At 62.7% G+C, this 54433-nt stretch carries 56 protein-coding genes, 2 tRNA genes and 1 pseudogene (2 of these 59 cut by a window edge); 25 read left to right on the top strand and 34 right to left on the bottom strand.

The features are described from left to right. Together betB and betA are read left to right on the top strand one after the other, a co-directional pair. Positions 1–1076: the 3' portion of a betaine-aldehyde dehydrogenase gene (betB, locus tag AC0C6X_RS00575; protein ID WP_472951337.1), read on the top strand. It extends 388 nt beyond the left edge of the window; only the last 1076 of its 1464 coding nucleotides appear in the window; the start codon falls outside the window, past its left edge; its stop codon occupies positions 1074–1076. A gap of 234 nt (positions 1077–1310) precedes the next feature. Next, positions 1311–2960 (top strand): choline dehydrogenase, encoded by a 1650-nt coding sequence (gene betA, locus AC0C6X_RS00580; protein WP_173515874.1) that lies wholly within the window; start codon positions 1311–1313, stop codon positions 2958–2960. A 3-nt stretch (positions 2961–2963) separates the two neighbouring features. On the opposite strand, the gene AC0C6X_RS00585 is transcribed toward betA, so the two are convergent. Together AC0C6X_RS00585 and AC0C6X_RS00590 are read right to left on the bottom strand one after the other, a co-directional pair. Continuing rightward, positions 2964–3446, bottom strand: a complete 483-nt coding sequence (locus AC0C6X_RS00585; RefSeq protein ID WP_472951339.1) for a DUF6644 family protein — start codon at positions 3444–3446, stop codon at positions 2964–2966. After that, on the bottom strand, positions 3443–3832 hold the full coding sequence (locus AC0C6X_RS00590; protein WP_472951341.1) for a DUF6152 family protein: 390 nt from the start codon (positions 3830–3832) through the stop codon (positions 3443–3445). Before AC0C6X_RS00590 ends, AC0C6X_RS00585 begins: the two co-directional genes overlap by 4 nt. A 768-nt stretch (positions 3833–4600) precedes the next feature. On the opposite strand from AC0C6X_RS00590, the gene AC0C6X_RS00595 reads away from it, so the two are divergent. The 4 genes from AC0C6X_RS00595 to AC0C6X_RS00610 all read left to right on the top strand — a co-directional run bounded on the left by AC0C6X_RS00595 (position 4601) and on the right by AC0C6X_RS00610 (position 8193). Then, positions 4601–5359, top strand: coding sequence for a phosphoadenylyl-sulfate reductase (locus AC0C6X_RS00595; RefSeq protein WP_173515870.1), 759 nt, complete (start codon positions 4601–4603; stop codon positions 5357–5359). A gap of 44 nt (positions 5360–5403) precedes the next feature. Then, positions 5404–6357: a sulfate adenylyltransferase subunit CysD gene (gene cysD / locus AC0C6X_RS00600; protein ID WP_173515869.1), complete on the top strand. Its 954-nt coding sequence runs from the start codon at positions 5404–5406 to the stop codon at positions 6355–6357. Beyond that, a complete protein-coding gene (cysN, locus tag AC0C6X_RS00605) occupies positions 6357–7862 on the top strand; it encodes a sulfate adenylyltransferase subunit CysN (protein WP_472951343.1) in 1506 nt (501 codons plus the stop codon). The genes cysD and cysN overlap by 1 nt, the downstream gene beginning before the upstream one ends. Positions 7863–7998: 136 nt before the next feature. Then, complete coding sequence (locus tag AC0C6X_RS00610; protein ID WP_173515867.1) at positions 7999–8193, top strand: hypothetical protein; 195 nt, start codon at positions 7999–8001, stop codon at positions 8191–8193. A gap of 20 nt (positions 8194–8213) precedes the next feature. Here AC0C6X_RS00610 and AC0C6X_RS00615 read toward each other — a convergent pair whose 3' ends face one another. After that, the gene (locus AC0C6X_RS00615) at positions 8214–8357 is read right to left on the bottom strand and encodes a hypothetical protein (RefSeq protein WP_093232085.1); all 144 of its coding nucleotides are present in this window, start codon (positions 8355–8357) and stop codon (positions 8214–8216) included. 467 nt (positions 8358–8824) lie between these two features. On the opposite strand from AC0C6X_RS00615, the gene AC0C6X_RS00620 reads away from it, so the two are divergent. Further along, positions 8825–9073, top strand: a complete 249-nt coding sequence (locus AC0C6X_RS00620) for a hypothetical protein (RefSeq protein ID WP_173514875.1) — start codon at positions 8825–8827, stop codon at positions 9071–9073. Between the two features lie 83 nt (positions 9074–9156). On the opposite strand, the gene AC0C6X_RS00625 is transcribed toward AC0C6X_RS00620, so the two are convergent. Then, the gene (locus tag AC0C6X_RS00625; RefSeq protein ID WP_173518093.1) at positions 9157–9570 is read right to left on the bottom strand and encodes a hypothetical protein; all 414 of its coding nucleotides are present in this window, start codon (positions 9568–9570) and stop codon (positions 9157–9159) included. Between the two features lie 251 nt (positions 9571–9821). Continuing rightward, positions 9822–9898, bottom strand: a tRNA-Pro gene (locus tag AC0C6X_RS00630). A gap of 308 nt (positions 9899–10206) precedes the next feature. Between AC0C6X_RS00630 and AC0C6X_RS00635 the strand changes: the two genes are divergently transcribed. Further along, positions 10207–10644, top strand: a complete 438-nt coding sequence (locus AC0C6X_RS00635; RefSeq protein WP_173515865.1) for a hypothetical protein — start codon at positions 10207–10209, stop codon at positions 10642–10644. 66 nt (positions 10645–10710) lie between these two features. Here the strand turns inward: AC0C6X_RS00635 and AC0C6X_RS00640 are convergent, their stop codons facing one another. Both AC0C6X_RS00640 and AC0C6X_RS00645 read right to left on the bottom strand, forming a co-directional pair. After that, positions 10711–10893, bottom strand: a complete 183-nt coding sequence (locus AC0C6X_RS00640) for a YegP family protein (protein ID WP_173515864.1) — start codon at positions 10891–10893, stop codon at positions 10711–10713. A gap of 1201 nt (positions 10894–12094) precedes the next feature. After that, positions 12095–12169, bottom strand: a tRNA-Gln gene (locus AC0C6X_RS00645). Between the two features lie 211 nt (positions 12170–12380). Between AC0C6X_RS00645 and AC0C6X_RS00650 the strand changes: the two genes are divergently transcribed. From AC0C6X_RS00650 to AC0C6X_RS00660, 3 genes are read left to right on the top strand one after another with little or no spacing between them, the layout of a single operon-like run. Continuing rightward, the gene (locus AC0C6X_RS00650; RefSeq protein WP_472951346.1) at positions 12381–12677 is read left to right on the top strand and encodes a cupin domain-containing protein; all 297 of its coding nucleotides are present in this window, start codon (positions 12381–12383) and stop codon (positions 12675–12677) included. 17 nt (positions 12678–12694) lie between these two features. Beyond that, positions 12695–13618: an MBL fold metallo-hydrolase gene (locus AC0C6X_RS00655; RefSeq protein WP_472951348.1), complete on the top strand. Its 924-nt coding sequence runs from the start codon at positions 12695–12697 to the stop codon at positions 13616–13618. A gap of 2 nt (positions 13619–13620) precedes the next feature. Further along, the gene (locus AC0C6X_RS00660; protein ID WP_472951350.1) at positions 13621–14073 is read left to right on the top strand and encodes a thiol-disulfide oxidoreductase DCC family protein; all 453 of its coding nucleotides are present in this window, start codon (positions 13621–13623) and stop codon (positions 14071–14073) included. A 128-nt stretch (positions 14074–14201) separates the two neighbouring features. On the opposite strand, the gene AC0C6X_RS00665 is transcribed toward AC0C6X_RS00660, so the two are convergent. Next, entirely contained in the window at positions 14202–15110 is a 909-nt protein-coding gene (locus AC0C6X_RS00665) for a DUF1499 domain-containing protein (RefSeq protein WP_472951352.1), read from the bottom strand. A 267-nt stretch (positions 15111–15377) separates the two neighbouring features. Between AC0C6X_RS00665 and AC0C6X_RS00670 the strand changes: the two genes are divergently transcribed. Both AC0C6X_RS00670 and AC0C6X_RS00675 read left to right on the top strand, forming a co-directional pair. Beyond that, the gene (locus AC0C6X_RS00670) at positions 15378–15761 is read left to right on the top strand and encodes a hypothetical protein (protein WP_472951354.1); all 384 of its coding nucleotides are present in this window, start codon (positions 15378–15380) and stop codon (positions 15759–15761) included. 311 nt (positions 15762–16072) lie between these two features. After that, positions 16073–16324: a hypothetical protein gene (locus AC0C6X_RS00675; protein ID WP_057250618.1), complete on the top strand. Its 252-nt coding sequence runs from the start codon at positions 16073–16075 to the stop codon at positions 16322–16324. 166 nt (positions 16325–16490) lie between these two features. Here the strand turns inward: AC0C6X_RS00675 and ppdK are convergent, their stop codons facing one another. From ppdK to AC0C6X_RS00700, 5 genes are all read right to left on the bottom strand, one after another. Further along, positions 16491–19157: a pyruvate, phosphate dikinase gene (ppdK, locus tag AC0C6X_RS00680; protein ID WP_472951356.1), complete on the bottom strand. Its 2667-nt coding sequence runs from the start codon at positions 19155–19157 to the stop codon at positions 16491–16493. A 379-nt stretch (positions 19158–19536) separates the two neighbouring features. Further along, positions 19537–22998 carry a chromosome segregation protein SMC gene (gene smc, locus AC0C6X_RS00685; RefSeq protein WP_472951358.1) on the bottom strand — a complete coding sequence of 1154 codons (3462 nt, stop codon included), beginning with the start codon at positions 22996–22998 and terminating at the stop codon, positions 19537–19539. 235 nt (positions 22999–23233) lie between these two features. Beyond that, a complete protein-coding gene (locus AC0C6X_RS00690; protein WP_173515856.1) occupies positions 23234–23605 on the bottom strand; it encodes an endonuclease domain-containing protein in 372 nt (123 codons plus the stop codon). An 86-nt stretch (positions 23606–23691) separates the two neighbouring features. After that, positions 23692–24507: a DsbA family protein gene (locus AC0C6X_RS00695; RefSeq protein WP_173515855.1), complete on the bottom strand. Its 816-nt coding sequence runs from the start codon at positions 24505–24507 to the stop codon at positions 23692–23694. 115 nt (positions 24508–24622) lie between these two features. Next, positions 24623–25129, bottom strand: coding sequence for a DUF721 domain-containing protein (locus AC0C6X_RS00700; RefSeq protein ID WP_173515854.1), 507 nt, complete (start codon positions 25127–25129; stop codon positions 24623–24625). A gap of 93 nt (positions 25130–25222) precedes the next feature. Here AC0C6X_RS00700 and mutY point away from each other — a divergent pair, with 93 nt between their 5' ends. Beyond that, the gene (gene mutY, locus AC0C6X_RS00705) at positions 25223–26311 is read left to right on the top strand and encodes an A/G-specific adenine glycosylase (RefSeq protein ID WP_472951361.1); all 1089 of its coding nucleotides are present in this window, start codon (positions 25223–25225) and stop codon (positions 26309–26311) included. 146 nt (positions 26312–26457) lie between these two features. Beyond that, entirely contained in the window at positions 26458–27075 is a 618-nt protein-coding gene (locus tag AC0C6X_RS00710; protein WP_173515852.1) for an HAD family hydrolase, read from the top strand. Between the two features lie 53 nt (positions 27076–27128). Here AC0C6X_RS00710 and AC0C6X_RS00715 read toward each other — a convergent pair whose 3' ends face one another. The 4 genes from AC0C6X_RS00715 to AC0C6X_RS00730 form a co-directional block, all read right to left on the bottom strand. After that, complete coding sequence (locus AC0C6X_RS00715) at positions 27129–27530, bottom strand: YkvA family protein (RefSeq protein WP_173515851.1); 402 nt, start codon at positions 27528–27530, stop codon at positions 27129–27131. A 242-nt stretch (positions 27531–27772) separates the two neighbouring features. Then, complete coding sequence (locus AC0C6X_RS00720; protein WP_104664761.1) at positions 27773–28903, bottom strand: site-specific DNA-methyltransferase; 1131 nt, start codon at positions 28901–28903, stop codon at positions 27773–27775. Positions 28904–29102: 199 nt separating this feature from the next. Next, positions 29103–29453, bottom strand: coding sequence for an antibiotic biosynthesis monooxygenase family protein (locus tag AC0C6X_RS00725; RefSeq protein ID WP_173515850.1), 351 nt, complete (start codon positions 29451–29453; stop codon positions 29103–29105). A 3-nt stretch (positions 29454–29456) separates the two neighbouring features. Next, positions 29457–29777, bottom strand: a complete 321-nt coding sequence (locus AC0C6X_RS00730) for an NIPSNAP family protein (protein WP_173515849.1) — start codon at positions 29775–29777, stop codon at positions 29457–29459. 92 nt (positions 29778–29869) lie between these two features. Here AC0C6X_RS00730 and AC0C6X_RS00735 point away from each other — a divergent pair, with 92 nt between their 5' ends. Further along, a complete protein-coding gene (locus AC0C6X_RS00735) occupies positions 29870–30550 on the top strand; it encodes an ArsR/SmtB family transcription factor (protein WP_173515848.1) in 681 nt (226 codons plus the stop codon). A gap of 23 nt (positions 30551–30573) precedes the next feature. On the opposite strand, the gene AC0C6X_RS00740 is transcribed toward AC0C6X_RS00735, so the two are convergent. Continuing rightward, positions 30574–31242, bottom strand: a complete 669-nt coding sequence (locus AC0C6X_RS00740) for a GntR family transcriptional regulator (RefSeq protein WP_057250651.1) — start codon at positions 31240–31242, stop codon at positions 30574–30576. A gap of 180 nt (positions 31243–31422) precedes the next feature. Between AC0C6X_RS00740 and AC0C6X_RS00745 the strand changes: the two genes are divergently transcribed. Together AC0C6X_RS00745 and AC0C6X_RS00750 are read left to right on the top strand one after the other, a co-directional pair. Next, positions 31423–32118: an HAD family hydrolase gene (locus AC0C6X_RS00745; RefSeq protein WP_173515847.1), complete on the top strand. Its 696-nt coding sequence runs from the start codon at positions 31423–31425 to the stop codon at positions 32116–32118. 323 nt (positions 32119–32441) lie between these two features. Continuing rightward, positions 32442–33548 (top strand): ABC transporter substrate-binding protein, encoded by a 1107-nt coding sequence (locus AC0C6X_RS00750; protein ID WP_247957970.1) that lies wholly within the window; start codon positions 32442–32444, stop codon positions 33546–33548. Positions 33549–33616: 68 nt separating this feature from the next. Here the strand turns inward: AC0C6X_RS00750 and AC0C6X_RS00755 are convergent, their stop codons facing one another. Next, entirely contained in the window at positions 33617–34168 is a 552-nt protein-coding gene (locus AC0C6X_RS00755; RefSeq protein ID WP_173518092.1) for a hypothetical protein, read from the bottom strand. Between the two features lie 379 nt (positions 34169–34547). On the opposite strand from AC0C6X_RS00755, the gene thrC reads away from it, so the two are divergent. The 4 genes from thrC to AC0C6X_RS00775 all read left to right on the top strand — a co-directional run bounded on the left by thrC (position 34548) and on the right by AC0C6X_RS00775 (position 41177). After that, complete coding sequence (thrC, locus tag AC0C6X_RS00760) at positions 34548–35948, top strand: threonine synthase (protein ID WP_247957971.1); 1401 nt, start codon at positions 34548–34550, stop codon at positions 35946–35948. 16 nt (positions 35949–35964) lie between these two features. Beyond that, entirely contained in the window at positions 35965–37266 is a 1302-nt protein-coding gene (locus tag AC0C6X_RS00765; protein ID WP_173515844.1) for a M16 family metallopeptidase, read from the top strand. Between the two features lie 390 nt (positions 37267–37656). Then, on the top strand, positions 37657–38268 hold the full coding sequence (locus tag AC0C6X_RS00770) for a GNAT family N-acetyltransferase (RefSeq protein WP_173515843.1): 612 nt from the start codon (positions 37657–37659) through the stop codon (positions 38266–38268). Then, on the top strand, positions 38268–41177 hold the full coding sequence (locus AC0C6X_RS00775) for an EAL domain-containing protein (RefSeq protein WP_247957972.1): 2910 nt from the start codon (positions 38268–38270) through the stop codon (positions 41175–41177). The genes AC0C6X_RS00770 and AC0C6X_RS00775 overlap by 1 nt, the downstream gene beginning before the upstream one ends. Before the next feature lie 121 nt (positions 41178–41298). Here the strand turns inward: AC0C6X_RS00775 and AC0C6X_RS00780 are convergent, their stop codons facing one another. Beyond that, positions 41299–41904, bottom strand: a complete 606-nt coding sequence (locus AC0C6X_RS00780) for a YqgE/AlgH family protein (protein ID WP_173518091.1) — start codon at positions 41902–41904, stop codon at positions 41299–41301. A 196-nt stretch (positions 41905–42100) separates the two neighbouring features. Here AC0C6X_RS00780 and AC0C6X_RS00785 point away from each other — a divergent pair, with 196 nt between their 5' ends. Both AC0C6X_RS00785 and AC0C6X_RS00790 read left to right on the top strand, forming a co-directional pair. Further along, positions 42101–42916: a protein-disulfide reductase DsbD domain-containing protein gene (locus tag AC0C6X_RS00785; protein ID WP_472951367.1), complete on the top strand. Its 816-nt coding sequence runs from the start codon at positions 42101–42103 to the stop codon at positions 42914–42916. 74 nt (positions 42917–42990) lie between these two features. Then, positions 42991–43476, top strand: coding sequence for a peroxiredoxin (locus AC0C6X_RS00790; protein ID WP_057250664.1), 486 nt, complete (start codon positions 42991–42993; stop codon positions 43474–43476). A gap of 46 nt (positions 43477–43522) precedes the next feature. Here AC0C6X_RS00790 and rnhA read toward each other — a convergent pair whose 3' ends face one another. The 13 genes and pseudogenes from rnhA to coxB all read right to left on the bottom strand — a co-directional run bounded on the left by rnhA (position 43523) and on the right by coxB (position 53157). Next, entirely contained in the window at positions 43523–43990 is a 468-nt protein-coding gene (rnhA, locus tag AC0C6X_RS00795; protein WP_113537975.1) for a ribonuclease HI, read from the bottom strand. Beyond that, positions 43987–44967, bottom strand: coding sequence for a homoserine kinase (locus AC0C6X_RS00800; protein WP_173515840.1), 981 nt, complete (start codon positions 44965–44967; stop codon positions 43987–43989). The genes rnhA and AC0C6X_RS00800 overlap by 4 nt, the downstream gene beginning before the upstream one ends. 39 nt (positions 44968–45006) lie before the next feature. Beyond that, positions 45007–46017 (bottom strand): 4-hydroxy-3-methylbut-2-enyl diphosphate reductase, encoded by a 1011-nt coding sequence (gene ispH / locus AC0C6X_RS00805; protein ID WP_247957974.1) that lies wholly within the window; start codon positions 46015–46017, stop codon positions 45007–45009. A 3-nt stretch (positions 46018–46020) separates the two neighbouring features. After that, complete coding sequence (locus AC0C6X_RS00810) at positions 46021–46386, bottom strand: DUF1304 domain-containing protein (RefSeq protein ID WP_173515838.1); 366 nt, start codon at positions 46384–46386, stop codon at positions 46021–46023. A gap of 56 nt (positions 46387–46442) precedes the next feature. Next, positions 46443–47210 carry an SURF1 family protein gene (locus AC0C6X_RS00815; RefSeq protein ID WP_173515837.1) on the bottom strand — a complete coding sequence of 256 codons (768 nt, stop codon included), beginning with the start codon at positions 47208–47210 and terminating at the stop codon, positions 46443–46445. Then, positions 47179–47562, bottom strand: a complete 384-nt coding sequence (locus AC0C6X_RS00820; RefSeq protein ID WP_173515836.1) for a DUF983 domain-containing protein — start codon at positions 47560–47562, stop codon at positions 47179–47181. The genes AC0C6X_RS00815 and AC0C6X_RS00820 overlap by 32 nt, the downstream gene beginning before the upstream one ends. Continuing rightward, a pseudogene (locus AC0C6X_RS00825) lies at positions 47559–47731 on the bottom strand (L,D-transpeptidase family protein); the annotation flags it as partial. The gene AC0C6X_RS00820 and the pseudogene AC0C6X_RS00825, both read right to left, overlap by 4 nt. A gap of 92 nt (positions 47732–47823) precedes the next feature. After that, on the bottom strand, positions 47824–48702 hold the full coding sequence (locus AC0C6X_RS00830) for a cytochrome c oxidase subunit 3 (RefSeq protein WP_173515835.1): 879 nt from the start codon (positions 48700–48702) through the stop codon (positions 47824–47826). A gap of 64 nt (positions 48703–48766) precedes the next feature. Then, positions 48767–49360 carry a cytochrome c oxidase assembly protein gene (locus AC0C6X_RS00835; protein ID WP_173515834.1) on the bottom strand — a complete coding sequence of 198 codons (594 nt, stop codon included), beginning with the start codon at positions 49358–49360 and terminating at the stop codon, positions 48767–48769. A gap of 11 nt (positions 49361–49371) precedes the next feature. Next, positions 49372–49512 (bottom strand): hypothetical protein, encoded by a 141-nt coding sequence (locus AC0C6X_RS00840; protein WP_173515833.1) that lies wholly within the window; start codon positions 49510–49512, stop codon positions 49372–49374. After that, on the bottom strand, positions 49512–50468 hold the full coding sequence (locus AC0C6X_RS00845; RefSeq protein WP_472951372.1) for a heme o synthase: 957 nt from the start codon (positions 50466–50468) through the stop codon (positions 49512–49514). Before AC0C6X_RS00845 ends, AC0C6X_RS00840 begins: the two co-directional genes overlap by 1 nt. A 98-nt stretch (positions 50469–50566) precedes the next feature. Beyond that, the gene (gene ctaD / locus AC0C6X_RS00850) at positions 50567–52255 is read right to left on the bottom strand and encodes a cytochrome c oxidase subunit I (RefSeq protein WP_173515831.1); all 1689 of its coding nucleotides are present in this window, start codon (positions 52253–52255) and stop codon (positions 50567–50569) included. Between the two features lie 20 nt (positions 52256–52275). Continuing rightward, positions 52276–53157, bottom strand: coding sequence for a cytochrome c oxidase subunit II (gene coxB, locus AC0C6X_RS00855; protein WP_173515830.1), 882 nt, complete (start codon positions 53155–53157; stop codon positions 52276–52278). Positions 53158–53521: 364 nt separating this feature from the next. On the opposite strand from coxB, the gene AC0C6X_RS00860 reads away from it, so the two are divergent. Then, a complete protein-coding gene (locus AC0C6X_RS00860) occupies positions 53522–54052 on the top strand; it encodes an invasion associated locus B family protein (protein WP_057250690.1) in 531 nt (176 codons plus the stop codon). Between the two features lie 131 nt (positions 54053–54183). On the opposite strand, the gene ribB is transcribed toward AC0C6X_RS00860, so the two are convergent. Further along, positions 54184–54433: the 3' portion of a 3,4-dihydroxy-2-butanone-4-phosphate synthase gene (gene ribB, locus AC0C6X_RS00865; RefSeq protein WP_472951375.1), read on the bottom strand. Its footprint extends 851 nt past the window's final position; the window shows 250 of its 1101 coding nt (coding positions 852–1101); its start codon lies beyond the right edge, outside the window — the gene reads right to left on this strand; its stop codon occupies positions 54184–54186.

A 54433-nucleotide genomic window follows, 5' to 3' on the forward strand; every position in this document is an offset into this window, starting at 1 on the left:
CGCTCGGCGGCGACTTCGCCTATACCAAGCGCGTGCCGCTCGGCGTCTGCGTCGGCATCGGCGCCTGGAACTATCCGCAGCAGATCGCCTGCTGGAAGGGTGCACCGGCGCTTGCCGCCGGCAACGCCATGGTCTTCAAGCCCTCGGAAAACACGCCGCTCGGCGCGCTGAAAATCGCCGAAATTCTGATCGAGGCGGGCCTGCCGAAGGGTCTCTACAACGTCATCCAGGGTGATCGCTCAACCGGTCCGCTGCTCGTCAACCACCCTGACGTCGCCAAGGTGTCGCTGACCGGCTCGGTGCCGACCGGCAAGAAAGTGGCGGGTGCGGCCGCAGCCGAACTCAAGCATGTCACCATGGAACTCGGCGGCAAGTCGCCGCTGATCGTCTTCGATGATGCCGATCTCGAAAGCGCCATCGGCGGCGCCATGCTCGGCAATTTCTATTCGACCGGACAGGTCTGCTCCAACGGCACCCGCGTCTTCGTCCAGAAGGGCATCAAGGAACAGTTCCTGACGCGGCTCAAGGCCCGCACCGAGGCAATCGTCATCGGCGATCCTATGGACGAGGCGACGCAGCTCGGGCCGATGGTTTCCATGCCGCAGCGCGACAAGGTCTTTGCCTATATCGAGAAGGGCAAGGCCGAAGGGGCGCGGCTCGTCACCGGCGGCGGCATCCCGAATGCCGTCAACGCAGCCGGCACCTATATCCAGCCGACGGTCTTTGCCGACGTCACCGACGACATGACGATCGCCCGCGAAGAGATCTTCGGCCCGGTCATGTGCGTGCTCGACTTCGACGACGAAGCCGAGGTGATCGCGCGTGCCAATGCGACCGAGTTCGGGCTTTCGGCCGGCGTCTTCACCGCCGACATCACCCGCGCACACCGTGTCGTCGACCAGCTCGAGGCCGGCACGCTGTGGATCAACACCTACAATCTCTGCCCGGTGGAGATCCCCTTCGGCGGCTCGAAACAGTCCGGCTTCGGCCGCGAGAACTCGGTGGCGGCACTCAACCACTACAGCGAGTTGAAGACCGTCTATGTCGGCATGGGGCCGGTGCAGGCGCCTTATTGAGATTGGGGTTTGCCCCTCTCCTCGGGTTTAACCCGAGGACTGGCCCTCTTCCCGCTGGCGGGGAGAGGGGACGTGCCACACGAGCAGTTCGAGAGTGCGCAAAACGGTGCGGCAACGTCCCTTCGCCCCGCTTGCGGGGAGAAAGTGCCGGCAGGCGGATGAGGGGCGCATCTCCTCACCCGCGCGGATGACGGGCATGCCGAGGGGCAATCAGCTAGAAGAAAGACCACGCTTATGCAGGCAGATTACATCATCATCGGCTCCGGCTCGGCCGGTTCGGCGCTCGCCTATCGCCTTTCCGAAAACGGCAAGAATACCGTCATAGTGCTGGAATATGGCGGCTCGGACGTCGGTCCCTTCATCCAGATGCCGGCGGCGCTTGCCTGGCCGATGAGCATGAAGCGCTACAACTGGGGCTATCTCTCCGAGCCCGAGCCGAACCTCAACAACCGGCGCATCACCGCGCCGCGCGGCAAGGTGATCGGCGGTTCGTCGTCGATCAACGGTCTCGTCTATGTGCGCGGTCACGCGGAAGACTTCAACCGCTGGGAAGAACTCGGCGCGCGCGGCTGGGCCTATGCCGATGTGCTCCCCTATTTCAAGCGCATGGAGCATTCGCATGGCGGCGAAGCCGGCTGGCGCGGCACCGACGGGCCGCTGCACGTCAAGCGTGGTCCGGTGCATAATCCGCTGTTCCACGCCTTCATCAAGGCCGGAGAGCAGGCGGGCTTCGAGCTCACCGACGACTATAACGGCTCTAAACAGGAAGGCTTCGGGCTGATGGAGCAGACCGTCTGGCAGGGTCGGCGCTGGTCGGCGGCAAATGCCTATCTGAAGCCGGCGATGAAGCGCCAGAACGTCTCGCTCGTGCGCTGCTTCGCTCGCCGGATCATCCTTGAGAACGGCCGGGCGACCGGCGTCGAGATCGAACGCGGTGGCAAGATCGAGATCGTGAAGGCGAACCGCGAAGTGGTCGTCTCGGCGTCCTCGTTCAACTCGCCGAAGCTGCTGATGCTCTCGGGAATCGGCCCGGCTCAGCACCTGAAGGACATGGGCATCGAGGTGAAGGTCGACCGGCCGGGCGTCGGGCAGAACCTGCAGGACCATATGGAATTCTATTTCCAGCAGGTCTCGACCAAGCCGGTGTCGCTCTATTCCTGGCTGCCCTGGTTCTGGCAGGGGGTTGCCGGCGCGCAATGGCTGTTCTTCAAGAAAGGCCTAGGCATTTCCAACCAGTTCGAGGCCTGCGCCTTCCTGCGCTCCGCCCCCGGGGTCAAGCAGCCGGACATCCAGTATCATTTCTTGCCGGTGGCGATCAGCTATGACGGCAAGGCGGCCGCCAATACACACGGCTTCCAGGTGCATGTAGGCTACAACCTCTCGAAGTCGCGCGGCAACGTCACGCTGCGGTCATCCGACCCGATGGCCGACCCGGTCATCCGCTTCAACTATATGAGCCACCCGGAGGACTGGGAGAAGTTCCGCCACTGCGTGCGCCTGACCCGCGAGATCTTCAGCCAGAAAGCCTTCGACCACTATCGCGGTCCGGAGATCCAGCCGGGCGAGAAGGTGCAGTCGGACGAGGAGATCGACGCGTTCCTGCGCGAGCACCTGGAAAGCGCCTATCACCCCTGCGGCACCTGCCGGATGGGTGCGAAGGACGATCCGATGGCGGTCGTCGATCCGGAGACCCGCGTCATCGGCGTCGAGGGCCTTCGCGTCGCCGACAGTTCGATCTTCCCGCACGTCACCTACGGCAACCTTAACAGCCCCTCGATCATGACGGGCGAAAAGGCGGCCGACCACATTCTCGGAAAGCAGCCGCTCGCCCGATCGAACCAGGAACCGTGGATCAATCCGCGCTGGCAGGTGAGCGACCGCTAACGGCTATCCGACGAAGCCGATCCAGCGGCCGGCGAGCAACGCACCGAGCCACAGGATGAAGGAGGCCAGCGCCTGCACACGCAGGCGCTGGGCCATTGCTCCGCCTGCGATGGCGATTGACCAGCCACGACTCATACGGACCGAAAGCGCGTTCAACGTGCCGAGCGTCAGAAACGCGAGCTTGGTCAGAAATGCCGGATTGGCGAGATAGGCGGAAGGCCTGACGCTGAAGAGGCAAAGGCCGGTGACGACGGCCAGCGCGAGGCCAATCACGGCTCCCCGGGCAAGGAACGGGCCGAGCACCGTGACCGGCGCCTCTCCGACGAGACCGAGCAGCCTGAGGTCAAGCGGCAGAATGGCGCCGATGAGCAGGCCAATCGCCAGGATGTGGGCTGCGTTGACCAGCAGATAAAGAAGCGCCGAGCGTCTGAGCGCCGCGCCGACCGGCCAGCCGGCGATCCAATCGACGAGGTCCGCCGCGCTCATCCACCGGCCCGGATGCGTTCCGGATAGATGTCATAGGTCTTTCCGGCAACGGTGATGCGCACCGCCTTCATGCGCTTTTCGCTGGGGTCGAGCGAACGGTTGCCGAGAACGACGATCGCATCGCCTGCCTTGGCCGCCCCTTCGACGAAGCCGGAGCGCTCCGTCTGCCGGGGATTGCCGAGTTCGACGCGCCACATACCATCCGTGGTTGATTCCACCTGAAGGGTCGGATGCGGCGGCGCCATCGAGATCTCGCGAATGATGCCCTTGAGCTCGATCTGGTCGGCCTCGGCCCAGGACCAGCCGTGATGGGCGTAAGCGCCGGTTACCAGAAGCCCCGTCAGAATGACCGCGGCAACACCACGGTGCGATATGGCTTTCAACATCTGCCCGCTCCTTCGCCAGTTTCGAAGAGGCGGCAGCTTGAACCCGAAGAACGATTTGCGAAAGGACGTGGTCTTCAACACTTCTTGAGCGTCGCCATTCAACTGCCGCCTGCGGCAGCGATGACCAGGGGTTGCGCGAAACCATACTCAGCAGCTTGAAATTTCGCCGATGACGGCAGATCCGCCGCGTGATAACGCGTGCTCCATCCCGTCATCGTCATCACTCCCCTGCCAAGGCGAGCTCGCGTCCCGATGCCCATGCGGCCTTGTCCGCGGCATCGCCCGAGGATGATTTGCCTTGCGGGCAACCGCAGAACGTTATCATGACAATCAAGACACGACTGCTCGTGTGCTTGTCCCTGCTCGCCGTCGCCATGCTGATCATGATCGTCACGGCCTTCAATGCGATGACTTCGGTTGTGCGCCGTCTCGTACGGCCCCGGAGATCGCCGCCCCTCGCCTGCACGCGCCTTGAGCCGCAAGCTTCGCCTATCGCGGCGCTGCCACAGGAGGATGGTCGGGCTGAGTTTTGACGATCGATGCAAAGAAGGCGTGGACCGCCTGGATCGCGCCTTCCCGTGTCAAACGGTATCTATCACCGCAATTAAAGTATAAAATCTAGTAATTTACTAGTCTATATTCGGTTTTTCGCTGCCTTTCGTTCTGAGAGGCAGATTTGCTCCAAACAAAGAGCATTAGAAACCGCTATTTCTGTCCATTGCCGCATTGGGCTGCGATATTCCGACCAAGTTGGAACAGGACGCAGCCATGACCACGTCATCCCTCGAAACCACCGCCAAGGCACTGAACGAGACGCTCGAGGGCCTGGATCTCGCCGGTCGGCTGGCGCTTGTCGCAAGCCTTGACGGGCGGGCCGTCTTCACGACCTCGCTCGGCATCGAGGACCAAGTGATCACCGCGGTCATCGGCGAGAACAAGCTTTCCGTCGATGTCGCAACGCTGGAGACCGGCCGCCTGTTCAACGAGACGGTCGCCCTCATCGACAAGACGGAAGAAACCTACGGTATCCTGATCAAGCGCTATCATCCGGAGCAGGCCGACATCGACGCCTATGCGGCGCGCTACGGCCTCAACGGCTTCTATGAGAGCGTCGAGGCGCGGCATGCCTGTTGTGACGTGCGCAAGCTGAAGCCGCTTGCGCGCGCACTCGAAGGGGCAACCTTCTGGATCACCGGCCTGCGCCGCGGCCAGTCCGGCAATCGCGCCTCGACCCCATTTGCCGAGGCCGATCTCGACCGTGGCCTCATCAAGGTCAACCCGCTGGCAGACTGGGACATCGAGACCATCCGCGCTTACGTCGCCGCCAATGCCGTTCCGGTGAACCCGCTGCACGCGCGCGGCTATCCGTCGATCGGCTGCGAGCCCTGCACCCGCGCCATCAAGCCCGGCGAGCCGGAGCGCGCCGGACGCTGGTGGTGGGAGAACGACGAGAAGCGCGAATGTGGTCTGCACGTTCCGGAAGCCGCCGCCAGTTCCATCATCCCGAATTCGAGCAGCGCCGCCTGAGGGCTGGCGCGCTCCTCTGAAGACAAATCCTCCCGGAGACTGAAATGCCCCATACCCATCCGGAAACGGAACTGCATAACCCGCAGAGCACCAAGCCGCCGCTCGACCCGCATCTGAAGGCGTTGGAGAACGAGGCGATCCACATCTTCCGCGAAGTGGCGGCCGAGTTCGAGCGCCCGGTCATGCTCTATTCGATCGGCAAGGATTCCTCGGTGCTCTTGCATCTGGCGCGCAAGGCCTTTTACCCCGGCCGCGTGCCCTTCCCGCTGTTGCACGTCAACACCGGCTGGAAGTTCGCCGAGATGATCGCGTTTCGCGACGAGATCGTCGAGCGCTACGATCTCGATCTGATCGAGCACATCAATCCGCGCGGTGCCGCCGAGAACGTCACGCCGTTTTCCCACGGTTCGGCGCTCTATACCGACATCATGAAGACCGAGGCGCTGCGCCAGGCGCTCGACGCCGGCCAGTTCGATGCGGCCTTCGGCGGCGCACGGCGCGACGAGGAAGCAAGCCGCGCCAAGGAGCGCATCTACTCGTTCCGCACGCCTGACCATCGCTGGGATCCGCGCAACCAGCGTCCGGAACTCTGGAACGTCTACAACGGCATGATCCGCAAGGGTGAAAGCGTGCGCGCCTTCCCGCTGTCCAACTGGACCGAGGTCGACATCTGGCGTTACATCCAGGCCGAGGACATTCCGATCGTACCGCTCTACTTCGCTGAGAAGCGGCCGATCGTCGAACGCGACGGCATGATGATCCTTGCCGAGGATCCGCGCCTCGAACTGTTGCCGGGCGAGACCAAGCGCGAAGAAGTGATCCGCTTCCGCACGCTCGGTTGCTTCCCGCTGACCGGCGCTATCCGCTCGAACGCCACGACGCTCGACGACATCATCTCCGAACTCGAAACCGCGACCGTTTCCGAACGCCAGGGCCGCGCCATCGACCGCGACCAGTCCGGCTCGATGGAAAAGAAGAAACGCGAAGGATATTTCTGATGACTGCACCCGCAACCGCGAATGCCGTTCAGGACGTTGCTGCCGGCGAGGTCCTCGCCTTCCCGGCGCAGGAGTCGGCGCGCGCCACCCGTGACAGCCGCCCGCTTCGCCTCATCACCTGCGGCTCGGTCGACGACGGCAAGTCGACATTGATCGGCCGCCTGCTCTGGGACACCAAGGCGGTCAAGGAAGACCAGGCGGCGACGCTGCAGCGCGATTCCAACGGCAAGCAGAACGATCTCGGTCTGCCCGACTTCGCGCTGCTGCTCGACGGCCTGCAGGCCGAGCGCGAACAGGGCATCACCATCGACGTCGCCTATCGCTATTTCTCGACCGACAAGCGCTCCTTCATCGTCGCCGACACGCCCGGCCACGAGCAATATACCCGCAACATGGCAACCGGCGCCTCGACCGCCGACCTCGCCGTGCTGCTCGTCGACGCCCGCGTCGGCCTGCTCGAGCAGACCCGCCGGCATGCGACGATCGCGACGCTGATGGGCATCAAGCAGTTCGTGCTGGCGGTCAACAAGATCGACCTGACCGACTACGACCGCGCCCGTTTCGAGCAGATCAGCCACGAGTTCAAGGAATTGGCGCTGTCGCTCGGTGTGCGCCAGGTCACGGCGATTCCGGTCTCGGCACTGAAGGGCGAAAACGTCGTCTATGACGGCAGCGCCTCAATGCCGTGGTACGAGGGCCCGACGCTGATCGAGGTGCTGGAACTGGCAACGACACGCTCGGCCCAGACCGTCGGTTTCCGCCTGCCGGTACAGCGCGTTTCACGCCCGGGCGAAAGCTTCCGCGGCTATCAGGGCACGGTTGCCGGCGGTTCGGTGAAGCCCGGCGACAGCGTCGTCATCCTTCCCTCCGGCATGGTCGCCAACGTGACCAAGATCGTCACCTTCGACCTCGTGCGCAACGCCGCCGTTGCCGGCGACGCGATCACGCTCGTGCTCGACCGGCAGGTCGACGTGTCGCGCGGCGACATGATCGTGGCGATCGACAGCCAGCCGCTGACCGGCCTGGCCTTCGACGCACAGCTCGTTGCCCTGCAGCCGGAAGGCATCCAGCCGGGCAAGCGCTACTGGCTGAAGAGCGGCAGTCGCCGCCAGCGCGTCCAGGTTCAGCCCATCAGCCAGCTCGACCTCAAGAGCGGCAAGTGGAACCACGCCGAGCAACTGCCGATGAACGCCATCGGCAAGGTGCATCTCGCCTTCGACGAGCAGGCGATCTTCGACAGCTACGAGCAGAACCGCACCACCGGTGCCTTCATCCTGATCGACCCGGACACCAACAATACGGTGGCCGGCGGCATGATCACGGCGAAGCGTTCGGCGCTCGGCGGCATTCACACGGAAGACGCCCGCGTCATCCTCTCGCTGCCGGCCGACCTCGCCGATCAGTTGATGGCGACCGAACTGTTCTCGAGCCGCCGCGAGGAGGCCGAAGTCCGGCGTGTAAGCGCCGGCAAGGCAATCGAGATCATCGACGACATCGACGGCTGACCGACAGCCGCAACAGATAGCAAAAAGGGGCCTGGTCGAGGCCCCTTTTTGTTGCTTGAACGGCGACCGCTCCCGGACGCGTTGGCCTTTGCAACCTGCTCTTCCGCCCTATCTCCCGCTGCATGGGAGAAGCGCCATGAAGACGGAACATCAAGGCGAAGATGCGCGGCCGAAAGGCTTTCGCGGGCGCATGATATCGATCCAGGCATTTGCGCGGAAATATCGGCTCGATGCGGAGGAGGCCGAGCGGCTGGAGGACCAGTTCGGTCCGGCCGCCGGCGAAATCGATCTATTGCAGGCGGCCCGGCGCAACGGCATGCCGGAGGAGTGATCCCCTGCCGGCATTCATCATCAAAGCTGCTGCTCGATCGCCGGGAGAACCATCGTCAACGGCGCAGGCTCGGCGTGCTGCCAAAGTTGATAGCCGACGACGCTGCCAAGGATGGCAGTCCATATGGCGATCTCGCGAAAGGTGAAGATCGGTTCCTTCAACATCTGAGCCTCTCGGGCAAGAACAAGTGTTGAGGGGAATATCGCCCTGATTGTTCACGCTGATAAGACGCCAATCCGTGAACAGGTCGTTTCAACGTGAACAATAAAACGGCGCGCATCGCTCGCGTAAGAGGGAATCGTCCGGGGTGGAGGGCCGCCTGGCACGGCCCCGGCCCGCTTCTCTGCAGCAGGCTGGCATGACGCCCTGGAGTCCTCACCGTCCCAAAACGGGACAGGGCAGGCAATCGCTTCACCCTGACCCGAAATCGCACAGATCGCACCTTTTCATCCGTCTGCGCATTCGTAAGTTGGCGCGTCGATCATGAGGATCGATAGGGCTGTTTCACCGTTTCTGGACGTCGTGGGACAGTCCGCCTGACCGTGAGCCGGCAGCGAGGACGCCGCCCGGCACGCACAGTCCCGGGACTCTCCACGGTACAGCGATCCCTGATCTGACACGGGCGGTAGCGATGGACAGAACCAACCTCTCCGGCGTATCTGGACGACTTTCGCGCAACGATGCGCCGAATCAGGGAGACGAGAAGGTGAGCACGGACAGGCAACCGGAAACCACCGTGAAGGTCGAGAAACGCATCGACGGCAAATGGTGCTTCGTCATCACGTATCGCGGCGTCACCTATCCCGCCCAGGGCAATTTCACGTCGATGCTGCAAGCGCAGGCCGCTGCGCAATCGGCGCTAAAGGCACTCGAGAGGTAGCGCCGACAAGCGGACGGAGCGTTTCCAGGTCGATCATGGAAACGCTCTCCTGTCCCTACCTGTGCGCCGCGCCCGCCTGGTCCTTACTCGACTGCGGAGCGGATGATGTTGCAGAGCCCCTCCTGCACCACCTGTTTGGTGGCCACTTGCCCCACCTGAATATCGAACATCGCATCAACCCGCGTACCCGAACCACGCTTGCGGGCAACGACGCGCAGCGTCTGCAGCCGTCCGGAGCCGGCAGTATCCTGATAGGCCTCGATGGTGCCCAGCGACTTGTTGACCTCGATCCCCGAAAACCCTTCCGCAGCGACACCGCGCGCCATCCGCTGCAAGGCGGTCTCGGGCTTCAGCTTCGGAAACTCCTGCCAGGTCTTGTAATAGACCGGCGTCACCAACGGCACGCCCGAGGCCTTGAAATTCTTCTCGCAGCTCTGCGCAACGGCCACCGAATGGCCGGCCATAAGCAGAATCGCCGCAACGGATAGGTGCTTGATCGACATTCCCGTTCCTCGTCGTCATTGATCGAATGACGGGAACCTAGAGCCTTCGCTTGCGCGCAGACAGGTCGACCCAGGCGCGAATACACGGCTATTCGACAAACGGCTTGGAGGAAGCGACGAACGACTGAGGCTGGTGGGTGAGAAGGTGAAGGATCGACGCCGAACGAGGGGGCAAAGATCAGGCGCAATCGGTCCGCCGCGGGGGCGGAATACATCAGAGCATATGTCTAAGGGATTGATTCGGCTGGTCGGAGTGGCGTGATTCGAACACGCGACCCCCACGTCCCGAACGTGGTGCGCTACCAGACTGCGCTACACTCCGTGACCAGCGGCGCCTCTATAGAACAGGCATTTTGATTTCACAAGCGCCTATCTCGAAAAACCTTGCACCTTTTTCAAAAAATTTGTGACGGTGGAAAACTCGTGCGGAAATTGCCCGCCAGCGGTGCCTGGAGACGCACCCGATAGGGACTTTGTGCAACGCTTCCTATTTTCCTGAAATGCAAGGCGCGGCGTGGATTTCCTTTCGCTTGGTTTGGCGCTAGAGGCACAACGGAAAGCGTGGAAACCTAGGGGATACGGGCCTCCGCGCCATGCCTATTTCAGAACGAGAGCCAAAGGGACAGAAACATGAACTTCCGCATGATGACGGTGGCGGGCGTTGCGCTCATGCTCGCCAGCTGCACGACGACAACGACTGGGATCAGCAGGAACGCGGTCGAGGCCCGTTGGCTGGGTCAGCCGGCCGGCGGCTTCTTCGCTCAATACGGTCCGCCGATCTCCGACGTCGAAAGCGGCAGCTCCACCGTCTACAGCTGGAAGGGCGGCTACAAGACCCGCAAGATTCCGGCGCAGTACGAAACCACCAAGGACGGCAAGCGAGGCAAGCGCCTCTCGTCGGCCCGCACGGAGTATCTGAGCTGCTCTGTCCAGCTCACCGTCTCGTCCGACTATGTCATCCGCTCGATCCGCATTGCCGGCGACCACAAGCGTGCCGATGGCCCGAGCTGGTGCGAAGAGTTCCTGGGCGCCCCGGCCCAGACCAAGCCGGCGGCAACCGCAGGCTGAGCTCCAGGTAACAAAAAACCCGCCGGTGAAAATCGGCGGGTTTCGTCTAGGAGAGTGTGGTCGAACTCAGCTCGTGCTGTTGTCTTCGACGGGCGCGTCTGGACCGTTCTTCTTGATTGAGTCGATGGCGTTCTGTGCGCTGGCCTTGGTCTTGTAGCCCTCGGTCGAGAACATCACTTCGCTGTTGTACTTGAAGCGAACCCGGTATTCACCAGCCTTGTCTTTGTAGATTTCGAATTTGTGAGCCATCTTCTCCCTCATACAAGTAGGAATCACCGTAGTTAGCGTGTCAGTTGCAGCGCGACTTGACAAGAGCGCAAGTAGAGTCGGCGCGCGCTGGGCCGTGTCCGATCGGATGATTGAAGAACGTCGCTGCAGTGCCTGAAGCCCCCTAGCTACCTTGAGCAGATGAATAACGACGGTTGAAGGGTGCCTGACCCGGTGCCGCGAGAACTGACGAAGGGCGACACCCGCAGCCACGCAGAAGCGGCAAAGCAAAAGCACACTGCCGTTGCTGAATTTCTCCAGATTATCGAAGCTGCGCCGACTGGACGTGCACCCTCTCCTTAGGAACTGCTTTTGGTATTGCTGCCCTCCGCTGAGTCTTGCCGGAAGTTTTCTGCGGGGTAACAGTCGGCTTTTCACGCTCCATAAACAGGCACGACGTGATCCGATCTATATCTACAGCGCCGCGCGTCTTATGAGACGCGCAAAGGTCGCTGTAGCTGCATGTCTCTGTCCTTAAATCGAGAACGATTTAAGGAGACATGCAGTCGCGCCGAATCACGGGCGTTCCCCTGTACAAAACTCTTTCCCTGAATTCTTGAAGTATTACTGCGAAATCTAGCCGGTTGCGTTCGTGAATATCACTGATAATATATGTCCGTTATTTTAACTTAAGTATAATTAGGTGGATCATGTCGAAAGATAATACAAAGGAATTAGAAAATACCCCCGAAGAATTGACATCAGAAGCTGAAGCCCGCCGAAATTTTCTCATGAAGGCTGGGCGTTTTGCCGCTGTAACCCCTCCGACCATAACCCTACTGCTTGGCACAAGCTTAAATTCGCGCGCCATTGCCAAGTCCAGCGGGGGAGGCCCGCGTGGTCATGGAGGCGGAGGCAAGACCAATGGTCAGCCCAGCCTTCCAATTCCCTTGAACATTTCGCCTCCCGTTTCCAAATCGGTGAACAGAGCGCCGACTTGGACACAAAGGGAAGACCGCTATTCTCGGGAAAACAGCGACAGCAGGTCATCGCACAACCGCTGGTGAAGACCGCCCTAAACAAGAAATCGCCCGGCGCGGCGTCTCGGAGATGTCCCCGACCTCTCCCGCCTTGTGGCCGCAGAGGCGAACCGTTGGATAGAAAAACTGAGCGCACTCGTTGCGGCGCATGGCGAGGCGCGCGCCTTCATGTAAGTGATCGAAGTTATCTACTTGAAAACAGATGGCTGGGGCGCCAGGATTCGAACCTGGGAATGCCGGTACCAAAAACCGGTGCCTTACCGCTTGGCGACGCCCCAACAGATTGACGGGACGATAGGTCCGCCAAATCGAGCGCCTGATTATCAAAGCTCGCCGCCGGTCACAATCACTAAGTTGGCACTAAGTTGAATTTTCGGCGGATTTGTTGCGCCTTGTGCAAAAGGCAGTCCGGCTCCCCAACATGGGTCGCGCATGCGCCCTTCCCTTCGCCGACCGCACCTCCTATTGTCCCGGCGAATGGAGAATGCCATGAGCCAGTTTCGCGCCCGTCCCCCTGCCGTTCCGAGCGTGCTCGTCGATGACGCGGTTGTCAGGATCACACGCTGGGATTTCGAGCCCGGCGCCGGCACGGGCCATCATGTGCACGGCCTCGGCTATGTCGTCGTGCCGATGACCGATTGCCAGTTCCTGCTCGAAGAAGAAACGGGCAGCCGCCGCGTCGATATCGCCAAGGGGGCTGCCTATCGCCGCGAGGCCGGCGTGGCGCACAATGTCGTCAATGCCGGCAGCGAGCCGATGTCGTTCATCGAGATCGAGTACAAGTGAAAGCCAGGAAGAAACGCATGCAGGGGCCAGACTTCGATCTCGATTTCAAGCCGGCCCATGGCGCGGCCGTGACGGTGGCGGACGACGTGCAGCGCATCACCGTCAACAATCCCGGCCCCTTCACCTTTCAGGGCACCAACAGCTATATCGTCGGCAAGCGCTCCGTTGCCGTCATCGACCCCGGCCCGGATGACGAAACGCATTTTCAGGCGCTGATGGCGGCGCTGGCCGGCCGCGAGGTCACCCATATCGCCGTCAGCCATACGCATCGCGACCACTCGCCGCTCGCCCGGCGGCTGAAGGCCGCAACCGGCGCGCTGATCGTGGGCGAAGGCCCGCACCGCTCCGCCCGCCCCCTGCATATGGGCGAAACCAATCCCTTTGCCGAAAGTTCGGACATGGAGTTTGCACCCGATCTCGTGCTTGCCGATGGCGCGCGCGTCGAGGGCGATGGCTGGAGCCTGACGGGGTTGACCACTCCGGGCCATACGGCCAACCACATGGCCTTCGCGCTCGATGGCACCGGCATTCTCTTTTCCGCAGACCACGTGATGGCCTGGGCGACGACGATCGTCGCACCGCCGGATGGGGCCATGGCGGACTACATGGCCTCGCTCGAGAAGCTGCTTTACCGCGACGACCATCTCTACCTGCCCGGCCACGGCGGGCCGGTGACCGAGCCGGCCTCCTTCCTTCGGGGCTTGCGCGCCCACCGCAAGATGCGCGAGCGCGCCGTGCTCGAACGCATCCGTGCCGGCGACAGTCGGATTCCTGATATGGTCAAGGTCATCTATGCCTCCACCGATGTCCGGCTGCATGGGGCCGCCGCGCTCTCGGTCCTTGCGCATCTCGAAGACCTGATCGAGCAAGGACGGGTCGAGACCGACGGGCCGCCCTCGCTCCTCGGCACTTACCGGCTGGCGCCCGGCGGAGCCGGCTGATCATGCGGCGGGCGGCCTACAGCTATCGCAGCGATGCCTCTGTGCCTGCCTTTGCCGATGACAAACCGGTGATCATTTTCGACGGTGAATGCATCCTCTGTTCCGGCTGGGTGCGTTTCCTGCTTCGCCATGACCGGCGTGCGCAGTACCGCTATCTCACGGCGCAGTCACCGATTGGCCAGGCGCTCTACCGGCATTACGGGCTCGATGCCAGCAGCTTCGAAAGCAACCTCCTGATCGAGGACGGCGTAGCCCGATTCAAATCCGACGGATCGATCCGAACGCTCGCGCGGCTGGGCCTGCCATGGTCGCTGGTGAATGTCTGCCGTATTCTGCCCGCTGCCCTTCGCGACCCGCTTTATGATCTCGTTGCGAAAAACCGCTATCGCATCGCGGGGCACCGTCAGAGCTGCATGGTGCCGACGCCTGAGGAGCGTGGGCGCTTCATCGCATGAATCCTGGGCGAATGGCAGAGTTTCCACCAGCAGATCCTCGGACGCGATTGGGATCCCTTGCCATCGCCGCATTCGATGGTCGCGGCGCCGTTGTGCGCGACTGACGCCACCTGCCGGCTCGATGCTGATCAGTCGCCGGCGATGCCGAGCAGCTCGGCATCGAGCGCCCGCAGGAATTGGTCGGCAAACGCTGCCCCCATGCCGAGGTCGTGCGGACCGTAGCGGGAGGCAACGCGCAGGTCGACGAAGGTCGTCTCGGCCTCTTCGCGCAGCCGTATCAACACATCGAAACGAAAGCCGGCAATCAGCGTGCGCCATTCGCCCTGGAGCACGACGTCGCTGGCGCGCCGTCCCGCAAGCGCGCCTTCGAGCGAGAGTTCCGGCCGCGCCGCCGGCACCGGGACGTTTTCCGGCTCGACCGTCGTCTCCGCCCCGGCATTCGGTCGCACGGTCAGGTCCTCGAGATCGGCGCGGGCGTTTTCGACGCCAAGCTCCTCGGTGATGCCAACGCGGTTCTGTTCGATGACGGTGCGCACGCCCTGGTAAACGCGGTCGAGCGCGCCATCATAGCGCCGGCCGGTGAGGCCCGGATAGGCAAGGATCTGCGCTTCCCGGTCCTCGGGCGTTACGGCGTCCTTGCGTTTCAGCCAGCTCTCTTCGGTCTGCGGCACCTCGAGCCATGGCGGCGGCGTCACCGTATCGGTGCTGACATCGTAGATCGCCGGGCGGGTCAGATATTGCACGGCGCCGAAACCGATGAAACCGAGCGCCGGCGCGGCGTAAACGAGGGCCGCAGCCGACGCGAGACCACCGATCGCAGCAACCTGCCAGAGGCGGGCAAGGCCGACGACGGCAAGCAATACGCCAAGCAGCGCAAAAACGCCGGACAGGCCGACGAGAGCCATGAAATGCGGTGTCGTCAGTGGCCCGAAGCGGTGGGCGAGCAGCGAGAGCGCGAAGAGTACGAAGGAGACACGGGCGAAACGACGCGCCCAGTGGGCGGCATAGGAATAGGGACGCTCGTACCGGATCATCATGTAGTTGAATCAATCCCCTGCCGCGAAACAGACCGCATTCTTAGACCATGCCCCGAGCCGTGAAAACAGGCAATGCGCCAGTCGACCGCCGCGCTGCGGGCCGCGCCCGAGGCTTCGCCGCAAAATCGCCATTCTCGTTAACCACCTATCAACACATGGGAATGTGCCCGCGCGCCCAGGAATAGGCCGGCACGCGGAGTTTCAATCGGAGGCAACGGCCGCGCCCGGCAGAGTGTGAGGGTGCGCGGCGATCGACGGAGAACCGACATGGGCGCATCGCAAGCAGCCGTGGCAATTGCCACCCCCGCCCCTCTTCCTGCGGGCGACGGCGGCATTCCGATGGGGCTCCTCGAATTGGAACTCTCCCTCGACGGCTTCTCCGGGAACAAGGATGATTTCCCTGGTTTTGTCCGGACCGTAGCCGACAATGCCGGGGCCGAGTTTCTGTTTGCATTGCCTGCCTCTGAGCTGATCGATGACTGCATGAGCATCGCCGTGCTTCGGCTCGGCGAGGCGGACGCCGAAACATCGATCCTGTTTGCCTGCCTTGATGAGCAGGGCACGGCCATACGCATCGAACATCCAAGCGATGGCACGCGCGACCTGGAGCGCTTCGCCGAGTCCTTCGTCGGCGTGCTCGAGCGCATGTGATCGCGGCACGGCGGCGCCCCTTCCACCGGATTTGACGCAAGCGGTTGCATGCCAACCAGCGAAGCGTTTCGTCTCGAGCTTTCCTACAACGCCCCCGCTGGTGCTGCACGTTGAACACGGTCGGCAGACCTGCCGAAAACCCACCTTCAGCACCACATCCGGCGATCGTGGGGCGCCGTCCGTGCACAACCGCACAGTCGCCGCAGATTTGCCGCGCCTCGCTTCGATTTTCGGCGCAACTCCCTATATTAATTGCGATTCGAGAAATGAATCCGCCGATGGCGCGCCGGCACTCTGGAGGCACGAAGATCATGACGACCCGATTGACGATCCTTGTCGCGGCTGCCTTGCTGCTGACGGCGTGCCAGACGATGACACCGGAGGAGCGGCGCATCGCCGACGGGAACACCTGCGCCTCCTACGGCTTCCGCCGCGGTACCGACGCCTTTGCCACCTGCCTGCAACGCATCGAACTCGACCGGCGCGCCGAATCGCGCGCCTTCCGCTATCAGAACGACGTGATGATGTGGGGCTGGGACCGCCCCGTCGTCATCATGCGCTGATCTGGCGATCGTTCGGTCGAAGGAGCGCGCACAGCCAAGCCGACGCCGGAGGCGTCGGCTTCTACCTGCATGCTCCCCTTAATCGTCGCCGGTTAAGGGACAAAACCAGCAATTCAAGTGCTGCAGCAACCTTTGCGCGTCCGAGAAGACGCGCGGCGCTGTGGTCTTACCCCTTGCCGTTGATCGCCGCCTGGGCCGCGGCAAGGCGGGCGATCGGCACGCGGAAGGGCGAGCACGAGACGTAGTCGAGACCGGCGTCCTCGCAGAAGCGGATCGAGGCGGGGTCGCCGCCATGTTCGCCGCAGATGCCGAGCTTCAGGCCGTTCTTGGTGCGCCGTCCCCGTTCGGCGGCGATCTGGATCAGTTCGCCGACGCCATCGAAATCGAGCGAGACAAACGGATCCTGCTCGATGATGCCCTTCTGCTGGTAGGTTGCCAGGAACTGCGAGGCGTCGTCGCGCGAGATGCCGAAGGTCGTCTGCGTCAGGTCGTTGGTGCCGAAGGAGAAGAAGTCTGCCGCTTCGGCGATCACGCCGGCGCGCAGTGCCGCGCGCGGCAGCTCGATCATGGTGCCGACGAGATAGTCTATGTCGATCCCGGCCTCACCGATCACGTCCTTGGCGACCGCATCGATGCGTTCCTTGACGTAGTCGAGCTCTGTTTTGAGGCCGACGAGCGGCACCATGATTTCGGGAACGACGGCCGCGCCGGTCTCACGCGCCGCCTCGACGGCCGCCTCGAAGATCGCGCGCGCCTGCATCTCGGCGATCTCCGGATAGGAAATCGCCAGACGGCACCCGCGGTGGCCGAGCATCGGGTTGAATTCATGCAGTTCGTCGACGCGCTGGCGGAGTTCCGACGGGTCGAGCGAAAGGGCCCCTGCGACGTCGGCGATTTCCTCGTCGGTCTTCGGCAGGAACTCGTGCAGCGGTGGGTCGAGCAGGCGGATCGTCACCGGCAGGCCGTGCATGATCGAGAACAGCTCGGCGAAATCCGAGCGCTGCATCGGCAGGAGCTTGGCAAGTGCCAGGCGCCGGCCAGCCTCGTCGTCGGCGAGGATCATCTCGCGCACGACGTTGATGCGGTCGTCCTCGAAGAACATGTGCTCGGTACGGCAGAGGCCGATGCCTTCGGCGCCGAAGGAGCGCGCGGCGCGCGCATCCGCTGGCGTTTCGGCATTGGTCCTGACGGTCATGCGACGGCTGGCATCCGCCCAGGCCATGATCTTGCCGAAGTCACCGGAAAGCTCCGGTTGCAGCATGGCGATCGACCCCTTCAGCACCTGGCCTGACGAACCGTCGATAGTGATGATCTCGCCCTTGCGCAGCGTCACGCTTCCGGCCGTCAGCAGCTCGTTGCGAAGATCGACGCGGATGCTGCCGGCGCCGGAAACACAAGGCGTACCCATGCCGCGCGCGACCACGGCCGCGTGGCTGGTCATGCCGCCGCGCGTCGTCAGAATACCTTCGGCCGCATGCATGCCGTGAATGTCTTCCGGGCTGGTTTCGACACGCACGAGGATGACCTTGCGGCCTTCCTTGTCGGCCTGAACCGCTTCTTCGGAGGTAAAGACGATCTCGCCGGTGGCAGCACCCGGCGAGGCCGGCAGGCCGGAACCGATGATATCGCGACGCGCATGCGGGTCGATCGTCGGGTGCAGCAGTTGGTCGAGCGAAGCGGGATCGATGCGGGCGACGGCCTCCTGCTCGGAGATCAGCCCCGCCTCCGCCATATCGACGGCGATCTTCAGCGCCGCCTTGGCGGTGCGCTTGCCCGAGCGGGTCTGCAGCATCCAGAGCGTGCCGCGTTCGATGGTGAACTCGAGGTCTTGCATGTCGCGGTAGTGCCGCTCGAGCGTATCGCAGATCGAGCGGAACTCGGCAAAGGCCTCGGGCATCAGCTTTTCGAGCGACGGCTTGTCGGAACCGGAGGCGATGCGGGCCGCCTCGGTGATGTTCTGCGGCGTGCGGATGCCGGCGACGACGTCCTCGCCCTGGGCGTTGACGAGGAACTCGCCGTAGAGCTCGCTCTCGCCGGTCGAGGGATTGCGGGTGAAGGCGACGCCGGTTGCCGAGGAATTGCCGAGATTGCCGAAGACCATGGCCTGGACGTTGACGGCTGTTCCCCAGCCGGCGGGTATGCCGTGCAGGTGGCGGTAGGTTATCGCGCGCGGGTTCATCCAGCTCGAAAAGACGGCGCTGATCGCGCCCCAGAGCTGCACTTCCGGATCCTGCGGGAAGGGTTCGCCGAGCGCCTCTTCGATCGCCTCCTTGTAGCGCGCGATGACGTGCTGCCACTCGACGGCGGAAAGCTCCGTGTCCTGCTCATGGCCGAGGCGCGCCTTTTCATCTTCCAGGATCTCTTCGAAGACATCGTGATCGACGCCCATGACAACATCGCCATACATCTGGATGAAGCGGCGGTAGCTATCCCAGGCAAAACGCGCGTCGCCGGCGTCATGGCCAAGCGCATGCACCGACTGGTCGTTGAGGCCGAGGTTGAGAACGGTATCCATCATGCCGGGCATCGAGGCCCGGGCGCCGGAGCGAACCGAAAGCAGCAAGGGATGGGACGTGTCGCCGAAGACCCGTCCGGTCACCTCTTCCATCCGACTGATGCCCTCGCGCACCTGGTCGCGCAGGCCTTCCGGCATCTGCCTGCCATTGTCGAAGAAGCTGTTGCAGGCATCGGTGACGATCGTCAGGCCGGGCGGCACCGGCAAGCCGAGGTTGCACATTTCGGCAAGGTTTGCGCCCTTGCCACCCAACCGCTCGCGGTCACCTGCACGTCCCTCGGCCTTGCCCCCACCGAAGGTGTATACCCATTTCGTCATACCTGCTCTCCACCCAGAAACAGTCTTTTATGACGATCTACAGTATATGTTTCAGGCTGAAAATGCATCCGGTGAAGAATTATGCTGCACCGCATCATTTTGTGTAACAATGCAACATATTGGCGGTCGACAGCGCCGCACGTCTTGCCCGACGCGCAAGGGTCGCTGTGGGACTTTGATTTGCTGCAAGTCTCCTTAAATCGAGGTCGATATAAGGAGACATGCCGTAATGCCCGCCAGAGGCTTTATCCGCCACATTGCCGGCCACATCACAAAAAACTGATATAAACTGGCGCGGTGGGGCGCGTCCAAGAATAGCCCATCATGCAATCCGTTTCGGTCAGCCGGAGGCTGGTCGATCAGGTCCGGGAAGCGTCGATCAGACTACTTCGCGCAGCCGTTCCGCCGTCTGCAAGTCGACGGAGACGAGCTGGGATACGCCCTGCTCGGCCATGGTTACACCGAAAAGGCGGTTCATGCGGGCCATGGTGATCGGGTTGTGGGTGATGATGATGAAGCGGGTCTCGGTCGAGGCCGCCATCTCGTCCATCAGGTTGCAGTAGCGCTCGACATTGTGGTCGTCGAGCGGGGCGTCCACTTCGTCGAGCACGCAGATCGGCGCCGGGTTGGTGAGGAACACCGCAAAGATCAGCGCCATGGCCGTCAGGGCCTGCTCGCCGCCCGAAAGCAGCGTCATCGTCTGCGGCTTCTTGCCCGGTGGGCGGGCGAGAATTTCGAGACCCGCTTCCAGCGGATCGTCGCTCTCGATCAGTTGCAGTTCGGCTGTGCCGCCGCCGAAGAGATGGGTGAACAGCCGCTGGAACTGCACGTTCACGACGTCGAAGGCGGCAATCAGGCGCTCGCGGCCCTCACGGTTCAGGTTCTGGATGGCGCTCCTGAGCTTGCGGATCGCCTCGATGACGTCGTCGCGCTCGCGGAGGATGAGAGCGAGCTTTTCGGAAAGCTCCTTCTGCTCCTCTTCGGCGCGCAGGTTGACGGCGCCGAGCCGCTCGCGTTCGATCTTCAGCCGTTCGAGTTCACGCTCGATGTTGCGCATGTCCGGCAACGCTTCATCGACCGCGAGCCCGGTCAGGCGCATCACCTCATGCGGCGCACAGGAGAGCGCTTCCTGGATGCGCGCTTCGATCTCGATACGGCGCTCGCGGGCCGAGACCAGCCGCTCCTCGGCGCGGCCACGCTTCTCGCGCGATTCCGCAAGCTCGGAAAGCGCGGTTGCTGCCAGCCGATCCGCCTCGCGCTGGTGATTTTCGGCCTCGGCGAGGAGGTCGGCCGCCTCGCGCCGCGCCGCCTCCGCCTTCTGCAATTCGCCCATCAACGCGCGGCGCTTGTCATCGAATTCGTCCGGCGCGTCGATCAGTTCTTCGACTTCATCGCGGGCCTCCGCTTCGCGGTCGCGCAGCGTCGCGATATGTTCCTCGGCGCTCGCGGCGCGCGCCTTCCAGGTCTGGCGCTCGCTGGCTATCGCTGTCATGCGCCGCTGGCGGGCCTCGTTCTCACGCGCCAGGCCGTCATGGGCGGCACGGGCTTCGGCGACGGCGGCGCGATCGGCGGCGACATCGGCCGTCTGCGTGCGCAGTTTCAATTCAAGTTCTGAGAGATCGGGTGCATCAGCCAGCGCGTCGTTCGCCGTTTCGATCTGCTCGGCCACTTCCTCGACCTGGGCTTCGATCTGGCTACGCGTTTCCGCCAATACCGCGCGCCGGCGGGCAAGATCGCCCGAGGCGCGCTCGGCAGCCGCAAGGGCGTCACGGGCTTCGGCGAGCTGCCGCGTGATCATGCGCTGCGCCTCACGCGCGAGCCGCAGCCTTTCGTCTTCGGCACGAATGCGCGTGCCGGCGGCCGCAAGTTCAGCCTCGGCGCGGCGCAGCGCCTCTGCGGCACCTTCGGTTTCTATTTCGAGTTCGGCGAGGCGGTTCTTCTGCGCCAGCCGCAGGGCGGCGGCACTCGGCGCCTCGGAACCGGTTACATGCCCGTCCCAGCGCCAGACGGAGCCTTGCTTGGTGACGAGGCTCTGACCGGGCTTCAACAATGGCAGCAGCCGCTCCGCTTCCGCCTCGCTTGCGACGATGCCTATTTGCTTGAGCGCACGCGTCAGCGCATCCGGCGCCTTCACATGGGCAATCAGCGGGTTAACGCCTTCGGGCAAATCGGCGTCGCCGGCATGATCGCCGGGCGCTCGCCAATGGGCCGGCGCGCGCCTGTCGAGCGGCGAATCGAGATCGTCGCCAAGCGCGGCACCCAATACGGTCTCAAAGCCGCGGTCGACCTTCATCTCCTCCACCACGGCCGGATAGGCGCCGCCGGAAACCGCCTCCAGCATGCGGCGGATCGTGCGCGCTTCCGTTTCTATACCGTTGAGAGCGGCCCGTGCGCGATCGACCGGTGGACGCGCGTCAACCTCCGCGCGCCGCGCCTCAGCCAGAGCCTCCTCGATCGCAAGCACATTGGCTTCCGCTTCTTCGAGCGCGGCCTCGGCGACCTCGACCTGCCCCTGCTTCTCGTGCGGGTCGGGAAGTGCGGCCATCTGTCTGTCGAGTTCATCGAGATCGCGCGACTGTTCAGTTAACTGCCGGGCAAGCCGGGCCTGTCGCTCCGAGAGATCGCGCAGCGTCCGCTCGAGCTGGTTGCGACCCGCCTGGGCCTCGGCCCGCTCGGCGGTCAGCCGCGCCAATAACGCTTCGCTGTCGGCGAGCCTTTCATTCGCTTCCTCCAGCCGCTCACGCGCTTCCGTCGCGCGGTCGTCAGCCTCGGCGAGCATGTCGCCAAGTTCGGCCTCCTCCTCGTCGAGCCGCGCCAGAATGCCGGCATTGTCGACGACGAGCCTCTCTTCGCGAGCGATGTCTTCGGCAAGCTGCGCCAGGCGACGATGCAACTCGTCGCGCCGTCTGAGGATCCGGCCGGCATCCTCTTCGAGCTGCGCGCGGGCGATCTGCAGGCGTTGAAGCGCCGCCGCGAACCGCGCCTCGTTCTCGCGCAGTTCCGGCAGTTTCAGGCTGGCAATCGCCTGTTCTTTGGCCGCCTGCATCTGCAGCTGCGCCTTTTCGGCGACCAGTGCGGTGATCTGGTTGAGCTGGCTCGTCGCCTCGGCCTCCGCCTCCTTGGCCTGCACCCAGCGGATATGGAACAGGATCGCCTCATGCTTGCGGATATCGGCCGACAGCATCTTGAAGCGGTTGGCCTGGCGCGACTGGCGCTTGAGGCTCTCGATCTGGCTTTCGAGCTGCGACGTGACGTCGTCGAGGCGCTCGAGATTGGTTTCCGCTGCCCTGAGGCGCAATTCCGCCTCGTGGCGGCGCGAATGCAGGCCGGAAATGCCGGCCGCCTCTTCCAGAAGCTGGCGGCGGGCCTGCGGCTTGGCGGCGATCAGCTCACCGATCCGCCCCTGCCCGACCATCGACGGCGAACGCGCGCCGGTCGAGGCATCGGCGAAGAGCAACTGCACGTCCTTGGCGCGCGCCTCCTTGCCGTTGATGCGGTAGACAGAGCCCTGCTCGCGCTCGATGCGGCGCGTCACCTGGATCTCGTCGCTATCGTTGAAGGCCGCGGGCGCCGTGCGATCGCCGTTGTCGAGATAGAGGCCGACCTCCGCCGTGTTGCGCGCTGGGCGGTTGCCGGATCCGGAAAAGATCACGTCGTCCATGCCGGAAGCGCGCATGTTCTTGTAGGAGTTCTCCCCCATCACCCAACGCAGCGCTTCGACGAGATTGGACTTGCCGCAGCCATTCGGCCCGACGACGCCGGTCAGCCCCCTCTCGATGATGAATTCGGTCGGTTCGACGAAGGATTTGAAGCCGAGCAGGCGGAGCTTGTTGAACTTCATGTGGCAGACGCTGGGGCCAGATACCCCCCTCTGCCCTGCCGGGCATCTCCCCCACAAGGGGGGAGATCAGTTGGAGCATCGGCTCGATTCCATCGCGACCGGCTCACCACCAGGTTCAACTGCCCTTTCGACACCCTGCAATGGTGGCTGTGTGCATGCGACATCGCCACTGGCCGATCTCCCCCCTTGTGGGGGAGATGCCCGGCAGGGCAGAGGGGGGTAAGCCACCAGCGCTTCATTCGAACGCCCCCTTACCAATTACGCGCACTAGATGCTCACATACATTGTCGATGTCTCGCAGCACATCGTCGTTCCAGAAGCGCAGTATCGTCCAGCCGTCCGCCTCCAGACGTTGGGTGCGCTGCAGGTCGTAATGGGCAGCCCCCGCTCTTGCATGCTGAGATCCGTCCAACTCGACTATCAACCTTTGCGTCGGGCACGCAAAATCAGCAATGTAACCAGCAATCGGAACTTGCCGTCGAAAGCCGAGCCCCATCAGTCGGTGCGCGCGTAGTTCGTTCCAGAGCTTGAGCTCGGCATCCGTCATGGCGCTTCGCATGCGACGGGCGTTCGAACGGGCCTTCGGTGAAACGTCAGCGTGCGGCATGTCGGGACCCCGCTTGCCGCAACGCTACGAACAAAAAAACGGGCACACGGCTGCTGCCGTCGCCCGTTTTCAGGAAAAGCGAAGGATCAGAGCTTGCTGTCGATGAGGGCCGACATAACGTCAACCGACATGTCCCCCGAATAGTGCTCACCATTGACGAAGAAGGTCGGCGTCGACTGAACGCCGAAATCCTTTGCGCCCCGCTGCATGACAGAGTTCACATCATCCAGAAGTTTTTGGTTCGTCAAGCAGGCCTCGAAGCTCTCCTGTGTAAAACCGGCGAGTTTGGACATCTGCAGCAGCGCGTCACGGCCGTTCTGGGCCGCGGCCCATTGCTGCTGCTGCTTGAAGAGCATGGAGATCATCGGGAAATACTGACCTTCCGGCGCACAGCGCGCCAGCATGAAGGCAGCCGCCGCACGCGGATCGAACGGGAATTCGCGTATGATGAAGCGGACCTTGCCGCTGTCGATGTACTTCGTCTTGATCGCTTCGAACGTGTTGTTGTGGAAGGCCGCGCAGTGCGGGCAGGTCATCGACATGTATTCGACGATCGTCACCGGCGCATTGGCGTCGCCCAGCGCCATTTCCGGCAGAGCGCCCGGCTCGAGCAGCTTGGCCTGATCGACCGAACCTTCCGAGGAAGGAAGCTCGACCTTCGCTGGGGCGGCGGTCGACTGAGCGACTTCCGTGCCGGCGGCCGGCTTGGCCTCGGTGCTTGCCGGGGTCGCAGTCGTCGATGCGGTCGTGGTGGCGTCCGGCTTTGCCGCCGTCTCGGTTGGCGTGGTCGTCGAGGCCGTTTCCTTCTTTTCGTCGCTGCAGGCAGCAAGCACCAGGGCGACGGTTGCGATGGCGGCACCGCCGAGCAGGCGTTTCGTAAGGTTCATTGCGGAAGCGGACATGAATTTGACCCGTGTTCGGAAGGATTTATGCTGCGGATTCGATATCTTGCTGCGCGCAGGGCGGCAAGTGGCCGGGCGTCAACAGAATTCAAAGAATTGTGACCGGCTGATGGCCCTATCGCCGTCGCGGCGCCAGCACGGCCGTCCCAAGCCGTCGCAAGGCCGCCTTCAGTTCTTCGCTCTCGATGCCCTCGACCATCGCCTCCAGCCGGCGCGCGGGCTCGCCCGAAAGCGGCTTCGGCTTGCCGCGGTGTTTCAACTGCGGCGAGACTGGCTTCTGAACGATGCGCAGTTGCCCGATGGCATAGAACCCGAAGAAGCCGTTGATGCGCTGGATCAGTTCTCCCTGGGCATGGGTCAGGAAGAGCGCACGTGCGCCTTCGCAGGCAACCGTCAGCACGCCCGGCTGGTAACCGCCCTCACCCGAAATTTCCGAGGCACGGCGCGGCCAGGCGATCTTCTCCGGGCGCGTGCAATCGGCGAAGTCTTCGCCGGCAATTTCGTCCCAAGAGCCGAGCAGCATGGTGTTGATGCCTGCGCGCTTGGCAAGCACGGGGTCGATCAGGCCGTTGGCGACCTCGCTGATCTGGACGACGCCCTTGCGGGGCTTCTGCTCACTCACGAAAGCGACTTTCTGTATGCAACGTCGATTGAGCCTTGATGCCGCGGCTCCGCTTCGCCAAGTATAGGCCGGAAAGAGAACTCCCGGCAAATCATGAACGATCCGATACCGGCGGCCGACGCCGCACCCCTTCTTTTGGAATGGTACGACAGGCACCACCGCGACCTGCCCTGGCGGGTCTCGCCGCCTATGGCCAAGCGAGAGGTCGTCGCCGATCCCTATCATGTCTGGCTGTCCGAGGTCATGCTGCAGCAGACGACCGTCCAGGCGGTAAAAGCCTATTTCGAGAAATTCCTGTCGCTGTGGCCAACCGTCGAGGACCTGGCGCGCGCCGACAACGAGGACGTGATGAAGGCCTGGGCTGGGCTCGGATACTATGCCCGCGCCCGTAACCTGAAGAAATGTGCCGAAGCCATCGCGAACGACCACGGCGGCCGCTTCCCCGACACCGAGGAAGGGCTGAAATCCCTTCCTGGCATCGGCGATTACACCGCCGCCGCAATCGCCGCGATCGCCTTCAACCGCAAGAGCGCGGTGCTCGACGGCAATGTCGAACGGGTGATCTCACGGCTCTATGCGATCGAAACGCCCCTGCCGGGAGCCAAGCCCGCGATGCGCGCCCGCGTCGCCGGCCTCACGCCCGATGATCGCCCGGGCGATTTCGCCCAGGCGATGATGGACCTCGGCGCGACGATCTGCACCCCGAAGCGGCCTGCCTGCTCGCTCTGTCCCTTCCGTGCGCACTGTCGAGCGCTGGTCGTTGCCGATCCCGAGACCTTTCCGCGCAAGGCGCAGAAGAAGGACAAGCCGCTTCGGCGCGGCGCCGCCTTCGTCGCGATCGATGCCGACAATGCCGTCTATCTGCGCAAGCGGGTCGAGAGCGGCCTGCTTGGCGGCATGACCGAGGTGCCCGGCACCGACTGGACGGCGCGACAGGACGGCGACACCTCGCTCGCCTCCCAACCCTTCGCCGCGCACTGGGAAGACTGTGGCACCATCAGCCACGTCTTCACACATTTCGAGTTGCGTCTCTCCGTCTACCGCGCCAATGTCGCGCGCGCCGGAACGGACGGCGACGGCTGGTGGGAACCATTTCACTCCCTCAAGGCCCAGGCGCTGCCGACGGTCATGAAAAAGGCGATCGCCCAGGCGATTCCGCATGCCTTCAAGGCGGAGCGCTAGAGTGTTCCGCTTTCAAAGTGGAAAGACTGGAAACGGAAAGACGCTCTAGAAACCAAGTGCTGGAGCAGGATGAGGAAAAATGTGCGGTTCTCAGTCCACGTGCCGGCCTAACTTCTGATCTAAAAGACCAAGCAAGGAATACGTCCATGAGCAGCATCGAAATCCGCCACATCGTCTTCGACATCGGCAAGGTGCTGATTCATTACGATCCCAACCTGCCGTTCAGCCGCATCATCCCCGACGAGGCGGAGCGGGAATGGTTCTTCGCCAATGTCTGCACCCATGACTGGAACATCGAGCAGGATCGCGGCCGCTCCTGGGAGGAGGCCGAGGCGCTTTTGATCAAGGATTTTCCCGATCGCGAAGTGCAGATCCGCGCCTTCCGCAAATATTGGCAGGAGATGGTGCCGCATGCCTATGTCGAGACGGTTTCGCTGCTGGAACGGCTGATTGCCGAGGGACGCGACGTGACGATGCTGACCAACTTCGCCTCCGACACGTTCCGCGAGGCCCAGGCCCTCTATCCCTTCCTGACCCTGCCGCGCGGCGTCACCGTTTCGGGCGACGTCAAGCTCATCAAGCCCGATATCGCCATCTACGAAACGCATGCGCGGACCTTCGGCCTGACCCCGTCGGCGACCCTCTTCATCGATGACAGCGTCGCAAATGTCGAAGCCGCGCGGCTCGCCGGTTGGCACGCGGTGCACTTCGTCGACCCCGAGAAATTGAAGGCCGACCTCACTTCATACGGCATCCATTCCTGACGCAAGCCCGTTTCGCCCGGTCGATGGAACGACGGCTAAGGTACGGCGCGCCTTCAGCTTTCGGGCGAAACGACGCGCCACACCGCCCAACCGGCAAGCGCTGCGGCCGCCAGCCAGATGCACAGGATCGCGACCAGACCGCCGCGGCTGGATGGGCGCTCCTCCAATGCCGTCGCCCGGTCCCGAAATTCGTGCATGAGCGTCGGCGGCACGAGACGCACCGCCAGCAGGATGCCGAGCGGAACGATGACCAAATCATCGATGTAGCCGAGCACCGGAATGAAATCGGGGATCAGATCGACCGGCGACAGCGCGTAGGCGGCGACTGCGCCGGCAACGAACTTCGCTGAAAGCGGCGTTCGAGGGTCGCGCGCGGCGAACCAGAGCGCGACGACGTCGCGTTGGATCTGACGCGCCCACTGCTTCGTGCGCTGGAGTCGATCGGGCGAGGCCATGCGGACGGCAACCCTTATTCGGGTGAAGACTGGGTTCTCGGAATCCTATTTCCGGACGCAAGGATTGGCAATCAGGCGAAGCCTCCTTGCCTATCGCGTCAACGTTCCTGCAATCATCCCGCAAACATACAAATGCCCGGAATCCGCTTTGAGGATTCCGGGCATTTAAAGCTCTCCTTCCGGGACTGAAGGTACAAAAACCGGTCGGAGCGCCTTTCGAAGGATCTGGCCGAACTGGTTGATCAGTTCAGTTTTGCCAGATCATTTCGAATGACGGTTCTGAGTTCGTCGATGGGCTTCAGGGTGTTCCCCTCTTCGAAGTGCCAGAATGTCCATCCATTGCATGCATCAAGCCCCTGGACCTTGGCGCCCAGGCGATGAATTGAGCCGGCCTCGCCACCGGAAGCGACCGTGCCGTCGGCGCGGACGATGGCGCTGTAGCGGCGCTTTGCGTCCGTGAGCACCGTGCCGGGCTTGATCAGCCCGCTCTCGATCAGTGTATTGAAGGCGACACGCGGTTCGGCCTTCTTGCCGGTCATCACTGACAGCATGGCCTTGCCGAGCGGTTCGACGGCATCGATGCGCGCCGAGGCCGCGTCAATGTAGTCCTGCTCGCGCTCGATGCCGACGAAGTGACGGCCGAGACGCTTGGCGACGGCGCCGGTCGTGCCGGAACCGAAGAAGGGATCGAGCACGACGTCACCCGGCTTGGTCGAGGCCATGAGGATGCGGGCGAGCAGCGCCTCCGGCTTCTGGGTCGGATGCACTTTCTTGCCATCGTCGTCCTTCAGCCGCTCATGCCCGGAGCAGATCGGGAAAAGCCAGTCGGAGCGCATCTGCACGTCGTCATTGGCGGCCTTCATCGCATCGTAATTGAAGGTGTAACCCTTGGCATTCGCATTCGGCGTCGCCCAGATCAGGGTTTCATGGGCATTCTGGAAGCGGCGGCCCTTGAAGTTCGGCATCGGGTTGGTCTTGCGCCAGATGATGTCGTTGAGGATCCAGAAGTGCAGATCCTGCAGGATGGCACCGACGCGGAAGATATTGTGGTAGGAACCGATGACCCAGAGAGTGCCGGTCGGCTTCAGCACGCGGCGGCAGGCGAGCAGCCATGCGCGGGTGAAGGCGTCATAGGCCTCGAAGGAGGCGAACTGGTCCCATTCGTCGTCGACGGCATCGACCACCGACTGATCGGGACGGGTCAGCATGCCGCCGAGCTGGAGGTTGTAGGGCGGGTCGGCGAAAACGACGTCGACCGAATTGTCGGGAAGCGCATTGAGCGCCGCAACGCAGTCACCCTTGATGATGCTGTCGAGCCAGCCCAGCGGACGGGTGGAGCGGGAGACTTCGGCAAGCGAAACAACTGAAGACATGGACAACTCGCAAATACGCTTACTCGGAACGGACTATGGAGCTTATGGTTACCGAAGATGGTTACCAAAGCCTGAAGGCCGTTCCGAAAAAGTGCGTAGTCACGCCATGTTAGTGAGATCCCCTGGCGTGGGATGAGGAAAAGTGTGCGCGGTTTTCCGCCCGCATCCCACGCCAACGGCAAGATACGAACACGCCGATTCATTTGGAGTCGTGAAAGGCGCGGCTGTCGGCCGGCGCTTCACGGCGCTCGTTCAACCCGTAATCGCGGATGACGGAGGCGATGCGCAGGCGATAGTCGGCGAAGACGCCGTGACGTCCCGCATCCTGGGCGGCGCGGTGTTCGGCACCGTTGCGCCAGGCCTTCACCGCCTCCTCGTCGCGCCAGAAGGACAGGGACAATACCTTGTCGGGATTCGCCAGGCTCTGGAACCGCTCGATCGAGATGAAACCATCGATGTCGTCAAGCAGAGGGCGCAGGTCGGCGGCGATACCGAGATAGGTGTCGCGACGGCCCTCGGCCGGCAGGACTTCGAAGATGACGGCAATCATGATTCACTTTCCTCCGATGCCAGCGGATACGTTCTTCAGGAAAATGCGGTCTTCCTTCAGAATAAACCGTTCGCGGCGGGCAAAGGCATAGTTTTCCCTGCCGAGCGGATCAGCTGCAAGCCGGGCGCGATAGGCCTCGTAGGCCGCGAGGCTCTCGATGTTGTAGACACCGTAGGCCGTCGTCGCCGAGCCCTCATGCGGCCCGAAGTAACCAATGAGATCGGCGCCGCAGCGTGGGATCGCCTCGCCCCAGTTGCGCGAATAGGTGGCGAACTCTTCCTTCTTGAAGGGATCGATTTCGTAGCGGATGAAGCAGGTGATCATCGTCGTCTCCTTGTGGCCCGGCCTGTCGCCGGTCTTCGATGGGACGACTATGCACGCTTGTCCGACGGGGATGCTTCGACTACGATCGAAGTATGAAGGAAGGTCCTGACATCGCTCTCATCGGCTCCCTGATCGGAGATCCCGCCCGCGCCAACATGCTGACGGCGCTGATGGGTGGTCGGGCCCTTACGGCGACCGAACTCGCCACCCATGCCGGGATCACGCTTCAGACCGCAAGCTCCCATCTTTCCAAGCTCGAAGCGGGTGGCCTGCTCAGCCAGCGCAAGCAGGGGCGGCACCGCTATTTCCAGCTCGCCGAGGATGAAGTCGGCCTGATGCTCGAGAACCTGATGGGCTTCGCCGCCAGCCGCGGCATGAACCGTCACCGCCCCGGCCCGAAGGATCCGGCGCTGCGAAAAGCGCGCGTCTGCTACAACCATCTCGCCGGCGACTATGGCGTGCGCATGTATGACAGCCTGATCGCCGAGAAGCAGATCGAGATCAACGGCGACGACCTCGCGTTGACGCCGGCTGGCCAGACCCGGATCGAGGCACTGGGCATCGACTATTCGGCACTGAAGAAATTGCGCCGCCCGATCTGCCGCACCTGCCTCGACTGGAGCGAGCGCCGCTCGCATCTTGCCGGCTCGCTTGGCGAGGCGCTGCTGACGCTCTTCATCGACAGGGGTTGGGCGAAGCGCGAAGCAAACAGCCGCGCCATCCGCTTTACCGCAAGCGGCGAGAAGGCGTTTTCGGAGCTGTTTCCGCAATAGGCGGCCGTAGCGCGGACGCGATCTTAGCCAACAATCGAGAAGGCTTCGCGGGTTTCACCTGCAGCAGTCCTGACCGGCGTCTTGCCGATCCATCCCACGTGCCGCTCGAGGATCTTCGCAGCTTCGTCGCCACGGCCTTCGCGCAGGGCTGCAAGGATGGCGCGATGGTCGTGGTCCGTTCGCGCTTCCCAGCTCGTGCGCCATGCGGAGAAGAGAAAACGGGCGCTCGCCGCATGCAGATCGTCGATGGCCGCGAGCAGCCGCGGCATGCCGCAGGGCTGCAGGATCAATCGGTGAAAGGCGCGGTTCGCCGCTTCCCAGGAGCGGACGTCCCGTGAGGTATCGGCGGCAACCGTCGCCGCTTCCGCCCGGTCGAGGATCGCCGGCGTCAAATGCGGGATGGCGTGGCGAAGGGCCAGAACCTCGAGAACCGCGCGCATTTCGGCAACCTCCCTCACCTCCTTGAGATCGAAGGAGGCGACGCGAACGCCGCGGCGCGGCTCGCTGACGGCAAGCCCCTGGGCCTCCAGCCGCCGAAAGGCTTCGCGAACGGGAACATGGCTCGCGCCGAATTCCTCGGCGATATGATCCTGCCGCAAGCGCTCGCCAGGCATCAGGATGCCGGAGATGATCCTCTCGGCGAGAGCCCTGCTGATGCGACTTGCAAGCGTATCGTCCTGTTGCTTTTCCATCGCCTACAGATAGAGCCGCGAAACAATGCTGTCGAGCAAGCGGAGCAGCGGTTTCGATGATTTCCAAAGGTTGAGCTTTCGGCCACCTTCGTATAAAGCTCTGGCGTACGAAAGCCCCGCGCCGCGCAAGCTATCCTCCCCCTGCCTGCGGCGCCTTCTCCTCCCAGGGAACTGTTCCAAATGACCGGTATCGATCTCATCATTTTTGATTGCGACGGCGTTCTCGTCGATTCCGAAATCATCGCCTCGGAAGTCGAAGCCGCGCTGCTTACCGAAGCGGGCTACCCGATCAGCCTCGAAGAGATGGCCGAGCGTTTTGCCGGCATGACCTGGCACAACACGCTGCTGCAGATCGAGAAGGAAGCGAGCATTCCGCTTTCCGCGTCGCTGATCGACAAGGTAGACACCATTCTCGACAAGCGACTGGAACGCGACGTCAAGATCATCGATGGCGTCAAGCCGATGCTGCTGCAACTGACGCTGCCCCATTGCATCTGCTCGAACTCCACCTCGGCGCGGCTGGCAATGATGCTCGGCAAGGTCGGCATCAAGGATCACTTCGGCTCGCGCATCTACTCGGCGCGCGACCTCGGGCCCGATCGCGTCAAGCCGAAGCCGGACATTTTCCTGCACGGTGCCAAGCAGATGGGGGTCCACCCGTCGCGGGTGCTGGTCATCGAGGACTCCGTGCATGGCATCCACGGCGCGCGCGCCGCTGGCATGCGCGTCGTCGGCTTCACTGGCGGTTCCCACACCTTCCCGTCGCACGCCGACAAGCTGACGGAGGCAGGCGCCGAAACCGTGATCTCGCGCATGACGGCCCTTCCCGGCGTGATCGCAGCGCTTTCCGAATGGTCGGAGTCCATGACGGCCTGACGCCGCGAAGGCCACGTCCGGCCGCACCACTTTCGCCCCGGCTTTCGGCCGGAGCGGGAAAAAGCCTTCGGCCACCACGGCAGGCGTCCGATTAGGCGCCGAGGGACACGATGACACATTGAAGTGGCGCCGCGTCCCTCCGAAAATCTCTGCAGCGACGCGCTCTATCAGAGACGAGAGGTCGCTGCAGCACCCTGAAATGCTGCATGTTTTCGTCCTTTGACCGGTTACGGTTCAAGAACACATGCAGTAGGTTTTCGAAGCCGCGCACGAAGGCCATATCAAGCAAAGCCCCATCAGGGGTATTTCTAGGAGGAAACACTATGCGTCTTTCAATGTTGACCGGCCTGACCCTGGCGGCCAGCGTCGCCTTCGGCCCGCTCGCCTTCGCCGATATCACCGTTGGCGTCATCACGCCGCTCACCGGCCCGGTCGCGGCCTATGGCGAGCAGGTGAAGAACGGGGCAGAAACGGCCGCTGAAGAGATCAACAAGGCTGGCGGCATCAACGGCGAAAAGATCGTCCTGAAGCTGCTCGACGACGCCGGCGACCCGAAGCAGGCGGTGTCGGTTGCCAACCAGGCGGCCGGCGAAGGCATCCGCTACGTCGTAGGGCCGGTGCTCTCGGGCACCTCGATGGCAGCTTCCGACGTTCTCGCTGAAAACGGCATCCTGATGGTGACGCCGACGGCAACGACGCCTGACCTCACCACCCGTGGTCTCTGGAACGTGCTGCGCACCTGCGGCCGCGACGACCAGCAGGCCGAAGTCGCCGCTGCCTATGTGGTCGAGAACCTCAAGGACAAGAAGATCGCCGTCCTGCACGACAAGGCTCCTTACGGCAAGGGCCTTGCTGACGGCTTCAAGAAGGCGATCAACGCAGGCGGCATCACCGAAGTCGTCTACGAAGGCCTGAACCCGGGCGACAAGGACTTCAGCGCCATCGTCACCCGCCTGAAGTCCGAGAACGTCGATGTCATCTACTTCGGCGGTTACCATCCGGAAGGCGGCTTGCTCGCACGCCAAATGCACGACCAGGGCGTGAAGGCGCAGATCTTCGGCGGCGACGGCCTGTCGAACACCGAGTTCTGGGCGATCGGCGGCGAAGCTGCCTCCGGCACGATCTACACCAACGCCAGTGACGCGACCCGCAATCCGGCATCGGCTCCGGCCGTCGAAGCGCTGAAGGCGAAGAACATTCCGGCCGAAGCCTTCACCCTCAACGCCTATGCCGCCGTGCAGGTGCTGAAGGCTGGCATCGAAAAGGCCGGCTCCGCCGAAGACGCGACTGCTGTTGCCACCGCGATCAAGTCCGGCGAAGCGATCGACACGGTGCTCGGCAAGCTGACCTATGGCGAAGCCGGCGACCTGACCTCGCAGGCTTTCTCGCTCTACAAATGGGAAGGCGGCAAGAGCGTTCCGGCTGAGTAAGCCAGAGCGGGATGGAAATGAAACGCCGGGGCAAGCCCCGGCGTTTTTTATGCGGCGTGCGCCGCAGCTTACTTCTTCTTGCCCTTGGCCGGCGGACCCTCGTCGAAGCCGACATAGACGGTGACGTTGGACCCGGCGCCGGCCGGCAGCGTCACGTTCGCCTTGGTGAAGACGAATTGTGCCGAGCCGGTCGAGGGAACTTCGACCGCATGCTGCGTCAGTTCTGAGTAAAGCGTCTTGTCTTCGTCGGTCGCGGCGACACGGATCGGCATGGTGATCTTGCCGGGGCCGCCCGCCGGGCCGCTGACCACGCGTCCCTGCACCACGACGGTCATCGTCAATGAGCCCTCGCTCTGCACGCACTGGCGCGTGGTGTCGGCGAGCGAGGCCTGGTAGACGACCTTCGTCGGGTCGTTCTTGGCACCCTTGGCGTAGCTGGTGAACACCGACGTGCCATCGCGCAGGACGACCTGCGGGCACGCGGCCTGGACGACGGCTGGCGTCGGAGCGGTGGCACTGCCGCCCGCATCGATCGCTCCGCCGGATTGCGTCTTGTTACAGCCGGCGAGGATCGCGAGAAAAGATATTGCGAGAACAGGCCGGGATACTTTGCCAAACACGTTGAACAACCTCTGCTGGACCGGTTGAAACTCCTTGACCGAAATCTCGGCCGGAAGACCTTTCATGGCCTTCGGGCATCGTCTATAGCAGCGACAAACTGAAAAATCGATCGGGTCAGCGCGTCCCTTCCGAATTTTCCGAAGCCTGATCTACGGTCGGAAATTGCGTCGGTGACAAGAATAGATGCAGACTTTGTCAAGGACTGACGCAATAAGACGGGCATGCCGCGGCGCCGTTTTCTACTGCATGTTTCCTTAAATCGTAGCCGATTTAAGGAAACATGCAGCAACTGAAAGTGCTACAGCGACCTTTGCGCGTCTGATAAGACGCGCGGCGCTGTAAGCCGCGGCAATCCTAGAGGTGGGACGAAGGACAATCATGGTGAAGTATATCTCGACGCGCGGCGAAGCCGCTCCTCTCGGCTTCTGCGACGCGCTGCTTGCCGGTCTGGCGCGCGACGGCGGTCTCTATCTCCCCAAGGAATGGCCGAAGTTTTCCAAAAAGGAAATCCGGGGCTTACGCGGCAAGTCCTATCAGGAAATCGCGTTCACCGTGCTCGAACCCTTCACCAATGGCGAGATCCCCGCGGCCAAGTTCCGCGAAATGATCGACGAAGCCTACGCCACCTTCCGCCATCCGGCGGTAGCGCCGCTGGTGCAGACCGGGCCCAACGCCTTCGTCATGGAACTCTTCCACGGCTCGACGCTCGCCTTCAAGGACGTGGCGATGCAACTGCTTGCGCGGCTGATGGACTATGTGCTGGCCGAGCGCGGCGAGCGCGCCACGATCGTCGGTGCGACCTCTGGCGACACCGGGGGCGCCGCGATCGACGCCTTCGCCGGCCGCGAACGCACCGACATCTTCATCCTCTTCCCGCACGGCAAGGTTTCGCCAGTGCAGCAGCGGCAGATGACGACGTCAAAGGCATCGAACGTTCACGCCATCGCCGTCAAAGGCAACTTCGACGACTGCCAGAACCTCGTCAAAGGCATGTTCAACGACGCCGCCTTCCGTGATCGCGTCAAGCTTTCGGGCGTCAACTCGATCAACTGGGCGCGCATCATGGCCCAGATCGTCTACTACTTCACCACGGCGGTGGCACTCGGCGGTCCGGACCGCAAGATCTCCTTCACGGTCCCGACCGGCAACTTCGGCGATATCTTCGCAGGATACGTCGCCAAGCGCATGGGACTGCCGATCGACAAGCTGGTGATCGCCACCAACGAGAACGACATCCTTGCCCGCACTATGAAGACCGGGCGTTACGAGATGCGCGACGTCAAGGCGACGACCGCGCCGTCGATGGACATCCAGATCTCGTCGAACTTCGAGCGGTTGCTGTTCGAGGCGAACGACCGCGACCCGGGCGAAGTGCGCTCGGCCATGGACGGCCTCAAGCAGTCCGGTTCCTTCACCATTCGCGAAAAGGCGCTGAAGGCCATCCGCAAGGAGTTCCGCGCCGGCCGCGCCTCGGAGAAGGAGGTGGCTAAGACGATCGCCAAGACGCTGGAAAAAACCGGCTATCTGCTCGATCCGCACAGCGCCGTCGGCGTCTTCGTCGCTGCCAAGCACGAGAAGCCGTCCGCCCCCATGGTGACGCTCGCCACCGCCCATCCGGCGAAATTCCCGGACGCGGTAAAATCGGCCAGTGGTATTGACCCGGCGCTTCCGACGTGGCTTGCTGACCTGATGAACAGGGAGGAGCGTTTCGATATCCTGGATCCGGACCTGAAGAGCGTCGAGACCTTTATCGGCGAGCGTACCCGTCTCCGGGGGTAAGAACGAGAAGAAACGTATGATGAAAGTTGAGTGCACCCGGCTCCCTTCCGGGTTGACGGTGGTAACCGAGCAGATGCCGCATCTCGAAAGCGTGGCGCTCGGGGTGTGGATCAAATCCGGTTCGCGCAATGAAACCTTGGGCGAACATGGCATTGCCCACCTGCTGGAGCACATGGCTTTCAAGGGCACGGCGCGACGCACCGCCCGCCAGATTGCCGAAGAAATCGAAAATGTCGGCGGCGAAGTCAACGCCGCCACGTCGACCGAGACGACATCCTACTATGCACGCGTGCTCAAGGATCACGTGCCGCTCGCGGTCGACATTCTCGCCGACATCCTCACCGAATCCACCTTCGACGACGAGGAGCTGCGGCGCGAGAAACAGGTGATCCTGCAGGAGATCGGCGCCGCCGACGACACGCCCGACGACGTCGTCTTCGACCGTTTCGCCGAGACCGCCTATCGCAACCAGACCGTCGGACGGCCGATCCTCGGTACCCCCGACACGGTCATGTCGTTTTCTGCCGATCAGATCCGCCAATATCTCGGCCGCAACTACACGACCGACCGCATGTTCGTGGTCGCGGCCGGTGCCGTCGAGCACGAGGCTTTCGTGCGTCAGGTGGAGGAGCGCTTCTCGACCCTTCCGCGCACACCGATCGCGGCGCCGGTGCTCGAAGTCGCCCGCTACACGGGCGGCGACAGCCGCGAGACGCGCGACCTGATGGATGCACAGGTCCTGCTCGGCTTCGAGGGCAAGGCCTATCACGCCCGCGACTTCTACTGTTCGCAGATCCTCGCCAACATCCTCGGCGGCGGCATGTCCTCACGCCTCTTCCAGGAAGTGCGCGAGCATCGCGGCCTCTGTTATTCGGTCTACGCCTTCCATTGGGGCTTTTCCGATACCGGTATCTTCGGGGTGCACGCGGCCACCGGCGGCGAGAACCTGCCGGAGCTGATGCCCGTTATCGTCGACGAACTGCGCAAATCCTCGATGAACATCGAGCAGCAGGAAATCGAGCGGGCCCGCGCCCAGATCCGCGCGCAGTTGCTGATGGGCCAGGAAAGCCCGGCGGCCCGGGCCGGCCAGATTGCCCGCCAGATGATGCTCTACGGCCGCCCGATCCCGAACGAAGAGCTGATGGAGCGCCTCTCCGGCATCACCATCGAGCGTCTGACCGACCTTGCCGGCCGGTTGTTCTTCGACACGACGCCGACGCTTTCGGCCATCGGCCCGCTGGAGCAGCTTGCCCCGATGGGCGATATCCTGTCGTCCTTGACCGGCAAGGCCACCGTTCCGCACGCCGTCGCCAGCTAAACGGGCCCGACTGCATGTCTCCGACCTCGATTTGAGGACGAAGACATGCAACAAATCAAAGTGCCACAGCGACCTTTGCGCGTCTCATCAGACACGCGGCGCTGTAGGTCATTTCATGCTTTCATCGAAACCGTGAAATGATCTTGCCTTTTCGGGGCCGGGCAATTCCTGGCGGAAAAGCGATCGCCACTTTTCCTGGAATCGCTCTCGGCCGCCGAGGGACGCCAGCACCGTACTCGAAATGGTGAAGTCTTTGCGTCTTTTCGCAAAATCGGATTCGATTTGCGCGCAAAGTTGTGCAACGTTTCGGTTCGTGACAGCGCAAAGGCGCGCTGCCGGGCGGACGATAGAGGATCCCCGCACGCAAACTGGACGGCCTCGGAGGCAGCAATGACACGATCGGTTTTTCGGTTCCTGTCGCGGCAGCCGGAGACGATCGAAATCGCCGATCAGAACTACCTGCTGCGGCTCCCGCGCTACGCCGATTATCGCCAGTGGTATCAGCTGAGAAGCGAGAGCCGCGCCTTCCTCGAACCTTGGGAGCCAACCTGGCGTCCCGACGAGATGACCGAGAGCGCCTTTCGCAGCCGGGTCATCCGCAACGAGCAGGAATATTCCTCCGGCCAGGCGGTGCCGCTCTTTCTTTTCCACAAGCCAGACGAGATGTTGCTCGGGGGACTGACGATCGGCCATATCCGCCGCGGCGCCGGGCAAAACTGCATGATCGGCTACTGGATGGGCGAACGCCACGCCGGCAAGGGCCATATGTACGCTGCCCTCAGGCTCGCCATTCCCTACATCTTTTCGACCCTTGAGTTGCACCGTATTGAAGCAGCCTGTATTCCGGACAACTCAAGAAGCATCCGGCTCCTTGAAAAGGCCGGTTTTGAGCGTGAAGGCTACTTAAGACAGTACTTGAGAATCAATGGCCAGTGGCGGGACCACGTGCTCTTTTCTCTCCTGTCCGACGATGCCCTACCGAACAGGAATATGCCCCTTTGATGCCTCTAACCCGCTCGCCCTTCGCCTGGTCAGCCCCGAAGCTGGCAGCGTTTCTGATTACGCTCACGACGTTTTTCTGCGCGCTCGGCGGTGCGGCCCAGGCTCTGGAGCCGGTGAAGATCTCGCGCGAGGACACCGCGCTCGACCTGACGGCGACGACCGAAATCTACAGCGGCCGCAACGAAGCCTTCCAGGTCTCGACGGCGCCCGGAACCGACGGCATCGTGCGCCGCATCGAGGTGCGCTCCAGCAGCGAGGACCATCAGGGCGACTGGGCCGTGTTCGCGCTCGCCAACGTTTCGGCCGAACCGCTCGACCGCGTGATCGTCGCGCCGCATTTCCGGCTGGTGAATTCCAAGCTCTTCTGGCCGGATCTCGGCTCCAAGCGCATCCTTTCGATCACCCCCAGCGAAGGTTTCGCGCTCAGCCGGGAACCGAGCGACGAGGCGGATGTCTTCCGCATCACGCTGGCGCCGGGCGTGATCATCACCTTCGTCGCTGAACTGGCGACACCGGAACTGCCGCAGATCTACCTGTGGGAGCCGGATTCCTACAAGGATACGGTCAACGCCTTCACGCTCTATCGCGGCATCGTGCTCGGCATTGCCGGCCTGCTCGCGGTGTTCCTGACCATCCTCTTCGTCGTCAAGGGAACCTCGATGCTGCCGGCAACGGCGGCACTCGCCTGGGCGGTTCTCGCCTATATCTGTGTCGATTTCGGCTTCCTGTCGAAGCTCATCAGCGTTACGGCCGGCGACGAGCGAATATGGCGAGCGGGCACCGAGGTCTTCCTGGCGGCGGGCCTCGTGATCTTCCTGTTCACCTATCTCAATCTCAACCGCTGGCATCAGCATCTGGGTTACGCCACGCTCGCCTGGATCCTCGGCCTCGGCCTGCTCTTCGGCGTCGCCGTCTATGATCCGGCGATCGCGTCCGGCATCGCCCGCCTCTCCTTCGCTTTGACCGGAACGGTCGGGATCGTGCTGATCGCCTATCTCGGCCTCAACCGCTACGACCGTGCTATCCTTCTGGTACCTGCCTGGCTGCTCATCCTCGTCTGGCTCTTCGGCGCGTGGCTGACCGTCACCGGCCAGCTCGCCAACGACATCGTGCAGCCGGCGCTCGGCGGCGGTCTCGTCCTCATCGTGCTGCTGATCGGCTTCACCGTCATGCAGCATGCGGTTGCCGGCAGCGGCTACCAGCAGGGCCTGTTCTCCGATCTCGAGCGCCAGTCGCTGGCGCTCACCGGCTCCGGCGACACCGTCTGGGACTGGGATGTCGCCCGCGATCGGGTGGTGACCATGCCCGATATTTCGACCCAGCTCGGACTGTCGCTCGGCAGCATGCACGGTCCCTTGCGCAACTGGTTGCCGCGCCTGCATCCCGACGACCGCGACCGTTTCCGGGCGACCCTCGACGTGCTTCTGGAGCGCCGCCGCGGCAAGCTCAACCACGAATTTCGCGTGCGCGCCGAAGACGGCCATTACCACTGGCTCGCCATCCGCGCCCGGCCGGTACTCGGCGCCAACGGCGAGATCATCCGCTGCGTCGGCACGATCATCGACATCACCGAGCAGCGCAATTCCGTCGAGCGGCTGCTGCACAATGCGCTGCTCGACAATCTGACCGGCCTTCCGAACCGTCAGGTCTTCCTCGACCGGCTGCAGGCGATGCTGCTGATGGCCGACGGCAGCAATTCGGTCCGTCCGACGGTGCTGGCAATCGACATCGACCGCTACAAGCAGGTCAACGACCTCCTGGGCATCGCCGCCGGCGACAACATCTTGATCGCCTTGACCCGGCGCCTGCGCCGGCTCCTGCGCCCGCAGGACACGCTTGCCCGCCTCGGCGGCGACCAGTTCGGTCTGATCCTGATGTCCGAGCGCGACCCCGCCAAGGTCGCGGATTTCGCCGACGCGGTGAGCAAGGCGATCATGGTGCCGCTCAACTACGGCAACCGCGAAATCAACCTGACGGCATCGATCGGCCTCGTTTCCTGGCTCGACCAGGAGCAAAGCGCTGCAGGCCTGCTCGACGACGCCGAGCTCGCCATGTTCCGGGCGAAGAAGGAAGGTGGCAATCGCGTCGAACCCTTCCGCCCTGCCTTCCGCACGTCCGGCTCGGACCGGCTCCAGCTCGAAGCCGACCTCAAGCGGGCGATCGAACGCAAGGAGCTCTCGCTGGTCTACCAGCCGATCGTTCGATTGAGCGACGCGGAGATCGCCGGCTTCGAGGCGCTGATGCGCTGGGATCATCCGAAGCGCGGCAATATCTCCCCGACCGAGTTCATTCCGATTGCCGAAAATTCGGACCTCATCAGCCAGCTCGGAATGTTCGCTTTCGACAAGGCGACGAGCGATCTGACGGAATGGCAGCTCCAGACCGGCGACCTGCCGATCTTCGTGTCGATCAACCTTTCGAGCGCGCAGCTTCTCAACAACGAGCTCTATGACGACGTCCGCGCCATCCTCACCAAGAACCGCTGCGATCCGGACAAGGTGAAGATGGAATTGACGGAATCGCTCGTGATGGAAAACCCCGAGCAGGCCCGTCTCGTCCTCGAAAAACTGAAAGAGGCCGGCCTGAAACTGGCGCTCGACGACTTCGGTACCGGCCATTCGTCGCTGTCCTACCTCACGCGTTTCCCCTTCGACACGATCAAGATCGACAAGGCACTGGTGCGCGACCCGAGCGACAAGCGCGGCATTCTCCTGCGCTCGGTGATCACCATGGCGCGTGAGCTCGATATGCAGGTGGTAGCCGAGGGTATCGAATCCGAGGACGACGCAATCCAGCTTTCGCAGATGGGCTGCGACTACGGCCAGAGCTTCCTCTTCGGACCGCCCATCGGCTCGGAATCGATCCAACGGCTGCTGAAGGAACGCTTTCCGCTGATGAAGCGGGCGTGAGTTCGGCAAGCCGACGCCGCTCAGCGAACAGCACACCAGCGTCCAAAGCCCGTCAGGCAACAGCCCGGCGGGCTTTGCTTTTCAGCATGAATGTTCTGAAGAAAGCGGGCTGATCCGACAATCAGGCGTGGCCAGCATCCGCGGAGAGCATCGCGGCCGACACGCCCATCAGGGCCAGCGCCCGGTCGTATTTGTCGTCCAGCGCCCTGTCGAAGATCAGTTCCTCACGCGCCGGACATGTGAGCCAGCCGTTCTGGGTGATTTCCGCTTCGAGTTGCCCCGGTCCCCACCCGGCATAGCCGAGCATCATCGTCGCCTTGACCGGCCCCTCCCCGCGCGAAATGGCGCGGACGATATCGAGCGTCGCGGTGAGGCAGATATCGTCGCTGACGGGGATGCTGGAATCGCTCAGATAGTCGTCGGAATGCAGCACGAAGCCGCGCCCGGTCTCGACCGGCCCGCCGGCCTGAATCTGGAAATCCCGTGTCATCTGCGGAAGGCGGATCGCCTCTTCCTCGTCGAGGATATCGAGATGAAGCAGCACGTCCGGAAAGGTCAGTTGCTGAGGTCGATTGAGCACGAAGCCCATCGCGCCATCGTCCGAATGGGCGCAGATGAAGATGACCGTGCGGGCGAAATTGGCATCAAACATTCCCGGCATGGCGATCAGGAACTGACCGTCAAGAAAACCTCGCTCCCGTCTCTTCTGCGCCATCGGAGTCGACATCATGGGAACAGCCTATCAATTCACCGCGAAATGAAAAGCGCCTCAGCGTCGCGGTCTGGAAATATTGCACGCACGACGTTCACTTCGCCGTGTCCGATCAAGCGATTATGATCATCGCTCTCTTTGGAGCGTCTGGAGCCTCGCCGGCAAAGGCGGTATTGCTTCTGGCATGATCCAGCACTCCACATATCAGAACATGGCCCAGTTCATTGGCGCGGCAAGCCTCATCGCCGCTTTTTTTCTTCCGGTGGCGACACAGGCGGCCACCAGCGAGTGGGTCACCTCCCCGGGCGGCATGGTCCGCCTGGTCGCGGCCCAGCCCAAGCAGGACGGTACGATCCCGGCAACGCTGGAGGTCAAGCTCAATGCCGGCTGGAAGACCTATTGGCGCGAACCGGGCGCAAGCGGCATTCCCCCGCAGGTGACGATCGACCCGACGAGCGGCGTCGTGCTCGAGAAGATCGGCTTCCCGGTGCCGAAGACGTTCGACGACGGCGTGGTGCGCTATGTCGGTTACGACAGGCCGGTCGCTTTTCCGCTGACGCTGAGGCGCGTCCAAGGCGCGGGCGACGTCAATATTCGCGCCTCGGTGTTTCTCGGGATCTGCGAGGATATCTGCATCCCGGTTCAGGGCGAGTTGACGCTGGCGCTGAAGCAGGGTGATCTGGACAATCCGCTCGACGGCGCGCGCATCGATGACGCGATCGCCGCATTGCCGGAGGCACCTTCCGGCGACTTTGCCGTCACGGCAAGCCACTACGATGCGGACAAGGCCGTGCTGAACGTTTCCTTTCATTTGCCCGATGGCAATGACCATCCAGAACTGTTCCTGGCCGGCCCATCCGGTGTTTCCTTCGGCAAGCCCGAAATCACGACGGAGGGCGAGACCGGTCTCGGCGCGACCGTCCCGGTCCGGCTCCGCGGCAAGGACAAGGAACTCAAGGGCAAGCCGATCGTTGTCACCATACGCGCGAAGGGCCGCAGCATGGAGACGACCCTTGCCTTTGATTAGGCCGCATCTATAGTCCCGCAGGTTCTCCGCCACGAGCGGAGAAGCGAAGACGCAAGCAACGCAAGGAGAGTGCCGTGACCATCGCCGTCGGAGACAAACTGCCAGCCGCAACCTTCAAGGAAAAAACCGCCGATGGTCCGGTGGAGGTCACCACCGATCAGCTCTTCGCGGGCAAGCGCGTCGTGCTCTTCGCCGTTCCCGGTGCCTTCACGCCCACCTGCTCTCTCAACCACCTGCCGGGCTACCTCGAGAACCGCGACGCGATCCTTGCCCGCGGCATCGACGATATCGCCGTGGTCTCCGTCAACGACCTGCATGTGATGGGCGCCTGGGCAACTGCGTCTGGCGGCATGGGCAAGATCCATTTCCTCTCCGACTGGAACGCCGCCTTCACCAAGGCGCTCGGCATGGACATCGACCTCTCCGCCGGCACGCTCGGCGTGCGCTCGAAGCGCTATTCGATGCTGGTGGAAGATGGCGTAGTGAAGTCGCTCAATCTCGAAGAAAGCCCGGGCCAGGCAACCGTCTCGGGCGCCGCCGCGATGCTCGAACAGCTCTGAGCGCAGAAGTAGATGCAAATGGAAACGGGCCCCTACGGCCCGTTTTTCATTTCACGAGGAGAGAGTCCGAACGGCGCCCCTTCTTGTAGGGTTCCATGCCCTTGCGGGCGAGCTCGTCGGCGCGCTCATTCTCCGGGTGGCCGGCATGGCCCTTGACCCAGTGCCAGGTCACCTTGTGACGGCGATTGGCTTCATCCAGCCGCTGCCAGAGCTCGCCGTTTTTCACCGGTTTCTTGTCCGCGGTCTTCCAGCCGTTCTTCTTCCAGCCGTGGATCCACTTGGAAATGCCGTCCATCACATATTTGCTGTCGGTATGGAGATCGACCTCGCAGGCGCTCTTCAGCGCATCGAGCGCCGAGATCGCCGCCAGCAGTTCCATGCGGTTGTTGGTGGTCTCGGCCTCGCCGCCGGAGAGTTCCTTTTCCACCTCGCCGTAGCGCAGCACCGCGCCCCAACCGCCCGGCCCCGGATTGCCGGAGCAGGCCCCGTCCGTGAAGATGTCGACGTGTTTCATACCCGGCCCTCTTCGCGTTTCAGGCCGTATTCCGCGCTCGAAGCGATGGCGCGGTGAAAGCGGATCTTCGTCAGGTATTCGAGCGGGTCTTTCTTGACCACGAGCGCGCCGGCAGGCGTCATCAGCCAATCGTAGAGCCGCGTCAGGAAGAAGCGCAGCGCCGAGCCGCGGCAGAGCAGCGGCAGCGCGTCGACCTCGGCCGGCGTCAGCTTGCGTACGCTCTCATAGCCCGAAAGCATCGCCATGCCCTTGGTGATGTTGTAGGAGCCGTTCTTTTCGAAGCACCAGGAATTGAGGCACACGGCGACGTCATAGGCGAGGTAGTCGTTGCAGGCGAAATAGAAATCGATCAGGCCGGACAGCCGGTCTCCGAGGAAGAAGACGTTGTCCGGGAAGAGATCGGCGTGGATGACGCCTTCCGGCAGGGATTTCGGCCAGTGGCTTTCTAGGTGTTCGAGTTCCGCCGATATCTCGTTCTTGAGACCCGCCTGCACCTCGTCCGCACGCGCCTCGGAATTGACCCAGAGCGGCCGCCAGCCGGCGACGGAAAGCGCATTGGCGCGCTTCAGCGCGAAGCCTTCGCCGGCAAGATGCATGGCGGCAAGCGCCCTGCCGACTTCGTGGCAGTGCTTTGCCTCGGGCTTTCTCAACCACATGCCCTCGAGGAAGGAGATGACGGCAGCCGGACGGCCGGAGAGCTCACCGAGCAGCTTGCCATCGGCCCGCGGCAGCGGCAGCGGGCAGGACAGCCCCCGCTCCGCCAGATGATGCATCAGCCCCAGGAAGAACGGCAGGTCATCGGCGTTCACCCGCTTTTCGTAAAGCGTGAGAATGTAGGAGCCCTTGGTCGTGTGCAGCAGGAAATTGGAATTCTCGACGCCTTCGGCAATCCCCTTGTAGGAGGTCAGTTGGCCGACGTCATAGGCGGTGAGAAAGCGGGAGAGATCGTCTTCCGTGATATCGGTGTAAACTGCCAAGGTCTTCCACTTTCAAGAAAATGCGGCAAGAAGTGCGGGTTATTCGCCGTTGACGAAGGCCATGTCGGCGGCGGTCAGCGGCACGTGGCGGATCTCGCGGTTGACGAGGAAGTTCTCGTTCTCCTCGACCGTGTCGGCGAGTTCCACCCTCGCGTCGTAGCGCTCGCGGAATGCCTCGATGATTTCGTTGACGATCACTTCGGGCGCCGAGGCGCCGGCCGAGAGACCCACAGTCGAGATATCACCCATCTCGGCCCAGTCGATTTCCGACGCGCGCTGGACCAGCACGGATTTCTTCGCGCCAGCCTTCTGCGCCACTTCGACGAGGCGCTTGGAGTTGGACGAATTGGGCGCGCCGACGATCAGGAACAGATCGCAGCCGGGGGCTGCCTGTTTCACCGCCTCCTGGCGGTTGGTGGTGGCGTAGCAGATCGAATCGGCCGCTGGCGCGGTCAGGTTCGGAAAGCGCTCGTGCAGCCGCTTGATGACGCCGGCCGTGTCGTCGACCGACAAGGTCGTCTGGGTGACGAAGCCGAGATTGTCCGGATCCGGCGGCTGGTAGACGTCGGCATCCTCGACCGTCTCGACCAGCGACACGGCGCCTTCAGGCAATTGCCCCATGGTGCCGATCACCTCCGGGTGGCCGGCATGGCCGATCAGCACGACGTGGCGGCCGAGACGGTAATGGCGCATCGCCTGCTTGTGGACCTTGGAGACCAGCGGGCAGGTGGCGTCGAGATAGAAGAGATTGCGGGCATCCGCATCTGCGGGCACCGATTTCGGCACGCCGTGCGCAGAAAAGACGACCGGCTGCTTGCGGTGCTCCGGCGGGATCTCGTCGAGTTCTTCGACGAAGATCGCTCCCTTGGCCTCGAGACCTTCGACGACATAGCGGTTGTGAACGATCTCGTGGCGGACATAGACGGGTGCGCCGAACTCCTTCAGCGCCAGGACGACGATCTGGATCGCCCGGTCGACGCCGGCACAGAAGCCGCGCGGCCCGCAGAGGCGAATGGTGATCGGGGATTTTGCTGCCGCTGATGATGCCATGGATCAGGATGCCATTAAAACGAAAACAAGCGCTGCGATCGCCGGGCCGCCCTGGATCAGGAGGATGCGCGGCTTGACCGACCACGCGCCATATATAGCGGCAACGATCACGCACACAAGGAAGAACACCTTCAGTTCGAAGGCAAAGGCCGGTTCCGACTGGATCAATGACCAGAACAGGCCGGCCGCAAGAAAACCGTTGTAGAGCCCCTGGTTTGCGGCGAGCACCCGCGTCGTCTCCGCCTGCTCTGGCGTCATGCGGAAGACCGCCCTCCCCCGCGGCCCGGTCCACAGAAACATCTCGAGCACGAGAAAGCCGACATGCAGCAGTGCCGTCAAGGCAATCAGAGAGTTTGCGATGATCGCCATCATTGTTCCCTGCCGTCGATCCCTTCAACAGGGTTAGCACGGCGCCGTCTGCGCGGCTATCGCCCGCGGCGCACCAGGTAGAGACCGCTGACCAGCACCAATGCTGCCGCCAATCCATACCAGGTCAGCGCGTATTGGAGATGGTTGTTGGGCAGATCGAACTGGGTAACGCCGCCGATCGGCAGGCCACCGGGATTGGGCGTCGCATCGGCATCGACAAACAGCGGCACCACCTTGTCGGCGGGAAGCCCGACGGACGACGCCATCGTGTCGAGATCCTTCCAGTAGAAGATGTTCTTGGCGAGGTCGTTTTCCGGAACGAGCGACGACGGCTTTTGGTCAAGCTTCGATCGTGCAAGGCCATGAATGCCGACGAAGGCCGGAAGCTCGCCAGCAAGACGGGTCGACGAATCCTTCTGTTCGAAGGGAACAAAACCACGATTGACGAAGAGGAAGCGGCCATCGTCCAAAGTCAGCGGCGTGAAGACGTAGTAGCCAGTGCGGCTGTCATAGGTCGCGAAGAAGTGCCGCTCCTTGCTGTGATCGAAGGTGCCCGTAACCGTGACGGTGCGGTAGTCGATGTCGATCCCGTCTGCGAGCATCTTTTCGATTTCGCCGATCGACACCGGAGGCGCCGACCGGCGCTCCTGGATCGCCGTGAGCAGGCCTTCCTTCCAGTGCAGCCGCTGCATCTGCCAGGTGCCGAGGGAGACAAGGATGGCGAAGGCGACGGCCAGCAAAACGAAGGCAGCGAGACGTCCGAAAAGGCCCCGCTTCCTCCTGCTCTCGAGCTCAACCACGGTCGATTTCGCCCGAGCGCGCATTGTTGCGGTACTGCAGGTTGATCAAGACGCCCTTGAGCATGCGTGTCAGCCCAAGGCTGAGGATGGTCGCAAGCGGGATCCACAACAGGAAATGCAGCCAGAGCGGCGGGTTGAAGTTGATCTCCGCCCAAAGCGCCGCACCGACGACGACAAAGCCGACGATCAGGATGACGAAGACCACCGGGCCGTCGCCGGAATCGGCGAAGCGGTAGTCCAGGTCACAATTCGTGCAGGCCGGCTTGACCTTGAGGAACCCGTCGAACAGCTTGCCCTGGCCGCAACGCGGGCAAAGCCCCTTGATGCCGGTCATTACCGGATCCACCGGCGGGAAATGTGCTTTATCTTCGCTCACGGCTTGATCTCGATCGGTGTGTTGTTGGGCACCATCGCCCAGATTTCATCCATTTCGGCATTGGTAACCGCAATGCGGCCGTCCGTCCAATCGAACCGCTGCGTCAAAAACGCCAACCAGCCGAAATAATTGGGCTGCCGTGGATCATGATCATGCCGCCCGGGTCGACCTATCTCGCTTCACTGGCAGCAGGCAATCAAAAGAACAAGGCGGCTGCATGGCTGCAACCGCCTTGTTCGCTACAGTCAGATGCTCGCGGAATTAGCCGTGAGCGATCGGTGCACCCCAGCTACCCCAGATGTAGATGGAGAAGAAGAGGAACAGCCAGACGACGTCAACGAAATGCCAGTACCAGGCCGCCGCTTCGAAGCCGAAGTGCTGCTTCGGGGTGAAGTCGCCGCGGAGCGCACGGAACAGGCAGACGAGCAGGAAGATCGTGCCGACCAGAACGTGGAAGCCGTGGAAGCCGGTCGCCATGAAGAAGGTCGCGCCGTAGATCGAGTCCTTGAAGGCAAACGGAGCGTGGGCATATTCGTAGCCCTGGACGAAGGAGAACAGCACGCCGAGGGCGACCGTCAGCGTCAGGCCGGAGACGAGACCCTTGCGGTCGTTGTGCAGCAGCGCGTGGTGCGCCCAGGTGACCGTCGTGCCCGAAAGCAGCAGGATGACGGTGTTGTAAAGCGGCAGATGCCACGGGTCGAGCACTTCGATGCCCTTCGGCGGCCAGACGCCTCCGGTGAAGGTTGTACGCGCGGTCTGGATGGCTTCGCCGGCGAAAAGGCTCGCATCGAAGAAGGCCCAGAACCAAGCGACGAAGAACATCACTTCCGAAGCGATGAACATGATCATGCCGTAGCGCAGGTGCAGCGACACGACGCGGGTGTGGTGACCTTCGTGCGCTTCCTTTACCGTGTCCGACCACCAGCCGAACATGGTGTAGAGAACGATGATCAGACCGGCGAGCAGGATCCAGACGTTGGCGAGCTCGAAGCCGAAGATCTTCAGCGAGCTGCCCGCGAGGTAGCGCATGTAGCAAATGCCGCCGAACGCCATGACGAAGGCGCCGATCGAGGCAAGCAACGGCCAGGGGCTCGGGTCGATGATGTGGTAGTCGTGATTCTTCTGATGCGCACCGGCCATGTCAGTAATCCCCGATAAGTCTCTCTCTTGTCGCCTTTCCGGCATAGCCGAAAAGGACCTCCAGTCAAAGTTTGTTCTCTTCCGTCTTCACCTGCGCCACCGGTTTCGACGGTTCGCGCGGGTAGAAGGTGTAGGAAAGCGTCAACGTCTTGATGTCCTTGGTCTCCACCGCCTTGACGATGTCCGGGTCGACGAAGAATACCACCGGCATCTCCATCTCCTCTCCCGGCTGCAGCGTCGTCTCGGTGAAGCAGAAGCACTGTACCTTGTTGAAATAGGCACCAGCCTGCATCGGCGTGACGTTGAAGGTCGCCTGGCCCGTCGTCGGCTTCGACGACAGGTTCTTCGCCCGGTACATCACCTGCACCGTTTCGCCGATGCGGATATCGATGTCGCGCTGGACCGGCTTGAACTCCCAGGGCAGACCGCCCGAGGTGTTCGCGTCGAAGGTGACCTTCACCTTCTCGTCCAGGATCACATCGGAAGCCTGCTCGACACGCTGCGTCGTCCCGTTATAGCCGGTGACGCGGCAGAACATGTCGTAGAGCGGCACGGCTGCATAGGCCATGCCGACCATGCCGGCGACGAAGGCGAGGCAGGTGCCGACGACGACTCGGTTCGAGCGCTGCTTCGGCGTGGTTTCCAGTGAATTCGTCATGCCATCCCGCCTCAGTTGACCATGCCGTTGCCGAATTTGATCAGCGTGACGATGTAGAAGAGGACGACGAGCCCGAAGAGGACGAAGCCGAGCGCAATGTTGCGGCCGCGACGCGACTTCTTCTGGGCTTCAGTGAGCTTGACGGTTTCCATCAGACAATACTCCCGGCATTCAGCCAGATATTGACGATCAGGTGATCCGCCATCAGGGCGGAAAAGATCACGAACAGATACATGATCGAGAAGGCGAACAGCTTCTTGGCCGGCAGCATGCGCTCATCCGCTTCCGGCATGCGCAGCACGCCGATCGAATACCAGATGAAACCGAGGCCGAGTGCCGTTGCGACGAGGCCGTAACCGATGCTCGCGAAGCCGAGCAAGGTGGGACAGATACCGATAAGCGCGGTCAGCACGGCATAGATGACGATCTGCTTCTTGGTGGTCGCCTGACCGCAGACATTCGGCATCATCGGCACGCCGACGGCGCCGTAGTCGCCCATCTTGAAGAGCGCGAGCGCCCAGAAATGCGCCGGCGTCCAAAGGAAGGTGATCAGGAAGAGAACGATGCTCTCGATCGACACGGCGCCGGTGACGCAAGCCCAGCCGATCATCGGCGGGAAAGCACCGGCCGCACCGCCGATGACGATGTTCTGCGGCGTCGAGCGCTTCAGCCACATCGTGTAGATGACCGCGTAGAAGAAGATCGTGAAGGCGAGCAACCCGGCTGCGAGCCAATTGACGGCGAGCCCGAGGATGATCACGGAAAAGGCAGAGAGCGTCAGACCGAAAGCCAGCGCTTCCTGCGGCAGGATCTTGCCTGCCGGGATCGGGCGCTTGGCGGTACGGCTCATGACCGCATCGATATCGGCGTCATACCACATGTTCAGCGCACCGGACGCGCCTGCGCCGACGGCGATGCAAAGAATGGCGATGAAACCGATGAAGGGATTGATATGGCCGGGCGCGAGTACCAAGCCTGCGAGCGCCGTGAAGACGACGAGGGACATGACACGCGGCTTCAGAAGGTCGAAATAATCGCGCGCAGAGGCTTCGGACAGACGCGGTACGCCTTCCATGCCGACTGCTTCGTGATTGTCGATGACCGTCATGTCCTGTCCCTGATTTAGTCCCGGCCGCAAGGGCCGCGTATCGCCGGTTTCCCGGCGGGGTGAAGCCGCCGGAACCGGCGGCTTCTGTTCGTTGCCCGTCACTTGATGCGCGGGAGCTGCTCCCACTGGTGGAACGGCGGCGGCGAAGAAAGCTGCCATTCCAGAGTGTTCGCACCCTCGCCCCACGGGTTGTCGCCAGCGACGCGCTTCTTGGCGAAGGCTTCGACGACGCCGAAGAGGAAGATCAGGACGCCGACGGCCGCGATGTAGGAACCGTAGGACGAAACCATGTTCCATCCGGCAAAAGCATCCGGGTAGTCGATGTAGCGGCGCGGCATGCCGGCGAGGCCCAGGAAGTGCTGCGGGAAGAAGATCAGGTTCACGCCGATGAACATGACCCAGAAGTGCAGCTTGCCGATGAACTCGGAGTACATGTAGCCCGACATCTTCGGGAACCAGTAGTACCAGGCAGCGAAGATGGCGAAGACGGCGCCGAGCGACAGAACGTAGTGGAAGTGAGCAACCACGTAGTAGGTGTCGTGCAGCGAGCGGTCGAGGCCGGCATTGGCGAGCTGAACGCCCGTGACGCCACCGACGGTGAACAGGAAGATGAAGCCGATCGCCCAGACCATCGGGGTCGTGAAGCGGATCGAACCGCCCCACATCGTCGCGATCCACGAGAAGATCTTAACGCCGGTCGGAACAGCGATGACCATCGTCGCGAAGACGAAGTAGCGCTGCGTGTCGAGCGACATGCCGACGGTGTACATGTGGTGCGCCCACACGATGAAGCCGACGGCGCCGATCGCGACCATGGCGTAGGCCATGCCGAGGTAGCCGAAGATCGGCTTGCGCGAGAAGGTGGAGACGATGTGGCTGATGATGCCGAAGCCCGGCAGGATCAGGATGTACACTTCCGGGTGACCGAAGAACCAGAACAGGTGCTGGAACAGGATCGGGTCGCCGCCGCCCTCAGGCGCGAAGAAGGCCGTGCCGAAGTTGCGGTCGGTGAGCAGCATGGTGATGCCGCCTGCCAGAACCGGCAGCGAGAGCAGCAGCAGGAAGGCGGTGATCAGTACCGACCAGGCGAACAGCGGCATCTTGTGCAGCGTCATGCCCGGAGCGCGCATGTTCAGGATCGTGGTGATGAAGTTGATCGCACCGAGGATCGAGGATGCACCGGCGATGTGCAGGCCGAGGATCACGAAATCCATGGCCGGCCCGGGCATGCCCGATGTCGAGAATGGCGGATAGACCGTCCACCCGCCGCCTGCGCCGTAGGCACCGGCCGGCCCCTCGACGAACATCGACAGCAGCACCAGCAGGAAGGCCGGGACGATCAGCCAGAAGGAGATGTTGTTCATGCGCGGGAACGCCATGTCCGGCGCACCGATCATGATCGGCACCATCCAGTTGGCGAAACCGCCGATCAGCGCCGGCATGACCATGAAGAAGATCATGATGAGCGCGTGCGCGGTCGTGAACACGTTGAACATGTGCTTGCCGCCGTCGATGGCAGCATCGCCCTCGAAGCCGTAGACCATCTGTGCCAGACCGTGGAAGATCTGGATGCCGGGCTCCTGCAGTTCGGCGCGCATGAACACCGAAAGCGTGCCACCGATGATACCCGCGATGATCGCGAAGATCAGGTACAGCGTGCCGATGTCCTTGTGGTTGGTCGACAGGAACCAGCGCTGGAAGAAGCTCAGAGGCTTGTGCGCATGGTCTGCGTGGCCATGATCGGAGTGATCATGGCGTTGATCGTGATGAACGGCTGTTCCAGCCATGGGTCGAGCTCCCCTTCCGATTACTGTGCGGCGTTAGCGGCGACGTCGACGGTCTTGGCCGCTTCGATGGACGCCATGAGCGCCTTGTTCGCATCGCCGAGATTGGTAGCGGCGGCTGCGAGCCAGGTGTCGTATTTTTCTTGCGAAACAACGCGGATGGCGATCGGCATGTAGGCGTGATCCTTGCCGCAGAGCTCGGAACACTGGCCGTAGTAGAGGCCTTCGCGGTCAGCCTTGAACCAGGTTTCGTTCAGGCGACCGGGAACGGCATCGATCTTCACGCCGAAGGCAGGCATTGCGAAGGCATGGATCACGTCGGCGGCGGTGACGAGGAGACGAACCGTCTTGCCGACCGGAACGACAACTTCGTTGTCGACAGCGAGCAGGCGCGGATATTCCTTCTTGTCTTCCTTGCCGAGGGCGGCGCGATCTTCTTCCTTCATCAGCAGGCTGTCGAAGGAGAGCGGGCTTTCGCCGACCTCATATTCATAGGACCAGTACCACTGGTTGCCGGTCGCCTTGACCGTCAGATCCGGATTGGCCGGCGGCGTGAGCTGCGCAGTCAGGAGCTGGAAGGACGGAATGGCGAGGAAAAGCAGCACGATAACCGGACCGACGGTCCAGATGACTTCGATCGCGGTGTTGTGGCTGGTCTTCGAGGGAACCGGGTTGGCACCTTCACGGAACTTGACCACGACGATGATCAGCAGGAGGAGAACGAAGAGGGTGATCGGAATGATGAACCACAGGGTGTAATGCTCAAACCACGTGATTTCTTCCATGATGCCCGTAGCGGCCGGCTGAAGATTCGTCTGCCATTCGACAGGCTTGTCAGCAAAGGCGCTAGAAGCAAAAAGCAGACAGGCAAGCGCTGCCAGAACTGCATAAGCCTTGTTTTTCACAATGTGTCTCCCCAATGCGCTTGATCAGGATCAAACCGGAACGCAGAATCCCTGCGATACTGCTGCGCTTCAAACCACAGTTTGTCCGATGCCGCAACATCTGACCAATCAACCCCGTGCGGCATTTTTGCACAAACGCATCTTTTCACACAGGCACCCCTTAGAAGCCGTCACGAATCGACTTATATGACCTCTTCCGCGCCTATAGCGGCGATTGCACGCGGCCGGCGCGGCAACACACAGGATGGGGGCGTTTACCCGCCCAATTTCCGCCATATGACGCTGGAATGTGCCCCGCGGGGCTTTTCATTTATTCCCGCGCGCTTCAAGAATAGCCCTGATGATTCGACGTTTTGAGGTTTACATGGGCCTGCCCCTCTTTTCGCGACTGTCGGCCTTCGCCGCCTTCGGCCTTGCCGTTCTCGCCCTCCCCGCTCAGAGCCTGGCCCAGCAGCCCGCCGGAACCCCCGGCACAGTCAAGTCCAATCACGGCGCGTGGTCGATCGTTTGCGATCAGCCGGCCGGCGCATCCACCGACCAGTGTGCGCTGATGCAGAACGTCATTGCCGAAGACCGGCCGGAAGTCGGCCTGTCGGTCGTCGTCTTGAAGACGGCGGATCGCAAGGCGAAGATCCTGCGCGTGCTCGCCCCGCTCGGCGTCCTGCTGCCGAACGGCCTCGGCCTCAATGTCGACGGCAAGGATATCGGCCGCGCCTACTTCGTGCGCTGCTTCTCCGATGGCTGCTATGCAGAAGTCGTGCTCGAAGACGAATTGCTGAAGACCTTCCGCTCCGGCGCCACGGCCACCTTCATCGTCTTCCAGTCGCCCGAGGAAGGCATCGGCATCCCGGTTGATCTCAAGGGCTTCGGCGAAGGCTACGACGCCCTGCCCTGAGCGGCGCCCCGGGACCCCACGCCAAGAAGACAGAACGCCGCGCTTCGAGCGCGGTTTTTTGTTGGCGCCGGCGCAAACGACAAAGCCCGGATCGACGATCCGGGCTTTGTCGTAATCAGAAGCGTCGTGCTTCAGATGATGTCGGTTCCGGCAATCTTGATGCCGAAGCCTTCGAGGCCAACATAGTGGCGCTCGCGCGAGGCAAGAAGGCGGATCGAGCTGATGCCGAGATCCTTGAGGATCTGCGCGCCGAGGCCGATTTCCAGCCATTCGTTCTCGCGCGCCTGCGCCTCGTCATGCGCTTCGCGATCGTGCTTGCCCTTGCGAGCCGTCTGCGACACGCCGACGCCGACCGATCCTTCGCGCAGGTAGACGATGACC

Source organism: Ensifer sp. VA4 (assembly GCF_055710065.1).

What these genes read in the sequence shown, in the direction of transcription:
- betA (WP_173515874.1), top strand. Translation starts at nt 1,311, where the DNA reads ATGCAGGCAGATTACATCATCATCGGCTCCGGCTCGGCCGGTTCGGCG.
- AC0C6X_RS00585 (WP_472951339.1), bottom strand. Translation starts at nt 3,446, where the DNA reads ATGAGCGCGGCGGACCTCGTCGATTGGATCGCCGGCTGGCCGGTCGGC.
- AC0C6X_RS00590 (WP_472951341.1), bottom strand. Translation starts at nt 3,832, where the DNA reads ATGTTGAAAGCCATATCGCACCGTGGTGTTGCCGCGGTCATTCTGACG.
- AC0C6X_RS00595 (WP_173515870.1), top strand. Translation starts at nt 4,601, where the DNA reads ATGACCACGTCATCCCTCGAAACCACCGCCAAGGCACTGAACGAGACG.
- cysD (WP_173515869.1), top strand. Translation starts at nt 5,404, where the DNA reads ATGCCCCATACCCATCCGGAAACGGAACTGCATAACCCGCAGAGCACC.
- cysN (WP_472951343.1), top strand. Translation starts at nt 6,357, where the DNA reads ATGACTGCACCCGCAACCGCGAATGCCGTTCAGGACGTTGCTGCCGGC.
- AC0C6X_RS00610 (WP_173515867.1), top strand. Translation starts at nt 7,999, where the DNA reads ATGAAGACGGAACATCAAGGCGAAGATGCGCGGCCGAAAGGCTTTCGC.
- AC0C6X_RS00615 (WP_093232085.1), bottom strand. Translation starts at nt 8,357, where the DNA reads ATGTTGAAGGAACCGATCTTCACCTTTCGCGAGATCGCCATATGGACT.
- AC0C6X_RS00620 (WP_173514875.1), top strand. Translation starts at nt 8,825, where the DNA reads ATGGACAGAACCAACCTCTCCGGCGTATCTGGACGACTTTCGCGCAAC.
- AC0C6X_RS00635 (WP_173515865.1), top strand. Translation starts at nt 10,207, where the DNA reads ATGAACTTCCGCATGATGACGGTGGCGGGCGTTGCGCTCATGCTCGCC.
- AC0C6X_RS00640 (WP_173515864.1), bottom strand. Translation starts at nt 10,893, where the DNA reads ATGGCTCACAAATTCGAAATCTACAAAGACAAGGCTGGTGAATACCGG.
- AC0C6X_RS00650 (WP_472951346.1), top strand. Translation starts at nt 12,381, where the DNA reads ATGAGCCAGTTTCGCGCCCGTCCCCCTGCCGTTCCGAGCGTGCTCGTC.
- AC0C6X_RS00655 (WP_472951348.1), top strand. Translation starts at nt 12,695, where the DNA reads ATGCAGGGGCCAGACTTCGATCTCGATTTCAAGCCGGCCCATGGCGCG.
- AC0C6X_RS00660 (WP_472951350.1), top strand. Translation starts at nt 13,621, where the DNA reads ATGCGGCGGGCGGCCTACAGCTATCGCAGCGATGCCTCTGTGCCTGCC.
- AC0C6X_RS00665 (WP_472951352.1), bottom strand. Translation starts at nt 15,110, where the DNA reads ATGATGATCCGGTACGAGCGTCCCTATTCCTATGCCGCCCACTGGGCG.
- AC0C6X_RS00670 (WP_472951354.1), top strand. Translation starts at nt 15,378, where the DNA reads ATGGGCGCATCGCAAGCAGCCGTGGCAATTGCCACCCCCGCCCCTCTT.
- AC0C6X_RS00675 (WP_057250618.1), top strand. Translation starts at nt 16,073, where the DNA reads ATGACGACCCGATTGACGATCCTTGTCGCGGCTGCCTTGCTGCTGACG.
- ppdK (WP_472951356.1), bottom strand. Translation starts at nt 19,157, where the DNA reads ATGACGAAATGGGTATACACCTTCGGTGGGGGCAAGGCCGAGGGACGT.
- smc (WP_472951358.1), bottom strand. Translation starts at nt 22,998, where the DNA reads ATGAAGTTCAACAAGCTCCGCCTGCTCGGCTTCAAATCCTTCGTCGAA.
- AC0C6X_RS00690 (WP_173515856.1), bottom strand. Translation starts at nt 23,605, where the DNA reads ATGCCGCACGCTGACGTTTCACCGAAGGCCCGTTCGAACGCCCGTCGC.
- AC0C6X_RS00695 (WP_173515855.1), bottom strand. Translation starts at nt 24,507, where the DNA reads ATGTCCGCTTCCGCAATGAACCTTACGAAACGCCTGCTCGGCGGTGCC.
- mutY (WP_472951361.1), top strand. Translation starts at nt 25,223, where the DNA reads ATGAACGATCCGATACCGGCGGCCGACGCCGCACCCCTTCTTTTGGAA.
- AC0C6X_RS00710 (WP_173515852.1), top strand. Translation starts at nt 26,458, where the DNA reads ATGAGCAGCATCGAAATCCGCCACATCGTCTTCGACATCGGCAAGGTG.
- AC0C6X_RS00715 (WP_173515851.1), bottom strand. Translation starts at nt 27,530, where the DNA reads ATGGCCTCGCCCGATCGACTCCAGCGCACGAAGCAGTGGGCGCGTCAG.
- AC0C6X_RS00720 (WP_104664761.1), bottom strand. Translation starts at nt 28,903, where the DNA reads ATGTCTTCAGTTGTTTCGCTTGCCGAAGTCTCCCGCTCCACCCGTCCG.
- AC0C6X_RS00725 (WP_173515850.1), bottom strand. Translation starts at nt 29,453, where the DNA reads ATGATTGCCGTCATCTTCGAAGTCCTGCCGGCCGAGGGCCGTCGCGAC.
- AC0C6X_RS00730 (WP_173515849.1), bottom strand. Translation starts at nt 29,777, where the DNA reads ATGATCACCTGCTTCATCCGCTACGAAATCGATCCCTTCAAGAAGGAA.
- AC0C6X_RS00735 (WP_173515848.1), top strand. Translation starts at nt 29,870, where the DNA reads ATGAAGGAAGGTCCTGACATCGCTCTCATCGGCTCCCTGATCGGAGAT.
- AC0C6X_RS00740 (WP_057250651.1), bottom strand. Translation starts at nt 31,242, where the DNA reads ATGGAAAAGCAACAGGACGATACGCTTGCAAGTCGCATCAGCAGGGCT.
- AC0C6X_RS00745 (WP_173515847.1), top strand. Translation starts at nt 31,423, where the DNA reads ATGACCGGTATCGATCTCATCATTTTTGATTGCGACGGCGTTCTCGTC.
- AC0C6X_RS00750 (WP_247957970.1), top strand. Translation starts at nt 32,442, where the DNA reads ATGCGTCTTTCAATGTTGACCGGCCTGACCCTGGCGGCCAGCGTCGCC.
- thrC (WP_247957971.1), top strand. Translation starts at nt 34,548, where the DNA reads ATGGTGAAGTATATCTCGACGCGCGGCGAAGCCGCTCCTCTCGGCTTC.
- AC0C6X_RS00765 (WP_173515844.1), top strand. Translation starts at nt 35,965, where the DNA reads ATGATGAAAGTTGAGTGCACCCGGCTCCCTTCCGGGTTGACGGTGGTA.
- AC0C6X_RS00770 (WP_173515843.1), top strand. Translation starts at nt 37,657, where the DNA reads ATGACACGATCGGTTTTTCGGTTCCTGTCGCGGCAGCCGGAGACGATC.
- AC0C6X_RS00775 (WP_247957972.1), top strand. Translation starts at nt 38,268, where the DNA reads ATGCCTCTAACCCGCTCGCCCTTCGCCTGGTCAGCCCCGAAGCTGGCA.
- AC0C6X_RS00780 (WP_173518091.1), bottom strand. Translation starts at nt 41,904, where the DNA reads ATGTCGACTCCGATGGCGCAGAAGAGACGGGAGCGAGGTTTTCTTGAC.
- AC0C6X_RS00785 (WP_472951367.1), top strand. Translation starts at nt 42,101, where the DNA reads ATGGCCCAGTTCATTGGCGCGGCAAGCCTCATCGCCGCTTTTTTTCTT.
- rnhA (WP_113537975.1), bottom strand. Translation starts at nt 43,990, where the DNA reads ATGAAACACGTCGACATCTTCACGGACGGGGCCTGCTCCGGCAATCCG.
- ispH (WP_247957974.1), bottom strand. Translation starts at nt 46,017, where the DNA reads ATGGCATCATCAGCGGCAGCAAAATCCCCGATCACCATTCGCCTCTGC.
- AC0C6X_RS00810 (WP_173515838.1), bottom strand. Translation starts at nt 46,386, where the DNA reads ATGGCGATCATCGCAAACTCTCTGATTGCCTTGACGGCACTGCTGCAT.
- AC0C6X_RS00815 (WP_173515837.1), bottom strand. Translation starts at nt 47,210, where the DNA reads ATGCGCGCTCGGGCGAAATCGACCGTGGTTGAGCTCGAGAGCAGGAGG.
- AC0C6X_RS00830 (WP_173515835.1), bottom strand. Translation starts at nt 48,702, where the DNA reads ATGGCCGGTGCGCATCAGAAGAATCACGACTACCACATCATCGACCCG.
- AC0C6X_RS00835 (WP_173515834.1), bottom strand. Translation starts at nt 49,360, where the DNA reads ATGACGAATTCACTGGAAACCACGCCGAAGCAGCGCTCGAACCGAGTC.
- AC0C6X_RS00840 (WP_173515833.1), bottom strand. Translation starts at nt 49,512, where the DNA reads ATGGAAACCGTCAAGCTCACTGAAGCCCAGAAGAAGTCGCGTCGCGGC.
- AC0C6X_RS00845 (WP_472951372.1), bottom strand. Translation starts at nt 50,468, where the DNA reads ATGACGGTCATCGACAATCACGAAGCAGTCGGCATGGAAGGCGTACCG.
- ctaD (WP_173515831.1), bottom strand. Translation starts at nt 52,255, where the DNA reads ATGGCTGGAACAGCCGTTCATCACGATCAACGCCATGATCACTCCGAT.
- AC0C6X_RS00860 (WP_057250690.1), top strand. Translation starts at nt 53,522, where the DNA reads ATGGGCCTGCCCCTCTTTTCGCGACTGTCGGCCTTCGCCGCCTTCGGC.